Source organism: Streptomyces sp. NPDC047869 (assembly GCF_040704065.1).
Classification (GTDB): domain Bacteria; phylum Actinomycetota; class Actinomycetes; order Streptomycetales; family Streptomycetaceae; genus Streptomyces.
Genome location: NZ_JBEYRK010000044.1, coordinates 1 through 56804, shown reverse-complemented (window position 1 = coordinate 56804; position 56804 = coordinate 1). Strand labels below are relative to the sequence as shown.

General features: G+C 72.9%; 55 protein-coding genes and 1 riboswitch (1 of these 56 running past the window's edge). Of the genes, 22 read left to right on the top strand and 33 right to left on the bottom strand.

Features of this window, described 5'->3' with window-relative positions:
• From murD to rsmH, 7 genes are all read right to left on the bottom strand, one after another.
• Positions 1-309, bottom strand: the beginning of a protein-coding gene (gene murD / locus AB0924_RS35890; protein ID WP_366913697.1) for a UDP-N-acetylmuramoyl-L-alanine--D-glutamate ligase. The gene continues 1125 nt to the left of window position 1, outside the view; 309 of the gene's 1434 nt are visible here — the first part of the coding sequence; its start codon is at positions 307-309; the stop codon falls past the left edge of the window.
• Positions 291-1361 (bottom strand): phospho-N-acetylmuramoyl-pentapeptide-transferase, encoded by a 1071-nt coding sequence (mraY, locus tag AB0924_RS35885; RefSeq protein WP_250404933.1) that lies wholly within the window; start codon positions 1359-1361, stop codon positions 291-293. The genes murD and mraY overlap by 19 nt, the downstream gene beginning before the upstream one ends.
• Complete coding sequence (murF, locus tag AB0924_RS35880; RefSeq protein WP_358931048.1) at positions 1361-2767, bottom strand: UDP-N-acetylmuramoyl-tripeptide--D-alanyl-D-alanine ligase; 1407 nt, start codon at positions 2765-2767, stop codon at positions 1361-1363. Before murF ends, mraY begins: the two co-directional genes overlap by 1 nt.
• 4 nt (positions 2768-2771) lie before the next feature.
• Entirely contained in the window at positions 2772-4424 is a 1653-nt protein-coding gene (locus AB0924_RS35875; protein ID WP_358931046.1) for a UDP-N-acetylmuramoyl-L-alanyl-D-glutamate--2,6-diaminopimelate ligase, read from the bottom strand.
• Between the two features lie 30 nt (positions 4425-4454).
• Positions 4455-6458 (bottom strand): penicillin-binding protein 2, encoded by a 2004-nt coding sequence (locus AB0924_RS35870; protein ID WP_358931044.1) that lies wholly within the window; start codon positions 6456-6458, stop codon positions 4455-4457.
• 5 nt (positions 6459-6463) lie between these two features.
• Positions 6464-7042, bottom strand: coding sequence for a septum formation initiator family protein (locus tag AB0924_RS35865; protein ID WP_358931042.1), 579 nt, complete (start codon positions 7040-7042; stop codon positions 6464-6466).
• 63 nt (positions 7043-7105) lie between these two features.
• A complete protein-coding gene (gene rsmH, locus AB0924_RS35860) occupies positions 7106-8062 on the bottom strand; it encodes a 16S rRNA (cytosine(1402)-N(4))-methyltransferase RsmH (RefSeq protein ID WP_358931040.1) in 957 nt (318 codons plus the stop codon).
• 383 nt (positions 8063-8445) lie between these two features.
• Between rsmH and AB0924_RS35855 the strand changes: the two genes are divergently transcribed.
• The 4 genes from AB0924_RS35855 to AB0924_RS35840 all read left to right on the top strand — a co-directional run bounded on the left by AB0924_RS35855 (position 8446) and on the right by AB0924_RS35840 (position 14082).
• Entirely contained in the window at positions 8446-8994 is a 549-nt protein-coding gene (locus tag AB0924_RS35855; protein WP_358931038.1) for a carbonic anhydrase, read from the top strand.
• A gap of 323 nt (positions 8995-9317) precedes the next feature.
• Positions 9318-10334, top strand: coding sequence for a MoxR family ATPase (locus AB0924_RS35850; RefSeq protein ID WP_358931298.1), 1017 nt, complete (start codon positions 9318-9320; stop codon positions 10332-10334).
• Positions 10334-11692, top strand: coding sequence for a DUF58 domain-containing protein (locus tag AB0924_RS35845; protein ID WP_366913696.1), 1359 nt, complete (start codon positions 10334-10336; stop codon positions 11690-11692). Before AB0924_RS35850 ends, AB0924_RS35845 begins: the two co-directional genes overlap by 1 nt.
• Positions 11692-14082, top strand: a complete 2391-nt coding sequence (locus AB0924_RS35840) for a DUF3488 and transglutaminase-like domain-containing protein (protein ID WP_366913695.1) — start codon at positions 11692-11694, stop codon at positions 14080-14082. Before AB0924_RS35845 ends, AB0924_RS35840 begins: the two co-directional genes overlap by 1 nt.
• 232 nt (positions 14083-14314) lie before the next feature.
• On the opposite strand, the gene AB0924_RS35835 is transcribed toward AB0924_RS35840, so the two are convergent.
• The 3 genes from AB0924_RS35835 to AB0924_RS35825 all read right to left on the bottom strand — a co-directional run bounded on the left by AB0924_RS35835 (position 14315) and on the right by AB0924_RS35825 (position 16492).
• A complete protein-coding gene (locus AB0924_RS35835; RefSeq protein WP_358931032.1) occupies positions 14315-14701 on the bottom strand; it encodes a DUF3040 domain-containing protein in 387 nt (128 codons plus the stop codon).
• Positions 14702-14977: 276 nt separating this feature from the next.
• Positions 14978-15748: a methyltransferase gene (locus AB0924_RS35830; RefSeq protein ID WP_358931030.1), complete on the bottom strand. Its 771-nt coding sequence runs from the start codon at positions 15746-15748 to the stop codon at positions 14978-14980.
• 180 nt (positions 15749-15928) lie between these two features.
• Positions 15929-16492, bottom strand: coding sequence for an SAV_6107 family HEPN domain-containing protein (locus AB0924_RS35825; protein WP_366913694.1), 564 nt, complete (start codon positions 16490-16492; stop codon positions 15929-15931).
• A gap of 166 nt (positions 16493-16658) precedes the next feature.
• Here AB0924_RS35825 and AB0924_RS35820 point away from each other — a divergent pair, with 166 nt between their 5' ends.
• The 5 genes from AB0924_RS35820 (at position 16659) to AB0924_RS35800 (ending at position 22800) form a co-directional block, all read left to right on the top strand.
• Positions 16659-17507, top strand: coding sequence for an ATP-binding cassette domain-containing protein (locus AB0924_RS35820; RefSeq protein WP_366913693.1), 849 nt, complete (start codon positions 16659-16661; stop codon positions 17505-17507).
• On the top strand, positions 17479-19563 hold the full coding sequence (locus AB0924_RS35815; RefSeq protein WP_366913692.1) for a YhgE/Pip domain-containing protein: 2085 nt from the start codon (positions 17479-17481) through the stop codon (positions 19561-19563). The genes AB0924_RS35820 and AB0924_RS35815 overlap by 29 nt, the downstream gene beginning before the upstream one ends.
• A gap of 47 nt (positions 19564-19610) precedes the next feature.
• Positions 19611-20240 carry a TetR/AcrR family transcriptional regulator gene (locus AB0924_RS35810; protein ID WP_358931022.1) on the top strand — a complete coding sequence of 210 codons (630 nt, stop codon included), beginning with the start codon at positions 19611-19613 and terminating at the stop codon, positions 20238-20240.
• 373 nt (positions 20241-20613) lie between these two features.
• Positions 20614-21228 carry a DUF4126 domain-containing protein gene (locus AB0924_RS35805; protein ID WP_358931020.1) on the top strand — a complete coding sequence of 205 codons (615 nt, stop codon included), beginning with the start codon at positions 20614-20616 and terminating at the stop codon, positions 21226-21228.
• 57 nt (positions 21229-21285) lie between these two features.
• Positions 21286-22800 carry an NAD(P)/FAD-dependent oxidoreductase gene (locus tag AB0924_RS35800; RefSeq protein ID WP_366913691.1) on the top strand — a complete coding sequence of 505 codons (1515 nt, stop codon included), beginning with the start codon at positions 21286-21288 and terminating at the stop codon, positions 22798-22800.
• Positions 22801-22822: 22 nt separating this feature from the next.
• Here the strand turns inward: AB0924_RS35800 and AB0924_RS35795 are convergent, their stop codons facing one another.
• The 6 genes from AB0924_RS35795 to AB0924_RS35770 form a co-directional block, all read right to left on the bottom strand.
• Complete coding sequence (locus tag AB0924_RS35795) at positions 22823-23755, bottom strand: hypothetical protein (protein WP_366913690.1); 933 nt, start codon at positions 23753-23755, stop codon at positions 22823-22825.
• A 56-nt stretch (positions 23756-23811) separates the two neighbouring features.
• Positions 23812-24735 carry a methylenetetrahydrofolate reductase [NAD(P)H] gene (gene metF, locus AB0924_RS35790; RefSeq protein ID WP_358931014.1) on the bottom strand — a complete coding sequence of 308 codons (924 nt, stop codon included), beginning with the start codon at positions 24733-24735 and terminating at the stop codon, positions 23812-23814.
• A gap of 137 nt (positions 24736-24872) precedes the next feature.
• Positions 24873-25520, bottom strand: a complete 648-nt coding sequence (gene thiE, locus AB0924_RS35785) for a thiamine phosphate synthase (RefSeq protein ID WP_366913689.1) — start codon at positions 25518-25520, stop codon at positions 24873-24875.
• Positions 25521-25610: 90 nt separating this feature from the next.
• Positions 25611-25976: an Rv2175c family DNA-binding protein gene (locus AB0924_RS35780; protein WP_358931009.1), complete on the bottom strand. Its 366-nt coding sequence runs from the start codon at positions 25974-25976 to the stop codon at positions 25611-25613.
• Positions 25977-26042: 66 nt separating this feature from the next.
• A complete protein-coding gene (locus tag AB0924_RS35775; protein ID WP_366913688.1) occupies positions 26043-27275 on the bottom strand; it encodes an FAD-dependent oxidoreductase in 1233 nt (410 codons plus the stop codon).
• Between the two features lie 32 nt (positions 27276-27307).
• A complete protein-coding gene (locus AB0924_RS35770) occupies positions 27308-27658 on the bottom strand; it encodes a hypothetical protein (protein WP_358931005.1) in 351 nt (116 codons plus the stop codon).
• Between the two features lie 52 nt (positions 27659-27710).
• Positions 27711-27822, top strand: a riboswitch (TPP riboswitch).
• Between AB0924_RS35770 and thiO the strand changes: the two genes are divergently transcribed.
• The 6 genes from thiO (at position 27820) to AB0924_RS35740 (ending at position 33551) form a co-directional block, all read left to right on the top strand.
• Positions 27820-28980, top strand: coding sequence for a glycine oxidase ThiO (gene thiO, locus AB0924_RS35765; protein ID WP_358931003.1), 1161 nt, complete (start codon positions 27820-27822; stop codon positions 28978-28980). It overlaps the preceding riboswitch by 3 nt.
• 2 nt (positions 28981-28982) lie before the next feature.
• Positions 28983-29183 (top strand): sulfur carrier protein ThiS, encoded by a 201-nt coding sequence (gene thiS, locus AB0924_RS35760; protein ID WP_358931296.1) that lies wholly within the window; start codon positions 28983-28985, stop codon positions 29181-29183.
• A 2-nt stretch (positions 29184-29185) separates the two neighbouring features.
• The gene (locus tag AB0924_RS35755; protein WP_366913687.1) at positions 29186-29980 is read left to right on the top strand and encodes a thiazole synthase; all 795 of its coding nucleotides are present in this window, start codon (positions 29186-29188) and stop codon (positions 29978-29980) included.
• Positions 29981-30082: 102 nt separating this feature from the next.
• A complete protein-coding gene (pknB, locus tag AB0924_RS35750) occupies positions 30083-32008 on the top strand; it encodes a Stk1 family PASTA domain-containing Ser/Thr kinase (RefSeq protein ID WP_366913686.1) in 1926 nt (641 codons plus the stop codon).
• Between the two features lie 65 nt (positions 32009-32073).
• On the top strand, positions 32074-32976 hold the full coding sequence (locus AB0924_RS35745) for a deoxyribonuclease IV (protein ID WP_358930997.1): 903 nt from the start codon (positions 32074-32076) through the stop codon (positions 32974-32976).
• Positions 32977-33050: 74 nt separating this feature from the next.
• The gene (locus tag AB0924_RS35740) at positions 33051-33551 is read left to right on the top strand and encodes a DUF4396 domain-containing protein (protein WP_366913685.1); all 501 of its coding nucleotides are present in this window, start codon (positions 33051-33053) and stop codon (positions 33549-33551) included.
• A gap of 19 nt (positions 33552-33570) precedes the next feature.
• On the opposite strand, the gene AB0924_RS35735 is transcribed toward AB0924_RS35740, so the two are convergent.
• Positions 33571-34203 carry a sulfite oxidase-like oxidoreductase gene (locus tag AB0924_RS35735; protein WP_358930993.1) on the bottom strand — a complete coding sequence of 211 codons (633 nt, stop codon included), beginning with the start codon at positions 34201-34203 and terminating at the stop codon, positions 33571-33573.
• Positions 34204-34377: 174 nt separating this feature from the next.
• Between AB0924_RS35735 and bfr the strand changes: the two genes are divergently transcribed.
• A complete protein-coding gene (bfr, locus tag AB0924_RS35730) occupies positions 34378-34896 on the top strand; it encodes a bacterioferritin (RefSeq protein WP_358931294.1) in 519 nt (172 codons plus the stop codon).
• 31 nt (positions 34897-34927) lie between these two features.
• Here bfr and AB0924_RS35725 read toward each other — a convergent pair whose 3' ends face one another.
• Both AB0924_RS35725 and AB0924_RS35720 read right to left on the bottom strand, forming a co-directional pair.
• Positions 34928-35152, bottom strand: coding sequence for a (2Fe-2S)-binding protein (locus tag AB0924_RS35725; protein ID WP_358930991.1), 225 nt, complete (start codon positions 35150-35152; stop codon positions 34928-34930).
• Positions 35153-35289: 137 nt separating this feature from the next.
• On the bottom strand, positions 35290-36642 hold the full coding sequence (locus AB0924_RS35720) for a class II 3-deoxy-7-phosphoheptulonate synthase (protein ID WP_358930989.1): 1353 nt from the start codon (positions 36640-36642) through the stop codon (positions 35290-35292).
• A 105-nt stretch (positions 36643-36747) separates the two neighbouring features.
• Here AB0924_RS35720 and AB0924_RS35715 point away from each other — a divergent pair, with 105 nt between their 5' ends.
• Positions 36748-36804 (top strand): trp operon leader peptide, encoded by a 57-nt coding sequence (locus AB0924_RS35715; RefSeq protein ID WP_115913573.1) that lies wholly within the window; start codon positions 36748-36750, stop codon positions 36802-36804.
• Between the two features lie 104 nt (positions 36805-36908).
• Positions 36909-38771: an anthranilate synthase family protein gene (locus AB0924_RS35710; protein WP_366913684.1), complete on the top strand. Its 1863-nt coding sequence runs from the start codon at positions 36909-36911 to the stop codon at positions 38769-38771.
• Between the two features lie 52 nt (positions 38772-38823).
• Here AB0924_RS35710 and AB0924_RS35705 read toward each other — a convergent pair whose 3' ends face one another.
• The 4 genes from AB0924_RS35705 to AB0924_RS35690 all read right to left on the bottom strand — a co-directional run bounded on the left by AB0924_RS35705 (position 38824) and on the right by AB0924_RS35690 (position 42657).
• Positions 38824-39852, bottom strand: coding sequence for a 6-phosphofructokinase (locus AB0924_RS35705; RefSeq protein WP_358930985.1), 1029 nt, complete (start codon positions 39850-39852; stop codon positions 38824-38826).
• Positions 39853-39976: 124 nt separating this feature from the next.
• Positions 39977-40654, bottom strand: coding sequence for a response regulator transcription factor (locus tag AB0924_RS35700; RefSeq protein ID WP_358930983.1), 678 nt, complete (start codon positions 40652-40654; stop codon positions 39977-39979).
• Positions 40651-41883 (bottom strand): DUF5931 domain-containing protein, encoded by a 1233-nt coding sequence (locus AB0924_RS35695; RefSeq protein WP_366913683.1) that lies wholly within the window; start codon positions 41881-41883, stop codon positions 40651-40653. Before AB0924_RS35695 ends, AB0924_RS35700 begins: the two co-directional genes overlap by 4 nt.
• Before the next feature lie 30 nt (positions 41884-41913).
• Entirely contained in the window at positions 41914-42657 is a 744-nt protein-coding gene (locus AB0924_RS35690) for a lysophospholipid acyltransferase family protein (RefSeq protein ID WP_358931291.1), read from the bottom strand.
• A 150-nt stretch (positions 42658-42807) separates the two neighbouring features.
• Here AB0924_RS35690 and AB0924_RS35685 point away from each other — a divergent pair, with 150 nt between their 5' ends.
• Positions 42808-43587 carry an alpha/beta fold hydrolase gene (locus tag AB0924_RS35685; protein ID WP_366913682.1) on the top strand — a complete coding sequence of 260 codons (780 nt, stop codon included), beginning with the start codon at positions 42808-42810 and terminating at the stop codon, positions 43585-43587.
• Positions 43580-44140 (top strand): hypothetical protein, encoded by a 561-nt coding sequence (locus tag AB0924_RS35680; protein WP_358930977.1) that lies wholly within the window; start codon positions 43580-43582, stop codon positions 44138-44140. Before AB0924_RS35685 ends, AB0924_RS35680 begins: the two co-directional genes overlap by 8 nt.
• Positions 44141-44170: 30 nt before the next feature.
• Here the strand turns inward: AB0924_RS35680 and AB0924_RS35675 are convergent, their stop codons facing one another.
• The 6 genes from AB0924_RS35675 to AB0924_RS35650 all read right to left on the bottom strand — a co-directional run bounded on the left by AB0924_RS35675 (position 44171) and on the right by AB0924_RS35650 (position 49271).
• Positions 44171-44923 carry an endonuclease/exonuclease/phosphatase family protein gene (locus tag AB0924_RS35675; RefSeq protein ID WP_358930975.1) on the bottom strand — a complete coding sequence of 251 codons (753 nt, stop codon included), beginning with the start codon at positions 44921-44923 and terminating at the stop codon, positions 44171-44173.
• A gap of 68 nt (positions 44924-44991) precedes the next feature.
• Positions 44992-45945 carry an ROK family glucokinase gene (locus AB0924_RS35670; protein ID WP_358930973.1) on the bottom strand — a complete coding sequence of 318 codons (954 nt, stop codon included), beginning with the start codon at positions 45943-45945 and terminating at the stop codon, positions 44992-44994.
• A gap of 66 nt (positions 45946-46011) precedes the next feature.
• Positions 46012-46503, bottom strand: a complete 492-nt coding sequence (locus tag AB0924_RS35665; protein ID WP_358930970.1) for a DUF5304 domain-containing protein — start codon at positions 46501-46503, stop codon at positions 46012-46014.
• Positions 46504-46559: 56 nt separating this feature from the next.
• Positions 46560-47780 (bottom strand): ArsA-related P-loop ATPase, encoded by a 1221-nt coding sequence (locus AB0924_RS35660; protein ID WP_366913681.1) that lies wholly within the window; start codon positions 47778-47780, stop codon positions 46560-46562.
• A 125-nt stretch (positions 47781-47905) separates the two neighbouring features.
• Complete coding sequence (locus AB0924_RS35655) at positions 47906-48346, bottom strand: SRPBCC family protein (protein WP_358930966.1); 441 nt, start codon at positions 48344-48346, stop codon at positions 47906-47908.
• 127 nt (positions 48347-48473) lie between these two features.
• Entirely contained in the window at positions 48474-49271 is a 798-nt protein-coding gene (locus AB0924_RS35650; protein ID WP_358930963.1) for a metallophosphoesterase, read from the bottom strand.
• Between the two features lie 307 nt (positions 49272-49578).
• On the opposite strand from AB0924_RS35650, the gene AB0924_RS35645 reads away from it, so the two are divergent.
• Entirely contained in the window at positions 49579-51375 is a 1797-nt protein-coding gene (locus AB0924_RS35645; RefSeq protein WP_366913680.1) for an AMP-dependent synthetase/ligase, read from the top strand.
• A 152-nt stretch (positions 51376-51527) separates the two neighbouring features.
• Here AB0924_RS35645 and AB0924_RS35640 read toward each other — a convergent pair whose 3' ends face one another.
• On the bottom strand, positions 51528-52670 hold the full coding sequence (locus AB0924_RS35640) for a glycosyltransferase family 4 protein (protein WP_358930959.1): 1143 nt from the start codon (positions 52668-52670) through the stop codon (positions 51528-51530).
• An 83-nt stretch (positions 52671-52753) separates the two neighbouring features.
• Between AB0924_RS35640 and AB0924_RS35635 the strand changes: the two genes are divergently transcribed.
• Entirely contained in the window at positions 52754-53983 is a 1230-nt protein-coding gene (locus AB0924_RS35635; RefSeq protein WP_366913679.1) for a glycosyltransferase 87 family protein, read from the top strand.
• On the opposite strand, the gene AB0924_RS35630 is transcribed toward AB0924_RS35635, so the two are convergent.
• The 3 genes from AB0924_RS35630 to AB0924_RS35620 all read right to left on the bottom strand — a co-directional run.
• Positions 53940-55142: a hypothetical protein gene (locus AB0924_RS35630; protein ID WP_358930955.1), complete on the bottom strand. Its 1203-nt coding sequence runs from the start codon at positions 55140-55142 to the stop codon at positions 53940-53942. The two genes, AB0924_RS35635 and AB0924_RS35630, sit on opposite strands and share 44 nt — an antisense overlap.
• 29 nt (positions 55143-55171) lie before the next feature.
• Entirely contained in the window at positions 55172-56194 is a 1023-nt protein-coding gene (locus AB0924_RS35625; protein ID WP_358930953.1) for an NlpC/P60 family protein, read from the bottom strand.
• 235 nt (positions 56195-56429) lie between these two features.
• Positions 56430-56804, bottom strand: a 375-nt coding sequence (locus tag AB0924_RS35620) for a C40 family peptidase (protein ID WP_358930951.1), incomplete at its 5' end; no start/stop codon positions are given.

The window sequence follows — 56804 nt, the reverse complement described above, 5'->3', positions numbered from 1 at the left end:
CACTCCGGCCTTCCCGGCGGCGGCGAACAGCGGCTTGTCCGGCTTCCAGCCGGGCGCGGTGACGATCAGCTCGGTGCCTTCCGGCAGGGTGGCGCCGTCGCCGAGGCGCACGGTGACGCCGAGCGCCTCCAGCTCCGCGGCCTGCTCACGCGCGCGTGCGTCGTCGCCGTCGTTGACGACCGTGACGATCGCACCGCGCGCGTGCAGCACCTTGGCCGCCGGGACGCCGGAGACGCCGAGCCCGGCGACGGTGGCGCGCTTGCCCTGGAATTCAGAAGGCACCGAGGAGGTCACTTGTCCGCTGCCCATCCCGCGTAGAAGAGGCCCAGTCCGACGATCACACAGATGCCTTGGATGATCCAGAAGCGGACCACCACCAGGACCTCGGACCAGCCCTTGAGTTCGAAGTGGTGCTGAAGTGGCGCCATCCGGAAGACGCGCTTCCCGGTGAGCCGGAAGGAGCCGACCTGGATGACGACCGACATGGTGATGAGGACGAACAGGCCGCCCATGATGGCCACCAGCAGCTCGGTGCGGGAGAGGATGGCCAGGCCGGTGAGGACACCGCCGAGGGCGAGCGAACCGGTGTCGCCCATGAAGATCTTGGCCGGCGAGGTGTTCCACCACAGGAAGCCCAGGCAGGCGCCCATCAGCGCGGAGGCGACCACGGCGAGGTCCAGCGGGTCGCGCACCTCGTAGCAGGCGCCCGGGTTGGTCAGCGTCGTCGCGTTGGCGCAGGACTCCTGGAACTGCCAGACGCCGATGAACGTGTAGGCGCCGAAGACGAGCACGGAGGCGCCGGTGGCGAGGCCGTCCAGACCGTCCGTGAGGTTCACGCCGTTGGACATCGCCAGGATCATGAACAGCGCCCAGACGACGAACAGCACCGGGCCGATGCTCCAGCCGAAGTCGGTGATGAACGACAGCTTGGTGGACGCCGGGGTGTTGCCGCGCGCGTCCGCGAACATCAGCGACAGCACCGCGAAGCCGATGCCGACGATGAGCTGGCCGGCCATCTTGGCCTTGGCCCGCAGACCGAGCGACCGCCGCTTGACGATCTTGATGTAGTCGTCCAGGAAGCCGACCAGGCCCATGCCGAACATGAGGCCGAGGACCAGCAGTCCGGAGTAGGTGGGGGGGTAGCCGGTGATGAGCTTGCTCAGGAAGTACGCGGCGATGGTCGCCAGGATGAAGGCGATACCGCCCATGGTCGGCGTACCGCGCTTGCTGGCGTGCTCGCGCGGGCCGTCGTCACGGATGTACTGGCCGTAGCCCTTGCGGGCGAGGAGCTTGATCAGCAGCGGGGTGCCGACCAGCGTCAGGAAGAGGCCAATGACTCCTGAGAACAGGATCTGCTTCATCATCGGGCGGCAACCTCACCCTCGGCACCGGTCTCGAGCAGCGCCTGGGCGACGCCCTCGAGCCCCACCGAACGGGACGCCTTCACGAGCACGACGTCCCCCGGGCGCAACTCGCTGCGCAACAGGTCGACCGCCGCCTGTGCGTCGGACACGTGCACCGACTCCTCACCCCACGAACCCTCGTTATATGCGCCCAGTTGCAGCCAGGAGGCCTCAATCCCCCCGACCGCGACGAGCTTGCTGACGTTGAGCCGGACGGCGAGCCGTCCGACGGCGTCGTGCTCGGCGAGCGCCTCGTCCCCCAGCTCGGCCATCTTGCCGAGCACCGCCCACGTACGGCGCCCCTTGCCCATGGCCGCGAGCGCCCTGAGGGCGGCCCGCATGGACTCGGGGTTGGCGTTGTAGGCATCGTTGACGATGGTCACGCCGTCCGGGCGCTCCGTGACCTCCATGCGCCAGCGGGAGAGGGAGCCCGCCTCCGAGATCGCGGTGGCGATCTCTTCCGCGGACATGCCCAGCTCATGGGCGACGGCGGCCGCGGCGAGCGCGTTCGACACGTGATGCTCACCGTACAGGCGCATGGTCACATCGCTTGCACCGGAGGGTGTGCGAAGTCTGAAGGCGGGCTGTCCACTGTCCGTGAGTCGCACGTTCTCGGCGCGTACGTCCGCTTCGGCCGACTCTCCGAAAAGGACCACCTTCGCCTTGGTACGGGAGGCCATGGCCCGCACCAGCGGGTCGTCGGCGTTGAGGATCGCCGCGCCGTCCTCCGGAAGCGCCTCCACGAGTTCGCCCTTGGCCTGGGCGATCTGCTCGCGGCCGCCGAACTCGCCGATGTGGGCGGTGCCCACGTTGAGCACCAGGCCGATCCTCGGCGGGGTGAGGCCGGCGAGGTAGCGGATGTGCCCGATGCCGCGGGCGCCCATCTCCAGAACGAGGAAACGGGTTTCGGCGGTGGCGCTGAGCGCGGTCAGCGGGAGCCCGATCTCGTTGTTGAGCGAGCCGGGCGTGAACACGGTCGGCGCCTTGCGCCGCAGCACCTGCGCGATGAGGTCCTTGGTGCTGGTCTTGCCGGCGGAGCCGGTCAGTGCCACGAGGGTCGCGCCGAGGCTGCGTACGACGTGGCGGGCGAGGGCGCCGAGGGCGGCCTGGACGTCCTCGACGACGATCGCGGGCACACCGACGGGCCGGGAGGCCAGAACGGCCGCGGCACCGGCCTCAACGACCGCCCGCGCGTAGTCGTGGCCGTCGGCGCGCTCGCCGACGAAGGCGACGAAGAGGCTGCCCGGCACCACCTCTCGGGAGTCCCGGACGACCGGTCCGGTGACCTGGACGGACGGATCCGGTATGTCGTGCGTCTGCCCGCCGACGACTTCGGCGATCTCGGCGAGGGAGAGGGCGATCACAAGTTCATCCCTGGGTCTTCTGGATAGCTTCGCGAAGCACCTGGCGGTCGTCGAAGGGACGGACCACGCCGGCGATGTCCTGGCCCTGCTCGTGCCCCTTGCCCGCGACCAGCACGGTGTCCCCGGCGTGCGCCCGGGCGACGGTGGCGGCGATCGCGGCGGCCCGGTCCTCGAACAGGAGCACCTCGCCGCGCTCGTGGGACGGCACGGAGGCCGCGCCCTGGAGCATGGTCGCGAGGATCGCCAGCGGGTCCTCGGAGCGGGGGTTGTCGGAGGTCAGTACGGCCGTGTCGGCGAGCCGGGCCGCGGCGGCGCCCATCGGGGCGCGCTTGGTCTGGTCACGGTCGCCGCCGCAGCCGAGGACGACGTGCAGACGGCCCTTGGTCACCTTGCGCAGCGCCTTGAGGACCGACTCGACCGCGTCGGTCTTGTGGGCGTAGTCCACGACCGCGAGGTAGGGCTGCCCGGCGTCCACGCGCTCCAGGCGGCCGGGCACCCCCGGCACGGCGGCGATGCCGTCGGCGGCGGCCTGCGCGTCGAGGCCGGCCACCGCGAGGGCGACGATCGCGGCGAGGGTGTTCGCCACGTTGAACGGGCCGGGCAGCGGCGACCTGGCCTGGACCCGCTCGCCGTCGGGGCCGAGGACGGTGAACGTCGAGTCCATGGGGCCGACCTGGACGTCCTCCGCGCGCCAGTCGGCGTCGGGGTGGCCCTCGGCCGAGAAGGTGACGACCGGGACGGTCGCCTCCTGGGCGAGCCGGCGGCCGTACTCGTCGTCGGTGTTGACGACGGCGAGCTTGCTGCGTTCCGGCGTGAAGAGCTGTGCCTTGGCCCGGAAGTAGTCCTCCATGTCGGAGTGGAACTCCATGTGTTCCGGGCTGAGGTTGGTGAAGACGGCGATGTCGAAGATGCAGCCGTCGACCCGGCCGAGGACCAGGGCGTGGCTGGAGACCTCCATGGCGACGGCCTCGACGCCGCGTTCGCGCATGACGGCGAACAGGGCCTGCAGATCGGTGGCTTCGGGGGTGGTGCGCTCGGACTTGATGCGCTCCTCGCCGACCCGCATCTCGACGGTGCCGATGAGGCCCGTGGTGCGGGTGGTCTTCAGACCGCCCTCGACCAGGTAGGCGGTGGTGGTCTTGCCCGAGGTGCCGGTGATGCCGATCTGGAGCAGGTCGCGGCCCGGGTCTCCGTAGATCGTGGTCGCCAGTGCGCCCATCCGCGCGCGCGGGTCGTCGACGACCAGGACCGGCAGGCCGGTCGCGGCGGCGCGTTCGGCACCCGTCGGGTCGGTCAGCACGGCGGCGGCACCGAGGCCGGCGGCCTGGGTGACGAAGTCGGCGCCGTGCAGGCGGGCGCCCGGGAGGGCGGCGTACAGGTCGCCGGGGCGGACCGCGCGCGAGTCGTGGGTGATGCCCGTGACCTCGGCGGTGCCCTCGACGGCGGCACCCAGCTGATCGGCCAGCTCCGCGAGGGGTGTGGCGGAGACCTGGACCGGTCGCGGCGGTCCCGGATATGTCACGGAAGCGCCCTTCTGGGTGATGTGGGACTGATCAGCGTGTGGCACGGCGGTGAGCGTACCGGGCGCACTGGCTCCGGAGCGAAGCGAGGGCTCCTGGGTGCCCTGGTTCCCGGGGTCGGGAGTGATCGTTGTCACGAGTGGTTCCTGGTCTTTCCGAGGTGCTGATCAGGGCTTGTAGTCGACAGGCAGGTTCGCGGCCTTCGCGCCGGTCGGCGGGACCTGCAGCGTCTTCAGGGCGAACTCCATCACCTGCTTGTAGACGGGGCCGCAGATCTGGCCGCCGAAGTAGCTGCCGGACGTGGCGTTCTGGATGGCGCAGTACACGGTGATCCGCGGTTTGTCCGCGGGTGCGAATCCGGCGAACGACGAGGTGTATCCGCGATACCTGCCGGTGGCCGGATCCACTCGGTTCGCCGTGCCGGTCTTGCCCGCAACCCGGTACCCGGGGATGCGGGCCTTGATGCCGGTGCCCTGCTCGTCGTCCACCACGGACTCCAGCATCTGGGCGACGGACTTGGCCGTCTTCGCGCTGACCACGCGGGACTTCCCGGGCTGCGGAGCCGGCGTGAAGCGGCCGTCCGCGCCCCGGGTGCCGCGCACCAGGGTCGGCTCGACGCGGACACCGCCGTTGGCGATCGTCGAGTACACGGAGGCGGCCTGCATGGCGCTCAGCGAGAAACCCTGGCCGAAAGGAATCGTGTACTGCTGGGAGGTCGACCAGTTGCCGGGGGCGGCGAGGATGCCCTTGGTCTCGCCGGGGAAGCCGAGCCCGGTGGGCCGGCCGATGCCGAAGTCGCGCAGATAGGAGTGGAGGACCTTGTTGGCCTCGGACTGCGACTTGCCGAGCTGGCCGGTGGCGAGGATCGTGCCGATGTTGCTGGACTTGGCGAGCACTCCGTTGAGGGTGAGGTACCAGGTGGCGTGGTCGACGTCGTCCTGGAACAGCCGGTCGCCCCGGTGCAGCCGGTTGGGGACGACGACGTGGGTGAGCGGGGTGGCCGCGTTCTCCTCCAGTACGGCCGCCATGGACATCACCTTGGCGGTCGAGCCGGGCTCGAAGGCGTCCTGCACGGCCGCGTTGCCCATGGCCTCGGCGTCGGCCTTCGACAGGTCGTTCGGGTCGAAGCCGGGCGAGTTGGCCATGGCCAGGATCTGACCGCTGCGGGTGTCCTGGACGATGACGTAGCCGCGGTCCGCCCTGGACTTCTTCACCTGCTCGGAGATGGCGTTCTGGGCGGCCCACTGGATGTCGCGGTCGATGGTGAGTTCGACGTCGCTGCCGGGTACGGCGGGGGTCTCGGTCGAGCCCGCGGTGGGCACCTCGCGGCCGCCGGACTGGGCGTAGCGGATCTTGCCGTCCTTGCCGGACAGCTGCTTGTCGAGTTCCTGTTCGATGCCGCCGCCGCCCCGGCCGTCGGCGTTGACCCAGCCCAGTATCCCGGCGGCGAGGTCGCCGTTGGGGTACACGCGCTGGCTGCTGGGGTCGGCGAAGACGCCGGCGAGCACGTTGGGCGCCTTGCCGTCGGAGCCGGCCTTCTTGGTGAGGGCCGCCTTCAGGTCCTTGATCTGCTTCCAGACCTGCGGGGTCTGGCGCACGGCCAGCTTGGCGTAGCGGGACAGCTCGTTCCTGGGACGCAGTTTCCTGACGATCGTGTCCTGGTCCTGGCCGAGGATCGGCGCGAGCAGCGCGGCGGCCTGCTCGGGCCCGTCGCCGATCTTCAGCTGCTTGCGGCTGAACATCGTGGGGTCGGCCGTGATGTCGTACGCGTCCTCGCTGACGGCGAGGTCCACGCCGTTGCGGTCGGTGATACCGCCGCGGTCGGCGGCCAGGGTGTGCACGACGTAGCGGTTCTGCTCGGCCTTGGCGGCGTACGCGTGCGCGTCGACGGCCTGGACCTGGAGCAGCCGCACGACGAAGGCGCTCATCACCAGGGTGAGGGCGAGGCCCACCATGCGCAGCCGGGGCCTGGGCCGGCCGAGCCGGAGCGGCGGCGGGGGCATGGGCCGGGCACCGCCCGGCCTGCGGGCCGGCCGGGCACCGGGCCCGGGCTGCCGCCGGACGGCGCCCCGCGCCCGGCGGGGCTCGGCCCGGTCCGGACGGGGCCGGGGACTCGGGGAAGGCTTCGCGGGGCCGGGCACGCGGCGGCGCGGCGGTTCCCTGTCGGACACTTCCGTCACCTGCCGGAGGTCGGGGTGGGGGCGGACTGGAGGGTGGAGAGCGGCGCCACCGCCGCAGGGGTGGTGGTCACCGGGGCGGGGGCCGAGGGAGTGGGCGTCGGGGTGGCGGCGGGCGTCGGGGTGCCGGGGGTCTGCGCCGGTGAGGACGGCGGCCCGGCGGACGGGGTGACGGTCTCCGGGGCGGCCGGGCCGTGGAGGGCGGCAGGCTCGGGGCTCGCGGCGCCGGGTACGCCCTTGACGGTCCCGCCGGGGTCCAGGAAGGCCGGGTCGCCGCCGGGGACCATGCCGAGTTCGCGGGCGCGGCGCTGGAGGGCGTCGGGGGACGAGTAGCCGTCGATGTCCCGCTGGAGCGCCTGCTCCTCGTCGGTGAGGCTTTTCGTCTGCTTGCGCAGGGCGTCGAGCCGGAACGAGCCTTCGCTGAGCGCGGAGTTCAGCACCAGCAGCCCGATGAGGCCGCCGCCGAGCAGCAGAACGACGAGCAGGACGAACGGGGCGCGGGCCGCGCGGGCGCGGCCGGCCGGGAAGAGCCGGGCGAGCCGGGCGGCCCTCCCCCTCAGTTCGGGTTTCCTACTCACTGGGCCTCCGGTGGCTCCGGTACGCCGACGGGTGAGTCCGGGAACCCAGCCGACCCGTTTCGCTCACTCGGCGTCCTCCCTGATGCGCTCGGCGCCGCGCAGCCGGGCCGGGGCGGCCCGGCGGTTCTCTGCGATCTCTTCCTCGGTGGGAAGTTCGGCACCGCGCGTGAGCAGCTTGAGCCGCGGCTGGTAGCGCTCGGGCACGACGGGCAGTCCGGGCGGCGCGGTGGTGGCGGCGCCGGCCGCGAACACCTGTTTCACCAGCCGGTCCTCCAGCGAGTGGTACGACAGCACGGCGACGCGCCCGCCGACGCCGACGGCCTTGACCGCCGCGGGGATCGCCCGCTCCAGGACCGACAGCTCTCCGTTGACCTCGATACGCAGGGCCTGGAAGGTGCGCTTGGCCGGGTTGCCGCCGGTGCGCTTGGCGGCCTGCGGCAGCGCGTCCCGGATCAGCTCGACGAGCCGCGCGCTGTTGCTGAACGGCTCCTTCTCGCGTTCCCGAACGATCGCCGAGACGATCCGCTTGGCCTGCTTCTCCTCGCCGTAGGCGCGCAGGATCCGCACCAGTTCGCCCGCCGGGTAGGTGTTGAGCACCTCGGCGGCGCTGATGCCGGTCGTCTGGTCCATGCGCATGTCGAGCGGGGCGTCCTGGGCGTAGGCGAAGCCGCGGTCGGCCTCGTCGAGCTGCATGGAGGACACGCCGAGGTCGAACAGGACGCCCTGCACGCGCGCGATGCCGAGCCGGTCCAGGACCTCGGGCAGCTCGTCGTACACCGCGTGCACGAGGGTGGCCCGGTCCCCGTACGGCGCCAGCCGCTCACCCGACAGGCGCAGCGCCTCCTTGTCCCGGTCGAGGCCGATCAGGCGCACCTGGGGGAACCGGCTCAGCAGGGCCTCGCTGTGGCCGCCGAGGCCGAGGGTGCAGTCGACGACCACCGCTCCCGGCCGCTCCAGGGCGGGTGCCAGCAGGTCCAGGCACCGCTGGAGCATCACCGGGACGTGTCGACTCTCGCTCAAGGGGGCCTCTCGTTTCCGGCGGGCCGTACGCACCGCCGGGTCCCCGCCCGCTCCGTGAAGGGGAGGCCCGCCGGCGCCGGAAGCGTCGGCCGGCCGGGAGCGGGAGGAGGCCGAGCCGTACGTACGCGCCGCGCACGTGGGGAGACCGTCCGGGTGAGGGCCGGGTCTCCGGGGGATTCACCAGCAGGGAGAGCCGCGCCTCCCGCTTCGCGTCACTTTAGTCCACCGTGTCGCGCGGTCAATCAACCGGCCTGCGCGTCGCCCGACCGGGCGCGATTACGGTTCGCGCTGTGTGTGGAGTCGCTCACAACAAGCCACAATGGCGTTCTTTGTCCGCTCTGCACAGCAGGACCGGAGCGGGGATGACCAGTACGGTCTTGGGTATGACGACTTCTGCAGCAGCTCAGCCCGGAGCCGATGGAACCATAGCGGGTGACGGCACCGTCACGGACCGCCTCTTCGAGGCCAACGAGCGGTACGCCGCCGAGTTCAGCGACCCCGGTATGGACGCCCGGCCCGTCCTGCGCGTCGCCGTCGTGGCCTGCATGGACGCCCGCCTCGACCTGCACAAGGCCCTCGGCCTGCAGCTCGGTGACTGCCACACCATCCGCAACGCGGGCGGGGTCGTCACCGACGACGTGATCCGGTCCCTGACCATCAGCCAGCGGGCGCTCGGCACCCGCAGCGTCGTGCTGATCCACCACACCGGATGCGGCATGGAGTCCATCACCGAGGACTTCCGGCACGAGCTGGAGCTGGAGGTCGGCCAGCGTCCCGCGTGGCCGGTGGAGGCCTTCCGGGACGTCGACCAGGACGTGCGGCAGTCCATGCAGCGCGTGCGCACCTCGCCCTTCCTGCTGCACACCGACGACGTGCGCGGTTTCGTGTTCGACGTCAAGACCGGCCGCCTGCGCGAGATCGACCCCGCCTGACGAAGCACACCGGCCCATCACGAACACCCCCGCATCACGCGGGCGTTCCGTCGCCGCACGGCGAGAACGGCAGTCCAAAAGGCCCCAAGACCGACATAGTGCGGGCAGTTGTCCACAGGCGAGTGACACGAATCGGTAACGGCGGCAAGAATGCGGGGTGTGGCGTCGCCCGGAACCGTTCCGGCGCGGTGCCCGTGTTCGGGGTGGGCCGGTTTCGCAGCGCAGAGCGTCGGCCCGAGTAAGAAAGGGCCGAGGAGGGCCGGGTGACGACCTATGACGATCGTGCGAGCCATGGGGGTGCCCCCGCGCGAGCGCAGTCGAGCGTGGGGGATGATCTGACCGCGACTGTGGAGCGTGTCCGCAGTTCGGTGGAAAGTGTGATCGAGGGCAAGCCCGAGGTCGTACGGCTTTCGCTGACCGTACTGCTCGCCGAGGGACACCTGCTGATCGAGGATGTCCCCGGTGTGGGCAAGACGATGCTGGCCAAGGCACTGGCGCGGTCCATCGACTGCTCGGTGCGGCGCATCCAGTTCACGCCCGACCTGCTGCCCTCGGACATCACGGGTGTGTCCATCTGGGACCAGCAGCGCCGGGACTTCGAGTTCAAGCCGGGCGCCATCTTCGCGCAGATCGTGATCGGCGACGAGATCAACCGCGCCTCGCCGAAGACCCAGTCGGCCCTGCTGGAGTCCATGGAGGAACGGCAGGTCACCATCGACGGGCAGAGCTATGAACTGCCCAGCCCGTTCATGGTGGTGGCCACGCAGAACCCGGTCGAGATGGAGGGCACCTACCCGCTGCCCGAGGCCCAGCGCGACCGCTTCATGGCCCGGGTCTCCGTCGGCTACCCGAGCGTCGAGGCCGAGCTGCAGATGCTCGACGTGCACGGCGGGGTGAGCCCGCTGGAGGACCTGCAGCCGGTGGCGCACGCGCACGAGATCGTGAAGCTGATCGAGGCCGTGCGCGGGGTGCACGTCTCCGAGGCCGTGCGCCGGTACGCGGTGGAACTGGTCTCGGCCACGCGCACCCATCCCGACCTCAGGCTCGGCGCGTCCCCGCGCGCGACCCTGCATCTGCTGCGCGCCGCCAAGGCGTCCGCCGCCCTCGCCGGCCGGGACTACGCGCTGCCGGACGACGTGCAGGAACTCGCCGTCGCCGTCCTCGCCCACCGCCTGCTGCCCACCGCACAGGCCCAGCTCAACCGGCGTACGGCCGAACAGGTGGTGCTGGAGATCCTGCAGCACACCGCCGTACCCGCGTCGCCGCAGCAGCACGGCGGCTTCGGCTCGCTGGGCCGGACCATGCCCGCCTACCCCCAGCAGCCCCCTCGGGGTCTTTGATGAGTACCGGGGGGACGGGGCGGGCGGAGCCCGACCGCGGGGACGCGGGCGGCGTCCGTACCGCCCTGGCGGGCCTCACCACGCGCGGGCGCTCCTTTCTCGCGGCCGGGATCGCGGCCGCGGTCTGCGCGTACGTGCTGGGCCAGAGCGATCTGCTGCGGGTCGGCCTGCTGCTGGCGGTACTGCCCCTGCTCTGCGCGGCCGTGCTGTACCGCACGCGCTACCGGGTGGCCGGCAGCCGCCGGCTCTCCCCCGCGCGCGTGCCCGCCGCCGGCGAGGCGCGCGTGCACCTGCGGATGGACAACGTCTCCCGGCTGCCCACCGGCCTGCTGATGCTCCAGGACCGGGTGCCCTACGTCCTCGGTCCCCGGCCCCGCTTCGTGCTGGACCGGGTGGAGCCGGGCGGGCGCCGCGAGGTGTCGTACCGGGTCCGCTCCGACCTGCGCGGCCGCTATCCGCTGGGCCCGCTGCAACTGCGCCTGACCGACCCGTTCGGGATGTGCGAGCTGACGCGGTCCTTCTCGACGTACGACACGCTGACCGTCATACCGCGCACCGAGCCGCTGACACCGGTCCGGTTCAGCGGCGAGGCCAAGGGGTACGGCGACGGGCGCCGACGGTCCCTGGCCCTGGCCGGCGAGGACGACGTGATCCCTCGCGGCTACCGGTACGGCGACGACCTGCGCCGGGTGCACTGGCGCTCCACCGCGCGCTACGGCGAGCTGATGGTGCGCCGCGAGGAGCAGCCGCGGCGCTCGCGCTGCACGGTGCTGCTGGACACCCGGGCGATCGGCTACGAGGGCGCGGGCCCCGACTCGGCGTTCGAGTGGGCCGTCTCCGGTACCGCGTCGGTTCTGACGCACCTGCTCGAACAGGGTTTCTCGGTGCGGCTGCTGACGGACGGTGGCACCTCGGTGCCCGGGGAGGGCGCCGACGGGTTCGCCGGCAGCGGCCCGGACAGCGCGGACGCGGCCGGACTGATGATGGACACCCTCGCGGTGATCGACCACTCCGACGGCACGGGCCTGTCCCGGGCGTACGACTCGCTGCGCGGCGGGAACGAGGGGCTGCTGGTGGCGTTCCTGGGCGACCTGGACGAGGAGCAGGCGGCGGTGGTCGCCAAGATGCGCCAGCGCAGCGGCGGAGCGCTGGCGTTCGTGCTGGACCCGGACGCGTGGGTGTGGGAGACGACCGGTGCATCGGCTCCCGGCAGCCGGCAGGAGGAGCGGCTGCGCATGCTGCGCGAGGCGGGCTGGACGGCGCTGGGCGTGCCGCGCGGGGCGTCGCTGAACGAGCTGTGGCGGCAGGCGGACCGGGAGCGCTCAGGCCTGACCGGCGTCGGCGGGGAGGCACTGTGATGAGTGGGCGGGCCCGGCTGGCCCTGTGCGCGGCCGCGGCCACGCTGATGACCGCGTGCGCGCTGCTGCCCCTGGTCGACCAGCCGACGTGGCTGTTCACGACGGTCCTGCTGGTCGCCGTGCAGACCGGGGTGGGCGCGGCGGCCCGGCGGGTGCCGCTGGCGCGGCCGCTGACCGTGGCGGCGCAGGCCCTGGTCACGCTGATGCTGCTGACCCTGGTCTTCGCCCGGCGGCAGGCGGTCGGCGGGCTGGTTCCCGGCCCGGACGCGTTCCGGTACTTCGGCGATCTGCTCCAGCAGGGCTCCGACGACGTCAGCCGCTACGCGATACCGGCACCGCTCACCGACGGCATCGAACTGATGCTCATCGGCGGGGTCCTGGTGATCGGTCTGCTGGTCGACACCCTGGCGGTGACCTTCCGCAGCGCGGCCCCGGCGGGACTGCCGCTGCTCGCGCTGTACTCGGTGGCGGCCGGGCTGTCCGACAGCGGCACCGACTGGCTGTCCTTCCTGATCGCGGCGGCCGGTTATCTGATGCTGCTCCTCGCCGAGAGCCGGGACCGGCTGGCCCAGTGGGGCCGCGTCTTCGGCGGCGCCGCCCGCGACCCGGGCACGCCGGAGAGCGGGGCGGTGGCGCCGGTGCGCGCCGGACGCCGGCTCGGCGCGGTGGCTCTCGGTGTCGCCGTACTGGTGCCGGCCATTCCCCTGTTCTCGATCCAGGGCGGGCTGCTGGACGCCACGGGGACGGGCGTCGGCGCGGGCAACGGCAGGGGCGGCACGATCTCCGCGGTCAACCCGCTGGTGTCGCTGCGCGACAGCCTGAACGTGGAGAACGACCGCCAGGTGCTGTCGCTGCGGACCACGGCGGGCGACCTGTCGGACATGTATCTGCGGATCGTGTCCCTGGACGACTTCGACGGCACGACCTGGAAGCCGTCCCAACGGCACATCGTCGCGCTGCCGGACGTCCTCCCGGCCCCCGCCGGCCTGGACGCGGACGTCGAGCGCGGCACGGTGCGCACCAGGATCACCGCGGCCGACTGGTACGCCCAGGACTGGCTGCCGATGCCATACCCGCCGAGCCGGGTGAGCATCAGCGGCAACTGGCGGTACGAGCCCGTCGGCATGACGCTCGTCGGCGACCACGGCCAGAACACCCGCGGCGAGGTCTACGAGGTGCGCAGCCTCGACGTGCGGCCGACCGCCGCCGAGCTGGCAGCCGCGCCGCAGGCGCCCGCGGCCCTGCGGCACGAGTACACCAAGGTGCCGTCCAGGCTGCCGAAGGCGGTGGCCAGGACCGCCGAGGAGATCACCGCGGGCTCGTCAAGCCACTACGACGAGGCGGTCAAGCTCCAGGACTGGTTCGCGGTGAACGGCGGCTTCCAGTACGACACCGAGGTGGAGGTCGGCCAGGGCCCGGACGCGATCGCGAACTTCCTGCGGAAGAAGCAGGGCTTCTGCGTCCACTTCTCCTTCGCGATGGCCGCGATGGCCCGCACGTTGGGGATCCCGGCTCGGGTCGCGGTGGGCTTCGCGCCCGGCACCCCGCAGGCGGACGGCTCGGTCTCGGTGTCGCTGAAGGACGCGCATGCCTGGCCCGAGCTGTACTTCGAGGGCGTGGGCTGGACCCGCTTCGAGCCGACCCCGACCCGGGGCACGGTGCCTTCGTACACCCAGTCGAACACGCCGGGCACGTCGGAGCCGGACGAGGCGCTGCCGTCGCGCGGGGCGTCCCAGGCTCCCTCGGCCGCGGCCTCGCCGAGCGAGAGCTGCTCGGCGCAGTTGCGCAGGCTCGAGGCCTGCGACAGTCCGGCCGCCGCGGTCGCGCGTCCCGGCGGTGGCGGCAGCGGCTGGGATCTGCTGTGGCTCGGGCTGATCGGGCTGGGCGTCCTGGCCGTGCTCGCGGTGCCGTTCCTGCCGCTGCTGTGGCGGGCCCGGCTGCGGGCCGTCCGGCTGGGCGGGCACGCGCGGACGGCGGAGGGGGCCGGCGCCCACGCGCTGCTGGCCTGGCAGGAGCTGACCGACAGCGCCTGGGACCTCGGCATCCTCCCGGACGAGTCGCTGACCCCGCGCAACGCGGCGGCCAGGATCGTGCGGCTGGGCCGTCTCGACGCGGCCTCCGGGGCCGCGGTGAACCGGGTGGCGGACGCGGTGGAGCAGGTGCTGTACGCGCCCCGGCCGCGACCGGTGGCGGGCCTCGCCGAGGACGTGCGCCAGGTGGTCGCCGCCCTGTACGGAGGCGTGCGCCGGCGGACGAGGCTGCGGGCGCTGTTCGCGCCGCGTTCGGCCGTGCGGGTGCTGTGGGCGGCGTCGGACCGGTGGACGGCGCTCAGGGAGCGCGCGGTGGCGGCCCGGCCGTCGTGGCGCCGGCCGTCGGGCCAGCGGGGCTGAGGCCGCGGGGCCGCGGACCGGCGGCCCCAAGGCACACGTGAGGGGTGACCACCGGCTGGTGGTCACCCCTCACGGATGTCCTTCGGGCCGTCGGGCCAGCGGGGCTGAGGCCGCGGGGCCGCGGACCGGCGGCCCCAAGGCACACGTGAGGGGTGACCACCAGCTGGTGGTCACCCCTCACGGATGTCCTTCGTCGCTCGCCGCGGTGCGGGCCCGGTCCGAACGGCGGGCGCTAGTGGCCCTGCTGCTCGTCGCGACGGCGCTGCCAGCGCTGTTCGATCCGGTCCATCATGGAGCGCTTCTGCCGTACCTGGCGGCGCGGGGCGCCCGCGGGCTGCTCACCCGGCTTGGGGGCCTTCCGCCAGCCGGTGACGGCAAGCACGGCACAGCCCAGCATCACCAGGAAGCCCACCACGCTGACCCAGATCTGCTGTGCGACCATTCCGGCCATGAGGAGCGCGATACCCACGAGGAAGCCCACGACCGCCTGGTAGACCCGCCGCCGGGTGTACGTCCGCAGCCCACTTCCCTCAAGCGCCGACGCGAACTTGGGATCTTCGGCGTACAGCGCTCGCTCCATCTGCTCGAGCATGCGCTGCTCGTGCTCCGAGAGCGGCACGGAGTCCTCCTCATCGTGCAGTCGCCGGGGCGACCCGGGGGGTCCCTTCAGGATAGGCAGGGAATCGCCCCCGTGAAACCCGCCCCTCTGCGCCAATTGGCCAACCGGAATCCATCCAGGCCGTCCCGGCTCGCTGAGGCTTCCATTCCCCGGCGGCCGACCCGTCATGCCGGACGGCGTACCTCGATCATACGGCGCAAACCGCTCGATCGGGTGGCTTGTGGCGTACTCCATCCGCCGCCGAGCCCCTGATCAGCGGCGGGTCACCAGGAGCGCTCAGGCCTCGGTGGCCGCCCGCGTCTCACCGAGCACATGGAGCTGGGTGGCGACCGAGTGGAAGGCGGGCAGCTCTGCCGCCGCCGCCTCCAGCTTGAGCAGGGCGTCCATGGCACCGGGCTCGGTGTCCACCAGGACGCCGGGCACGAGGTCGGCGAAGACCCGTACGCCGTGCACGGCGCCGACCCGCAGGCCCGCGCCCTCCACCAGCGCGGTGAGCTGCTCGGCGGTGAAGCGGCGCGGCACCGGGTCCCCGGTGCCCCAGCGGCCCTCGGGGTCCTGCAGGGCCTGCTTGGCCTCCTTGAAGTGGCCGGCCAGGGCACGGGCGAGCACGGCACCGCCGAGGCCGGCGGCGAGCAGGCTGAGGACCCCCTCGGAGCGCAGGGCGGCCACCGCGTTGCGCACGCCCTCGGCCGGGTCGTCCACGTACTCCAGGACCCCGTGGCACAACACCACGTCGTGGCCGCCGCGCTCGACCACGTCGAACAGGCCGTGGGCGTCGCCCTGGACGCCCCGGACCCGGTCGGCGACATCGGCCTCGGCGGCGCGGCGTTCGAGGGCGAACAGCGCGTTGGGGCTGGGGTCGACGACGGTGACCCGGTGACCGAGGCCGGCGAGGGGCACGGCGAAGTTGCCGCTGCCGCCCCCGGTGTCGAGGACGTCCAGCGATTCCCGCCCCGTGGCCTTGATCCGGCGGTCCAGGGCGTCCTGGAGGACCTCCCAGACCACTGCGGTACGGAGGGAGGAACGGGGGCGCATCGGGTCCGACACGGCAGTTGACTCCTCGGCGCGGCACCGCCTGTTGCCCGGCGGCGCGAACGGGGTGCCCTCCCCGGCCCGGATGCGGGAGGAAGGAAGGCTTCAGGCGCCTCCACCCTATTGCCTCCGCCGCCGTGCCCGGTCATCGCGGTGGGGTGGGCCCTGTCCGTCTCGCAGGGCGGACGGCCGAGGTCAGCCCGCGTCCGGGAGGTCGTCGCGGGCGGGTGGGCCCGGTGGCTCCCCGGTGTCGTGGCGCGGCTGGGGCAGGACGGGCTGGAGCACCAGCATCCGCTCGACGATGCGGATGAACATCGCCACGTCCCGTGTCAGGTCGTCGGCGTCCCGTCGGCCGGCCGCGCCCTGGATGCCCGCCTCGGCCCGAGCGCGGCGGGCCGCGCCGGAGGCGAACAGCGCGCTCCACTCGGTCAGTTCGGGAGCTATCTCGGGCAGCACCTCCCAGGCGCTGCGGATGCGCGCACGGCGGCGCGGGGAGGTCTCGGGACGGCCCCGGGCCGCGAGCACCGCGGCAGCGGTGCGCAGGGCGGCGAGGTGGGCGGTCGCGTAGCGCTCGTTGGGTGTCTCCAGGCGGCCGGCCTCCTCGAGTCCGGCGCGGGCCTGGGCGAGCAGGTCGAGGACGGCGGGCGGGGCCGTGGCCCGGCGGAGCACGGGGTGCACGTCGCTCGCCGGGCCGGTCAGTGAGGGGGCAGGGCCGGTGGCGCGGCGCCGGTGGGCGGCGGCTGCGGACGGGTTGGCCATGACGAACCTCCTGTCGTCTGGTGACGGCACGGATGCCGTATGTGCCCATCGTGACGTATGGCACTGACAATCCGTTGTGACCTGCGGCTTTGCTTCGATCAGGGGTTCGGGAGTAGTTTTGTACTGACCAGTCAGTGCAAAAAGACAGCAGGCAAGGGGGAGGCTTGTGGACGGCGCGCACCTGACCGCCGAGGGCCTCGGGCTCAAGGGACCACGAGGGTGGGTCTTCCGGGACGTCACGCTCGACGCGGAGCCCGGCTCGCTGATCGCGATCGCGGGACCGTCCGGCTCCGGCCGTACGTGTCTGCTGCTCGCGCTCACCGGACGGATGAAGTCCACCGAGGGAGTGGCCACGGTGGCCGGCTTCAAACTCCCCCGCCACATGGCCGCCGTGCGCCGGGTCGGCGCCGTCGCCAACGTGGCCGGTGTCACCGACCTGGAGCCGGCCCTGACCGTCGGGGAGCACCTGCGCGAACGGGCCCTGCTGCAGCACCGGTTCGGCGACTCCCTGCGGGAGGTACTGCGGCCCCGACGGGACCGCGTGCACGAGGCCCGGCTGCGCGTCGACGCGGCCCTGGCCGCCGCCGGACTCGATCCGGAGACGCTCCCCAAGGGGTCCCGCACGGCGGTGCGGGACCTGGAGCGCCCGGCGGAACTGCGGCTGTCCATCGCGCTGGCCCTGCTCGGCCGGCCGCGGCTGCTCGGCGTGGACGACATCGACATGAAGCTCTCGGACGCCGAGCGCGAGGGGATCTGGGACCTGCTGCGCTCCCTCGCGCGCGCGGGCACGACGGTGGTGACCGTGTGCCGCACCGCCCCCGCGGACTGCCTCACCGTCTCCACCGAGCCGGCCGGGAGGACCGGCGGCGACAGCGGGCCCGAACCGGCCGGCGACAGCACCCGGACGGCCGGGAACGGCAGCCCGGAACCGGGCGACGACCCCGCCCCGGACACCGACGACGACAACGGCCGGAAGGAGGAGGCGGATGCGCACGCCCAGGCTGGCCGCTCTTGAGCTGAGGCGCTTCGGACGGGGGAAGCTGCCGCGTGCCGCGCTGGTCGCGCTGCTCGTGCTGCCCCTGCTGTACGGCGCCCTGTACCTGTGGTCCTTCTGGGACCCCTACGGCCGTCTGGACCGTATCCCGGTGGCCCTGGTGAACGACGACAAGGGCGCCACGGCGGGCGGGAAGAAGGTCACCGCCGGCGACGACATCGTGGCCGGGCTGCGCGACAGCCGGACCTTCGAGTGGCACGAGGTGAGCGACGCCGAGGCCCGCCGGGGCGTCGAGGACGGCACCTACTACCTGTCGCTGACCATGCCCGCCGACTTCAGCGGCCGGATCGCGTCCAGCTCCGGCGACTCCCCCGAGACGAGCGCGCTCAGGGTGCGCACCAACGACGCGAACAACTACATCGTCGGCCAGATCTCCAGGACCGTCTTCAACGAGGTCCGCTCGGCCGCGTCCAGCAAGGCGTCCCGGACCTTCCTGGACCGGATCTTCATCTCCTTCTCCGACATCCACGGCAAGACCGTGACCGCCGCCAAGGGCGCCGACCGCCTCAAGGGCGGCATCGGCAAGGCCGAGAAGGGCTCCAGGGACCTCGCGGCCGGCCTGAAGGACGCGAAGAGCGGCAGCGGCAAGCTGGCCAAGGGGCTGAAGAAGCTCGACTCGGGCGCCGGCAGGCTGGAGGACGGTTCCCGGCGGGTCGCGGACGGCACCCAGACCCTCGCGAACGACGTCAACGGCGTCTACAAGCAGGCCGGTCCGTTCCTGAAGGACAACGAGAAGACCATCGGGGACACCGCCCGGCTGGTCGCCGACTCGGCCAAGACCGTCCGGCACAACCTCGCGACCATGGTGAAGCTGGCGCCGGGCGCCGCCAGGGCCGCCTACGCCTCCTCGGCCGTGCTGGACGATGTCTACGAGGCGCGCTGCGAGAAGGCGGTGATCGACGACCCGGCCTGTCCCGACCTGAAGAAGGCCAGGCAGGCGGCGGCCGACGTGGCCACGGTCGCCGACGACCTCAACACCCTGATCGCCGACCAGGACGGCGACCTGAAGACCATGCGGGCCAACCTGACCACGCTGCAGAAGCAGGCCCAGGCCCTCGCCGCGCGCGCCCCGCACCTGTACGAGGACGTCGACGACGCCGTCAAGAAGATCAACGAGCTGAACGACGGCGCGGCCGAGGTCGCCGCCGGCGCCAAGAAGCTGCACGCCGGAATCGGCACCGCCGGCACCGGGGCGGCGAAGCTCGACAAGGGAATCGGCACCGCCGAGTCGGGCGCCCAGACCCTCAGCGGCGGCATGTACAAGCTGGTCGGCGGCTCCGGCAAGCTGGCCGGCGGCCTGCACGACGGCGCGAAGAAGATCCCCGACTACGACAAGCAGGACCGCGACCGGCGCACCGGCGTGATGGCCGACCCGGTCCAGCTCGCCTCCCACGACCTGCACAAGGCGCCCAACTACGGCACCGGCTTCGCCCCGTACTTCATCCCGCTGTCCCTGTGGGTCGGCGCGATGGTGGCGTACATGCTGATCCCGCCGCTCAACCGGCGTGCCCTGGCGGCCGGTTCGCCGGCCTGGCGGATCGCGCTGGCCGGCTGGCTGCCGGTGGTCGCGGTGGGCGTGCTGCAGACGGCCGCGCTGATGGCCGTGCTGCACTGGGCGGTCGGGCTGCGGATGGCGCGGGCGGCCGGCACGGTCGGGTTCCTGTTCCTGGTGGCGGCGTGCTTCGCGGCGATCGTGCAGTGGCTGAACGCCCGCTTCGGCGCGGCGGGCCGGATCCTGGTGCTGGCGCTGCTGATGCTCCAGCTCACCTCGGCGGGCGGCACCTACCCCGTGCAGACCAGCCCGGGCTTCTTCAACGCCATCCACCCCTTCCTGCCGATGAGCTACATCGTGGAGGCCCTGCGCCGGCTGATCACGGGCGGCGGGCTCGGCCCGGTCTGGCAGGCGTGCGGCGTGCTGGCCGCCTTCACCGCGGGCGCCGTCGCGCTGACCGCCCTCGCGGCCCGGCGCCGCCAGGTGTGGACGCTGGACCGGCTGCACCCGGAACTGAGCCTGTGATCCCGGGGACGTCCCCGCACGCGCCCGTACCTGTGACAATCGGGGCCATGGAAAGCAGCAACGCCACCTCCGGCGGCAGCACGCGTCGCGAGGCCACCCGGCAGAAGCTCTACGAGGCCGCCGTCACGCTCATCGCAGAGCAGGGCTTCTCCGCCACCACCGTGGACGAGATCGCCGAGCGGGCCGGGGTCGCGAAGGGCACGGTGTACTACAACTTCGCGAGCAAGTCGGTCCTCTTCGAGGAGCTGCTGCGGCACGGCGTGGGCCTGCTCACCGCCTCCCTCAGGGAGGCGGCCGAGCGGACCGCGGCGGAGGGCGGCGGCAAGGTGGACGCGCTGGACGCGATGGTCCGCGCGGGCCTGGTCTTCATCGACCGCTACCCGGCCTTCACCCAGCTCTACGTGGCCGAGCTGTGGCGCACCAACCGTGCCTGGCAGTCCACGCTGATGGTGGTCCGGCAGGAGGCCGTCGCCGTCGTGGAGGGGGTGCTGCGCGAGGGCGTGGCGGCCGGTGAGTTCAGCGACGAGATCGACGTCCAGCTGACGGCGGCCGCGCTGGTCGGCATGGTGCTGGTGGCCGCCCTGGACTGGAAGTCGTTCCAGCCGGAGCGCTCCCTGGACGACGTCCACGCCGCCCTGTCCCGGCTGCTCCAGGGACGGGTCAGCGGGAAGGGCTGAGACGCGCCGGGAACACGGAGAAGGCGCCGGTCCCTTGCCGGACCGGCGCCTTCCCACTCCCCCGTACTTCCCGTACTCCCCCGTGCGCCCCCGTACGGTTCTCCCCCGATGGTCCCCCGTGGTGGTCCGCCGCGGGTCCCCCGTGCCTCGCTTCCGCCGACGGATCGGCGGAAGGAGCGGCCAGGGCGCGGGCGCCGTTCCGCCGCCCCGTGCCGGCGGTGCCGGGCCCGCGCCCCCTGCCGTGCCCCCACTCTCCCGTGTCCGGCGGTCGCGCCCCATCCGCGCGCGTACTCATCTGGCCGTCTGAGTACGGATACTCAGTGCCGCGCGCGTGCCCGGGACGGCGGCCCGCCGGATGGCTACGATCCCTTGCGTGTCCGTACTCCCTCTGGTCTTCACCAGCGGCTGGGCCAGCGGCATCAACGCCTACGCGGTGGTGCTGCTGCTCGGCCTGTTCGGCATGACCGGGGTGAGCGACGACGTCCCGCAGACGTTGCAGCGGCCCGAGGTGCTGATCGTGGCGGGCGTGCTGTTCCTGTGCGAGGCGGTCGCCGACAAGATCCCGTACGTCGACTCGGTGTGGGACACCGCGCACACCGTCGTACGGCCGCTCGCGGGCGCCTGGGTCGGAGCGCTGCTCGCCGGGCAGAGCGGTTCGATGACGGACGTGGCGGCCGGGCTGCTCGGCGGTTCGACGGCGCTGGCCAGCCACGGTGTGAAGGCCGGTACCCGGATGGCGGTCAACACCTCACCGGAACCGTTCAGCAACTTCGTGCTGAGCACCGCGGAGGACCTGGGGGTCGCCGGCATCGTGTCCTTCGCGATGTTCCATCCCGAGGCGGCCGCGGTCATCGCGGCGGTGCTGCTGGCCGCCGGGCTGGTGGTGCTGGTGTTCCTCGTCTCCCGCATCCGGCGCTTCCTGCGGCGCCGGGCGCAGCGGCGGGAGGAACGGCGGCTGGCCTCCCGGGCGTCCGGACCGCCGGGCTGACCCGGTCCGCACCGCCCGTCGGCCGGGCTGTCGGTGCCGGTGGATAAAGTCACGGTCATGGCACGGATTGCGGTGATCGGCGCCGGGATGGGCGCGATGGCGGCCGCTGCCCGGCTGGCCGTCGCGGGCCACCGGGTGGCGGTGTACGAGCGTACGGGGACGTACGGCGGAGCGGTGCGCCGCTTCGAGCGGGAGGGGTTCGCCTTCGACACCGGGCCGGGGCTGCTGCCGCTGCCCGCCGTGTACCGCGACCTGTTCGTCAAGACCGGCAAGGAGGCGCTGGAGGACGTCGTCGAGCTGGTCCAGGTCGACCCGTCCGCGCGGCACGTCTTCGCGGACGGCACCGAGGTGGCCCTGCCGAACGCCTCCCGCGCGGGTGTGGTCGAGGCCCTGGACGAGGCGCTGGGTGCCGGCGCCGGGCAGCGCTGGGGGGACTTCCTGGTGCGGGCCCGGGAGGCCTGGGACCGCACCCGCCGGCCGCTGCTGGAGGAGCCGCTGTGGCCGAACTGGCAGGTGCTGGCCGAGCGCGAACCCTATCCGTCGGTGCCGCACAAGCGGCTGCTGCGCACCCGCCGGGCGGGCACCCTGGCCGAGATCGGCGCCTGGGAGCTGCGCGACGAGCGTCTGGCGGCCCTCCTGGAGAGCCATGCGCTGGGATACGGCCTCGACCCCCGGACCGTTCCGGCGAGCGCGGCCGTGCTGCCGTACATGGACCACGCCTTCGGCACCTGGTACGTGCGCGGCGGCATGCGGGAGCTGGCGCGCGCGGTGTACGAGCGGTGCCTGAAGCGGCGGGTCGAGTTCGGTTTCGGCGCCGAGGTGACCGGGATCCTGGAGAAGGACGGCCGGGCGGCGGGGGTGGAACTCGCCGACGGTTCGACGGCCGAGGCGGACTTCGTGGTGGCGGACGTGGACCCGACGCGGCTGCGGGCCCTGACGCAGCGTCCGCTGGACGCGGACGGGGACGTACGTGCCGACGATCCGGTCCTGCCCCGGCCCGGACGGTTCACTGCCCTGCTGGCCCTGCGGGGCGGGCGCGAGCCCGGAGCCGTCCACCGCACGGTCGTCCACGCTCCGGACAACCAGGCCGAGCTGGACTTCCTGGCCTCGCCCGGCGGCGACCGGCCGGTGTTTCCCACGGTGACCGTGCTGCGCCCGGACGACCCCGCGCTGGCACCCGACGGCGAGCACGAGTCCGTGGTGGTGTCCGCCGTGGTCCCGGCCCAGACCGCCCGGGACGACGAGGGCACGGTCCGGTGCTACACGGACTTCCTGCTCGAAGCCGCCGAGCGTGCGGTGCCGGGGCTGCGGGAGCGTCTGCTGTGGCACGAGGTGCGCACGCCCGCGCACACGGAAGCGGAGACGGGCGCCCCGACCGGGGCCGTGCCCGCTCCCGCACTCGCCGCGGGCCGGGGGCGATTCCTGTACCCGGCGAACACGACGCGTCTGCCCGGGCTGTACCGAGTGGGCGGCTGGTCCCACCCCGGCGGCGGGCTGCCGCACGCCGGCATGTCGGGGGCGCTGGTGGCCGGGCTGATCGTGGAGGGACCCGGGTTCCGCGGCTCCCAGTGAGCCGGGAACCGGGTACCGGGCGTCAGAAGCGGTACTGCTCGTCGTACCCGGCTCCGGGCTGCTGCTGCCCGTTGCCCTGGTACGGGTACGGCTGCTCCTGCGGGAGTTCGCCGCCGTAGTTGTCGTCGCTGCGCTGCTGCGGGACCCAGACCCCGCCGACCGGGGTCTCGCCGTAGCCGCCGGTGGCGTACGGGTCCTGGCCGTAGCCCTGCTGGCCGTACTGCTGCTGGCCGTAGCCGGCGTCGTAGGCGGTACCGCCGTAGCCCTGACTGCCGACGTAGGGGTCGGAGTAGTTGGCGTAGCCCTGCTGGCCGCCGGTGTCGTAGCCGTAGTTCTGCTGACCGTAGCCCGAGTAGTCGTAGGCGTAGTTCTGGTCGGCGCCCTGGGGCTGGGCCGCGGCCGCGTAGGCGGTGTCGCCGTAGACGCCGTAGGAGCCGGTGTCGTCCGGAAGCGGCTGCGGCTCGTAGACGTCGGTGGTCCCGGCGGCGGACGGCTCGGCGGAGCGGGCGGGGGTGAAGACGTCGTCCCGGTCGTAGTCGTCGCGGTGGGGGAGCCGCTCGCGGCCGTAGCCGTCATCGTCGTGGCCGTAGCCGGCGTCGTCGTGGCCCTCGCCCGCCTCCAGGTCGGAGACCTCCAGCGTCGGGTCCTGACGCTCCGGCCTGCCGCGACGGCGCTTGCTGCCGCCCTCCGCCTCGTCCTCGGGACGCTTGACCGCCCAGCCGGCGGCGAAGCCGCGGCGGAAGGACAGCGTGACGTAGGTCTGGCCGAGCGCGAAGGCTATCGCGCCCGCGCCGATGACGACGACCGATGGCATCAGCACACCGACGACGACGCCGAGGAAGCCGGCGAAGGCGAGCAGCCGCCAGCGCAACCGCGCCTTGTACTGCAGCAGCACCTCGCCGAGCAGCCACAGTGCGACGACGCCGAACGCGATGTAGAGGACCGTCCAGCCCATGTACGCCCCTCTCCCAGTGGCCGCTACGCAGTGTGTCGTATCGCGGTGCGGCCGGTCTAGGCCTGCGGGGGGTGGTGCAGGCCCAGGTTCTCGTAGATTTCCAGGGTCGCCGTGGAGTTGTTGAGCGTGATGAAGTGCAGTCCGGGCACTCCCTCGGCCAGCAGCCGTGCGCAGAACTCCGTGGCGAACTCGATACCGATGGAGCGTACCGCCGCCGGATCGTCCTTCGCTGTGAGGATGCGCTCTTTCAGGGCGTCCGGGAACAGCGCGGTGCTGAGCTTGGGCACCCGTTCCAGCATCCGCACGCTGGTGACCGGCAGGATCTCGGGGATCACGGGTGTCTCGCAGCCCGCGGCCTCGACCCGGTCGCGCAGTCGCAGATACGACTCCGGCTGGAAGAACATCTGTGTGATGGCGTAGTCGGCGCCCGCGCGGCACTTGTCCACGAAGTGCCGGACGTCGGTGTCCCAGTCGGCGGAGCGCGGATGCATCTCCGGGAACGCGGCGACGCCCACACAGAAATCGCCCGATTCCTTGATGAGCCGGACGAGTTCGGCCGCGTACTCCAGGCCCCGGGGGTGCGGGATCCAGTCGCCCATCGGGTCGCCGGGCGGGTCGCCGCGCACGGCGAGCATGTTGCGGATGCCGGCGTCCGCGTACTGGCCGATGATGTTGCGCAGTTCGGCGATGGAGTGGTCGACCGCGGTGAGGTGGGCGACGGGTGTGAGCGTCGTGTCGACGACGATCTGCTCGGTCTCCCGGACCGTGGTCGTGCGGGTGGTGCCGCCGGCGCCGTAGGTGACGGACACGAAGTCCGGCGCCACCGCCTCGACCCTGCGCAGCGCGTTCCACAGGTTCCGCTCGCCCTGGGGCGTCTTCGGCGCGTAGAACTCGAACGAGTACGTCGTCTTGCCGGTGGCGAGGATGTCGCGCACGGTGCGTGCGCGATCAGTCCTGGTGGATGCGGTTCCGAGGGCCATACCCGCAGGTTAGCCAGGGGTGGGCGGTACCCCAACCGGACGCCGGTCATTTGCCCGATTTGCCGCTTCCCTGTCCACCCCTTGGACAGAAACCCGGACAGGCCCCGGACCGCACCCCGTCCGCGGCGCCGCCACCGCTACCGCTGCCGCAGCCGCTTGGCGAACCGGGCCGCGGCGTCACCCGGGTCGTCGGCCTCGGTGATCGCGCGGACCACGACGACCCGTCGGGCGCCCGCGTCCAGCACCTGCTCCAGGTTGCCGTGGCCGATGCCGCCGATGGCGAACCAGGGGCGGTCGGTTCCCAGGCCCGCGGTGTACCGCACCAGGCCGAGGCCGGGGGCCGGCCGGCCGGGCTTGGTCGGGGTGGGCCAGCACGGGCCGGTGCAGAAGTAGTCCACGCCCCGCTGGACGGCGGCCGCGGCGGCCTCGGACTCGGTGTGCGTGGAGCGGCCGATCAGCACGCCGGCACCGAGGACGGCGCGGGCGGCGGGCACGGGGAGATCGCCCTGGCCCAGGTGGAGCACGTCGGCGCGGGCGGCGTGGGCCACATCGGCCCGGTCGTTGACCGCGAGCAGCCTGCCGTGCCGGGCGCAGGCGTCGGCGAACACCTGGAGGTGCTCCAGTTCCTCCGCGGCCTCCATGCCCTTGTCACGCAGCTGAACGATGTCGACACCGCCCGCCAGGACCGCGTCCAGGAACTCGGCGAGGTCGCCCTGCCGTCTGCGGGCGTCCGTGCAGAGGTACAGGCGGGCGTCGGCGAGTCGGTCGCGGGCGGTGTCGGGCATGCGTGGGTCCCCCCGGGTCGGCGTCCATGGGCGTGCGGGCGGGTGGCGTACGGACCGGGGCCGGTACGCCACCGCGCGGTGCGGGTCGGTTCAGAAGGCGAGCGCCTGGGCGCGCCGCTTCACCTCCGTGCCGCGATTCTCGCTCAGGGCCTGCGCGGGGGTGCCGGGCAGGGTCGGGTCGGGGGTGAAGAGCCACTCGATCATTTCTTCGACCGTGAAGCCGTCGTCACGCAGGAGCGTCAGGGTGCCGGACAGGCCCTTGACGACCTTGTCCCCGTCGATGAAGGCGGCGGGGACGTGCAGCGCCCGGTTCTCACCTCGGCGTACGGCGATGAGCTGGCCCTCCTTGACCAGCTGCCGCACGCGCGTCACCTCGACATCGAGCCGTTCGGCGATGTCGGGGAGGGTGAGCCAGCCGGGGACGAGTGCATCGATCTTTGCGTCAATCTCGGTCACGGGATCTAGCCTGCCATCCGTCACTGACAGTCGGAAGCCAGGCCGGTCCGCGTGGGTGCCACCGCCCTAGTCGAGGGTGGCGCTCTTCAGGGGCCGCGCCGGGTCGGCCAGGACCTCGGGGTCCATGCGGCGGCCCGCCTCGATCAGCCGCCGGCCCTGGGCCAGGTCGCGGGGCCTGCCCACCGCCAGCAGGGCCACCAGCCGGTCCTCGCGCAGCCAGCAGACGGACCAGGCGGGACCCTCCGGCTCGCCGCGCCACACCATGCGGTCGGCGGCGGCGTGGTGGCCCGCGTACTGGACGAACCGGCCGAACTGCTCCGACCAGAAGTACGGCACCGGGTCGTAGACGGCGGGGATCTCACCGAGGATGTTCGCGGCGACCGTGCGCGGCCCCTGCAGGGCGTTGTCCCAGTGGTGGACCAGCAGCCGGGCGCCGTAGCGGGCGGACGGGAAGGAGGCGCAGTCGCCGACGGCGTACACGTCCTCGGCGGAGGCGCGCAGCCGGTCGTCGGCGAGGATCTCGCCCTGCGGGCCCAGCTCGATGCCGGAGCCGGCCAGCCAGGCGGTGGCGGGGCGGGCGCCGATGCCGACCACGACGGCGTCCGCGGCCAGCCGGGTGCCGTCGTCGAGCAGCACCGCGCCGGGCTCCACGCGCTCCACGCGCGCGTCCGTGCGCAGTTCGGCGCCGCTGTCGGCGTACCAGGCGGTCATGGGCGCGGCGACCTCGGCGGGCAGCGCGCCGGCGAGCGGCCGGTCGGCGGCCTCCACGACGGTCACGGCGCAGCCCGCCTCGCGGGCGGCGGTGGCGAACTCGGCGCCGATCCAGCCGGCGCCGACGACCACGATGTCGTGCTGCCGGGCCAGCACCGGCCGCAGCCGCTCGGCGTCGTCCAGGGTGCGCAGCAGGTGCACGCCGGGCACGCCCTCGGTGCCGGGCAGTGTGACCGGCTCGGCGCCGGTGGCGAGGACCAGGACGTCGTACGGCACGGGACCGGCCTCGGTGTCCAGTTCGTGGTCGGCGGGGCGCACCCCCAGCGCCTCGCAGCCGAGCCTGAGTTCGATGCCGAGGGACTCGAAGTCCACGTCGAAGGCGGAGCCCTCGGCCGTGCCGAGGAGCACGGCCTTGGACAGCGGCGGCCGGTCGTAGGGCTGATGGGGCTCGGCGCCGATCAGGGTGACGGTGCCGGTGAAGCCCTGTTCCCGCAGGGCCACCGCGGTCTGTACCCCGGCCATGCCCGCGCCGGCGACCACCACGCGCCGCCGCGGCGACGTGTCCTGCTGTGCTGTCTGCTCGCTCACCCGATCACCTTAGACAACTGACGGAGAGTCAGTCAGCGGGCGTGCTCGGTGACCTGCTCCACCACGCTGGTTCCGGCGCCCTCCTGCGACTCCCACTCCCAGGTCTCCTCCAGCCGCACCCGCCCGTCGGGCAGCTCCGCGACCGTCGACACGCAGTGCCCCGAGGAGGTGGTCCCGTCCTGCTTGAGCTGTACGTACCGGAAGTCCAGCCGGTCGCCCGCCCGGGTGCCGACCAGGTGGCCGCGCACCACGTCGCCGCCCGCGTACTCGGCCCAGATCTCGCCGCCCCGCTCGTGGTAGGCGAAGCGGGTTTGCGTACCCACCTGACCCGGGGCCTGGTCCGCCACCGGGGCGAGGAAGAGTCCGTCGAGCGAGCGGGCCATGGGGCGGGGCTCCTTACGAGGTCGGGGGGCCGAGGGCTAGGGTGGCCACCGTACAAGCACTCGCGGGAGCCCGGACGCACCGGGCTGAGAGGGAGGCTGGCGGCCTCCGACCGTACGAACCTGATCCGGGTCATGCCGGCGAAGGGAGGGGCTGGACGCCCATGCCGTCACGTACGTCCGACGTCCTCGTCATCGGGGGCGGGATCATCGGCCTGGTCACGGCCTGGCGCGCCGCGCAGCGCGGGCTCACCACTGCCGTGGTGGACCCCGAGCCCGGCGGCGGGGCCGCGCGGGTCGCGGCGGGGATGCTGGCCGCGGTCACCGAACTGCACTACGGCGAGGAGAAGTTGCTCGCCCTCAACCTGGAATCGGCCCGCCGCTACCCGGACTTCGCGGCCGAGCTGACCGAACTGACCGGTCACGACCTGGGCTACCGGCGCTGCGGCACGCTCGCCGTGGCGCTCGACTCGGACGACCGCGCCCATCTGAGGGAGCTGCACGCCCTGCAGCGGCGCTCGGGGCTCGACTCCGTGTGGCTGTCCGGGCGGGAGTGCCGGCGCCTCGAACCGATGCTCGCGCCCGGGGTGCGGGGCGGGCTGCGGGTCGACGGCGACCACCAGATCGACCCCAGACGGCTGGCGTCCGCCCTGGTGGACGCGTGCGAGCGGGCCGGGGTGGTGTTCCACCGGTGCTGGGCCGAGCGGCTCGACGTCGCCGGGGGCCGGGCCGCCGGGGTCACCGCGGCGGACGGCACCCGGCTGGGCGCGGGCCGGGTGGTGCTCGCCGGCGGCAGCCTCAGCGGGCGTCTCGCGGGCGTCCCGGACGATCTGCTGCCCCCGGTGCGGCCGGTGAAGGGGCAGGTGCTGCGGCTGACCGTGCCCCGGCGGTACGCGCCGTTCCTGAGCCGTACCGTGCGGGCCGTGGTGCGCGGCAGCCAGGTCTACCTGGTGCCCCGGGAGAACGGCGAGCTGGTCGTCGGCGCGACCAGCGAGGAGTTGGGCTGGGACACCACGGTGACCGCGGGGGGCGTGTACGAGCTGCTGCGCGACGCCCATGAACTGGTGCCGGGGATCACCGAGCTGCCCCTGACCGAGACCCGGGCCGGTCTGCGCCCCGGTTCCCCCGACAACGCCCCGCTGCTCGGCCCGTCCGGGCTCGACGGACTGCTGCTGGCCACCGGGCACTACCGCAACGGCGTGCTGCTCACTCCCGTCACCGGGGACGTCATGGCCGAGCTGCTGACCGGCGGCGAGCTGCCGGAGGCGGCCCGTCCGTTCACCCCGGAGCGCTTCGGCGCCGCACTCGTGGAGCAGCCCGCATGAGCATCTGTGTCTCGGTCAACGGCGAGCGCCGGGAGATCGCCCCGGGCACCGCGCTGGACGCGCTGGTGAAGACCCTGACCGTGGCACCCTCCGGGGTGGCCGCGGCCGTCAACGAGACCGTCGTACCGCGCGCGCGGTGGGCGGCCACCGCGCTCCTCGACGGTGACCGTGTCGAGGTCCTCACCGCCGTCCAGGGAGGCTGACCATGTCCGACGATCCCTTCCTGGTGGGCGGGGTGCCCTTCGGGTCCCGGCTGATCATGGGCACCGGCGGCGCGCCCAGCCTGGACGTGCTGGAGCGCGCGCTGGTCGCCTCCGGCACGGAGCTGACCACCGTGGCCATGCGCCGGGTCGATCCCGCGGTGCACGGCTCGGTGCTGTCGGTGCTGGAGAGGCTGGGCATCCGGGTGCTGCCGAACACCGCGGGCTGCTTCACCGCCGGGGAGGCCGTGCTGACGGCCCGGCTGGCGCGCGAGGCGCTGGGCACCGACCTGGTGAAGCTGGAGGTCATCGCCGACGAGCGCACCCTGCTGCCGGATCCGGTGGAGCTGTTGGAGGCGGCGGAGACGCTGGTCGACGACGGGTTCACGGTGCTGCCGTACACCAACGACGATCCGGTGCTCGCGCGGAAGCTGGAGGACGTGGGCTGTGCGGCGGTGATGCCGCTGGGCTCCCCGATCGGCTCCGGGCTCGGGATCCGCAACCCGCACAACTTCCAGCTCATCGTGGAGCACGCACGCGTGCCGGTGATCCTGGACGCGGGCGCCGGCACGGCCTCGGACGTCGCGCTGGCGATGGAGCTGGGCTGCGCCGGTGTGATGCTCGCCTCCGCCGTGACGCGGGCCCAGCGGCCCGAGACGATGGCGGCGGCGATGCGGCACGCGGTGGAGGCGGGGCGGCTGGCCCGGCTGGCGGGCCGGATCCCGCGCAGGCACTTCGCCGAGGCCTCCTCCCCCACCGGGGGCCGCGCCGACCTGGACCCCGAGCGGCCCGCGTTCTAGTTCGCCCTCCCGCCTCGCGGGACAGTCACAGGTCTGCTGCAGTACGTCACCGGAACGGCGCAGCGCACGGCGGTGTCCGTCGGTCCTCGTACACTCGCCTGCGTGGATACGACCCTTCAGGACCCGCTCGTCGGGCAGGTGCTCGACGGACGCTATCGCGTCGAAGCGCGGATCGCCGTCGGCGGGATGGCCACGGTCTACCGGGCCCTGGACACCCGCCTGGACCGCGTGCTCGCGCTCAAGGTGATGCACCCGGCCCTGGCGGTCGACGGGTCGTTCGTGGACCGGTTCATCCGCGAGGCCAAGTCGGTCGCCCGGCTCGCCCACCCCAACGTGGTGCAGGTCTTCGACCAGGGCACCGACGCGTCCTACGTGTATCTGGCGATGGAGTACGTCGCGGGGTGCACGCTTCGGGACGTGCTGCGCGAGCGGGGGGCGCTGCAGCCGCGGGCGGCGCTGGACATCCTGGAGCCGGTGCTCGCCGCGCTCGGCGCCGCGCACCGGGCCGGTTTCGTGCACCGGGACATGAAGCCCGAGAACGTGCTGATAGGCGATGACGGGCGGGTCAAGGTCGCCGACTTCGGGCTGGTGCGGTCGGTCGACACGGTGACCAGCACCACGGGCGCCGTCCTCGGGACCGTGTCGTATCTCGCTCCCGAGCAGATGGAGCAGGGCACCGCCGACCCGCGTGTCGACGTCTACGCCTGCGGTGTCGTCCTCTACGAGATGCTGACGGGCGGCAAGCCGCACTCCGGGGACTCCCCGGCGCAGATCCTGTACAAGCACATCCACGAAGACGTGCCGCCGCCCTCCGCGCTCGTGCCGGGGCTGCCGCCGGAGCTGGACGAGCTGGTCGCCTCGGCGACCGCGCGCACCCCGGACCTCCGGCCGGACGACGCCGCCGCGCTGCTCGGCCAGGTGCTGCGGGCCCGGGCCGGGCTCAGCGCCGGTCAGCTGGACGCCGTGCCGCCGCAGGCGCTGTCCGCGGAGCACGACAACGCCGGGGACCGTACGAGCGTGATCCCGCGCTCGCTGACCGTGCCCCGGCCGCTGCCCGTCAACGAGGACGACGGCCCGGCGGACGTCCGGCACACCAGCCGGCTGCAGAGCCCGCCGGTGCCCGAACGGCGGGGGCCGCTGCGGCCGGGACGCCGGCTCGCCGCGCTCGTCGCCGCCGTGCTCGTCGTCCTCGGCGTGGGCGCGGGCGTCTGGTACATCAACTCCGGGCAGTTCACCAAGGTCCCGCCGCTGCTGGCCAAGACCGAGGAGCAGGCGACGGCGCGGCTGAAGTCGTCCGGGCTCCACGTCAAGGAGATCAAGCGCGAGTACAACGACACGGTCGGCAGCGGCAAGGTCATCAACACCGATCCGACGGCCGGGGCCCGCATCCGGGGCAACGGCTCCGTGACCCTCGTCATCTCCCGGGGCCCGGAGATCGTGAAGGTGCCCGACCTGCGCGGGGTGCCGCTGGCCGAGGCACGCTCGCGGCTGAAGTCGGCCGGGCTGGAGCCGGGCATGGTCAACCGTGCCTTCAGCGACAGCGTGGACCGGGGCTCGGTGATCAGCACCGACCCGCAGACGGGTGTCGAGCGGCACGCGGGCTCGGCGATCGCGCTCCTGGTCAGCAAGGGCAGCCCGGTCGACGTGCCGGACGTCACCGGTGAGGACCCGGACAGCGCCCGGCAGGACCTGGAGGACGCGGGTCTGAAGGTGCGGATCTCCGCGCAGCAGGTCAACTCCGAGTACGACAAGGGCCAGGTGGCCCGGCAGACCCCGGGGGCCGACAGCCGGGCCGCCGAGGGCGACACGGTGACGCTGACCCTGTCCAAGGGCCCGGTGATGGTGACGGTGCCGGACGTGGTCGGGTCGAGCGTGGACGACGCCACACAGCGGCTGGAGGCCGCCGGCTTCGAGGTGAACGAGGACCGGGGCCTGCTCGGGCTGTTCGGTGACACCGTGAAGGAGCAGTCGGTGGACGCGGGCGAGAAGGCGCCCAAGGGGTCGACGATTACGATCACCATCCGCTGACCCGGTGAGCGGGGTCACCGGGGACCGCGGTCCGGCGGCGGGGGACGGCATGACACCCTGAACGGGTGACATCCCAGCCGTCCCGCCCCGCCGCCCCGAGCCTCTCCGGCCCCGCCCGCAACCCGATCGGCGGTCACGTCCCGGTGGCCGGCGGTCTGCACTCGGTGGGGCTGTCCTACGCCCGCGAACTGAAGGCCGAGACCGTGCAGGTCTTCGTCGCCAACCCGCGCGGGTGGGCCACCCCGGCCGGGAACCCGCGGCAGGACGAGGCGTTCCGTGAGGCGTGCGCCGCGGAGTCGGTCCCGGCGTATGTCCATGCTCCTTACCTGATCAACTTCGGCTCACACACCGAGGCGACCGTGGAGCGCTCGGTGGAGTCGCTGCGGCACTCGCTGCGGCGTGGACGGGAGATCGGGGCGCTCGGCGTGGTGGTGCACACGGGCAGCGCGACCGGCGGGCGGGCACGCGAGGTGGCGCTGAAGCAGGTGCGCGCACATCTGCTGCCGCTGCTGGACGAGCTGACCCACGACGACGACCCGTTCCTGCTGCTGGAGTCGACCGCCGGGCAGGGCGCCTCGCTGTGCTCGCGCACCTGGGACTTCGGGCCGTACTTCGAGGCGCTGGACGCCCATCCGAAGCTCGGCGTCTGCCTGGACACCTGCCACATCTTCGCCGCCGGGCACGACCTGACCGGCCCCAGCGGCATGCACCAGACCCTCGATCTGCTGGTCGGCACCGTCGGCGAGGGCAGGCTGAAGCTGATCCACGCCAACGACTCCAAGGACGTGGCCGGCGCGCACAAGGACCGGCACGAGAACATCGGCGCCGGTCACATCGGCGAGGACCCGTTCCGGGCGCTGATGACCCACCCGGCGACGGCGGGCGTGCCGCTCGTCATCGAGACCCCCGGCGGCAGGGAGGGGCACGCGGCGGACGTCGAGCGGCTGAAGAAACTCCGGGATTCGTGACCTTCGGGAATACCCCCAGGGGGTATGCGGTTCCGGTGGGTACACGAACCGCCCGTCCGGCATTGGGGGACCTCATGGAGCACACGGCACACACTGAGCACCAGCACCAGGGGCACGGCCACGACCACGGCTCCGGCACGACAAGCTGGGCGACGGCCGCGCAGGCCACCCTGCACTGCCTCACCGGCTGCGCCATCGGCGAGGTGCTCGGCATGGTCATCGGCACCGCGGCCGGCTGGGGGAACCTGCCGACCACCCTGCTGGCGATCGTCCTGGCCTTCTTCTTCGGCTACTCGCTCACCATGCGCGGGGTCCTGCGGGCCGGTGTCGACCTGCGGACCGCGATCCGGGTGGCCCTGGCCGCCGACACCCTGTCCATCGCCGTGATGGAGCTGATCGACAACGGGGTGATCCTGGTCTGGCCGTCCGCGATGGACGCCACTCTCGCCGACGCGCTGTTCTGGATCTCGCTGGCCGTCTCGCTGGTGATCGCCTTCGTCGTGACCACCCCGGTCAACAAGTGGACGATCGGGCGGGGCAAGGGGCACGCCGTGGTGCACCAGTACCACCACTGACCCGGCACGGACGCCAGGATCAGAGCTCGGGGCCCTCCCCGGGCTCTTCCTGGTAGGAGTAGCGCTGCTCCTTCCAGGGGTCGCCGATGTTGTGGTAGCCGCGCTCCTCCCAGAAGCCGCGGCGGTCGGCGGTCATGTACTCCACGCCCCGGACCCACTTGGGGCCCTTCCAGGCGTACAGGTGCGGAACGATCAGGCGGACCGGGAAGCCGTGCTCGGCGGTGAGGAGTTCGCCGTCCTTGTGGGTGGCGAAGACCGTGCGGTCGGAGGCGAAGTCCGCGAGCCGCAGGTTGGAGCTGAACCCGTACTCCGCCCACACCATCACATGGGTGACGTCCGCGGCCGGCGGGGCGAGGTCCAGCACCGCGCGGGCCGGGACGCCGCCCCACTCCGCGCCGGTCATGCTGTACTTCGTCACGCAGTGCAGATCGGCCACCACGGTGGTGTAGGGCAGCGCGGTGAACTCCTCGTGGCCCCAGGTGTGCTTGTCGCCGTCGGCGGTGGCGCCGAAGACGCGGAACTCCCAGCGCTCGGGCCGGAACTTCGGCACCGGACCGTAGTGCGTGACCGGCCAGCCACGCTGCAGCCGCTGCCCCGGCGGAAGCTCGGGCCCTGCCGCTTCTCCAGACGCTCGCTCCACCGGATGACCCATGTATCCATCCTGACAGACCTCCGGCAGTGCCCTTGACCACCCACCCCCGAGCCGGACAAATACCATCAGAGCGCCACTTACGTAATTAGTACGCACTTACTGGACGATCTTCTCGGCCGGTGAAATCATGCGGCGCTAGCGACCTGGTTCGACCACGTGAAGGAGTCCATCGCGATGCAGGGCGACCCCGAGGTCATCGAACTGCTCAACGAGCAGCTGACCGCCGAGCTGACCGCGATCAACCAGTACTTCCTGCACGCCAAGCTGCAGGACCACAAGGGATGGACGAAGCTCGCCCAGTACACCCGGGCCGAGTCGTTCGACGAGATGCGGCACGCGGAGGTCCTCACCGACCGCATCCTGCTGCTGGACGGTTTGCCGAACTACCAGCGGCTCTTCCATGTGCAGGTCGGGCAGACGGTGGCCGAGATGTTCCGGGCCGACCGGCAGATCGAGGTCGAGGCCATCGACCGGCTGCGCCGCGGCGCCCAGCTCATGCGCGAGAAGGACGACATCACGTCGGCGAACATCTTCGAGGCGATCCTGGCCGACGAGGAGCACCACATCGACTACCTCGACACCCAGCTCGAACTCGTGGACAAGCTCGGTGAGGCGCTCTACCTGTCGACCGTGATCGAGCAGAGCCAGCCCGACCCGTCGGGACCGGGCACCGGGGGCTTCTCCACGCACTGAGCGGCCGCGCGGGGCGGCGCCGGGCGGCGTGTCAGGCGGCGTCGTCCAGCCGGCCGAGGGCCGGTGCGCGCCGGTCGATCAGTTCCCGGCGCGGGCAGGCGCCCCGGCCGAGCAGCGCCTGGATGCGCCGTACGCAGCCGCCGCAGTCCGTGCCGGCCTTGCAGGCGGAGGCTATCTGGCGGGGGGTGTGGGCGCCGTCCTCCGCGTGCTGCTTGACCTGGGCCTCGGTGATGCCGAAGCAGCTGCAGACGTACACGCGGACTCACCTCCCGACAGGGTCGCTGTTGTCATGCCGTCCCGTTGTCCGGTGAGGCAAACCTAACCTTACCCATCGCGTCGAGAGCGCAAAAGTGCGTGGGGCGCGGATCCGGTGTGATCCGCGCCCCAGACCACTCACTGGTCGCGGTACATCTCCGCGACGAGGAACGCCAGGTCGAGGGACTGGCTGCGGTTCAGCCGCGGGTCGCAGGCCGTCTCGTAGCGCTGGTGCAGATCGTCGACGAAGATCTCGTCGCCGCCGCCCACGCACTCGGTGACGTCGTCGCCGGTCAGCTCCACGTGGATGCCGCCCGGGTGGGTGCCGAGCCCCTTGTGGACCTCGAAGAAGCCCTTGACCTCGTCGAGCACGTCGTCGAAGCGGCGGGTCTTGTGGCCGGAGGCCGCCTCGAAGGTGTTGCCGTGCATCGGGTCGGTCACCCAGGCCACCGTGGCGCCGGACGCCGTGACCTTCTCGACCAGCTCGGGGAGCCGGTCGCGGATCTTGTCGGCACCCATGCGGACGATGAAGGTCAGCCGGCCCGGCTCCCGCTCGGGGTCGAGGCGGTCGATGTAACGCAGCGCCTCCTCGGCCGTGGTGGTCGGGCCGAGCTTGATGCCGATCGGGTTGCGGATGCGCGAGGCGAACTCGATGTGCGCGCCGTCGAGCTGCCGGGTGCGCTCACCGATCCACACCATGTGCGCGGAGACGTCGTACAGCTTGCCGGTGCGGGAGTCGACCCGGGTGAGGGCGGACTCGTAGTCCAGCAGCAGCGCCTCGTGCGAGGAGAAGAACTCGACGGTCTTGAACTCCTCCGGGTCGGTCCCGCAGGCCCGCATGAAGTTCAGCGCGCTGTCGATCTCCCGCGCCAGCTGCTCGTAGCGCTGCCCGGACGGGGAGGACTTCACGAAGTCCTGGTTCCAGGCGTGCACCTGACGCAGGTCGGCGTAGCCGCCGGTGGTGAAGGCGCGCACCAGGTTCAGCGTGGAGGCCGAGGCGTTGTACATGCGCTTCAGCCGCTCGGGGTCCGGGACGCGGGCTTCCTCGGTGAAGTCGAACCCGTTGACGGAGTCGCCGCGGTAGGTCGGCAGCGTCACGCCGTCCCGGGTCTCGGTCGGCTTGGAGCGCGGCTTGGAGTACTGGCCGGCGATCCGGCCCACCTTGACCACCGGCACGGAGGCCGCGTAGGTCAGGACGGCACCCATCTGGAGCAGCGTCTTGAGCTTGTTGCGGATGTGGTCGGCGGACACCGCGTCGAAGGCCTCGGCGCAGTCGCCGCCCTGGAGGAGGAACGCCTCTCCCTTGGCGACGGCCGCCATCCGGGCGCGCAGCTGGTCGCACTCGCCCGCGAAGACGAGCGGCGGATACGACTCGAGGTCCGCGATCACTGCGCGCAGAGCCTCGGTGTCGGGGTACTCGGGCTGCTGCGCCGCGGGCAGGTCTCGCCAGGTGTTGCCAGCGCTCGCGCTGGTCTTAGCGTTCACGGTCACCCCTCAAACATTACGGGGTCGTGTCGCATGCTCTGTGTTCGGCTCGAAGGGTGAGACGGACAGTTTGCCCCGTGGACGCCGGGCCGGTGCGGTAGGGTTTCCGGCATGTTCGCGCTTTCGATCCAGAACTGGTGGTGGACCGCTCATCCGGCGGCCCACTGACTGCGCGTACGCAAGACTTCGCGAAGGCCGCCCGAGGGGCGGCCTTCGGTGTTTTCCGGGCCGTTCCTCTCCGTCAGGCAGACGACCGAGAAGGAGCCCCACCCGTGAACCTCAAGGACCTGTTGTCCGACCCCCGTCCCTTCGCGCTGCTCCGCCGGCGCACCCCGGGCCGGGCCGAGCACCCGGTGGAGCTGCTGCTCGGCCCCGTCACCACCCGGGACAAGCTGGCCGACCTGCCCGACGAGGGCCTGGCGCTCGTCCCGTTCCGGCAGATCCGCGAGCGCGGCTTCGACGTCCGGGACGACGGCACCCCGCTGCTGGTGCTGACCCCCGAGGAGTCCTACGAGTTCCCGCTCGCCGAGGCCCTGCGGTCGCTGCCCGGCCATGAGGTGCGGGTCGAGGGCGGGGGCTTCGACGTCGGCGACGAGGAGTACGCCGAGATCGTCGGGCGGGTGCTGCGCGAGGAGATCGGCCGGGGCGAGGGCGCCAACTTCGTGATCCGGCGGACGTACGAGGGCGGGATCCCCGGCTTCGGGCGGGCGGACGCGCTGGCGCTGTTCCGGCGGCTGCTGGAGGGCGAGCGGGGCGCCTACTGGACGTTCCTGGTCCACACCCCGGAGCGGACGCTGGTCGGCGCCAGCCCGGAGGTGCACGTGCGGATGTCGGGCGGGACGGTCGTGATGAACCCGATCAGCGGGACGTACCGCTATCCGGCCGGGGGGCCGACGCCGGAGCATCTGCTGGGCTTCCTCGCCGACGGCAAGGAGATCGAGGAGCTGTCCATGGTCGTCGACGAGGAACTGAAGATGATGTGCACCGTCGGCGACATGGGCGGGGTGGTCGTCGGGCCGCGTCTGAAGGAGATGGCGCACCTGGCGCACACCGAGTACGAACTGCGCGGGAAGTCCTCCCTGGACGCGCGGGAGGTGCTGCGGGAGACCATGTTCGCGGCCACCGTCACCGGGTCGCCGGTGCAGAACGCCTGCCGGGTGATCGAACGGCACGAGGCCGGCGGACGGGGCTACTACGCGGGCGCGCTGGCCCTGCTCGGGCGGGACGCCGGCGGTGCCCAGACGCTGGACTCCCCCATCCTGATCCGCACCGCCGACATCGCCGCCGGCGGCCGGCTGCGCGTCCCGGTGGGCGCGACGCTGGTGCGCGGCTCGGATCCGGCGGGCGAGGTGGCGGAGACGCACGCGAAGGCGGCGGGAGTGCTCGCGGCCCTCGGGGTACGGCCGTCCGCGCCGCGCACGGAGCGCGGGCGCCCCCGGCTGGCCGACGACCCCCGGGTGCGGGCCGCGCTGGACGGGCGCCGGGCCTCCCTCGCCCCGTTCTGGCTGCGGATGCAGGAGCGCTCCGACGCCCTCGCGGGGCACGCGCTCGTCGTCGACGGCGAGGACACCTTCACGGCGATGCTGGCGCACGTGCTGCGCTCCGCCGGGCTGGAGGTGACGGTCCGGCGCTACGACGAGCCGGGACTGCGCCGGACCGTGCTCGCGCACCCGGGGCCGGTGGTGCTGGGGCCGGGCCCGGGCGACCCGTCCGACCCGGCCGACCCGAAGATGCGTGTCCTGCGGGACCTGGCCGCCGCGGTGATCGGGGAGCACCGGCACGGTGTGCTCGGGGTCTGCCTGGGGCACGAGCTGATCGCGGCGGAGCTGGGTCTCGAGATCGTCCGCAAGGAGGTCCCGTACCAGGGGGCGCAGACCACGATCGACCTGTTCGGGCGGCCGGAGACGGTCGGCTTCTACAACAGCTTCACGGCCCGCTGCGACGACGAGGCCGCAAGGGAGCTGGCCGCGCACCACGTGGAGGTGAGCCGGGCGGAGAACGGGGAGGTGCACGCCGTGCGCGGCCCGGGGTTCGCCGGGGTGCAGTTCCACCCGGAGTCGGTGCTGACCCTGAACGGGGCGGCGGTCGTGCGGGAGCTGGTCGGCGAGCTGCGCGGGGTGAGCGGGGCGGTCTGACGGCGGGGGCCCGGGCACCGCGGTCCCCGGGCCCCCCGTCCATGACGCGCCGTCAGCCGAAGAACACCCCGACCTCGTCGTACAGCTTCGGGTCCACCGTCTTGAGCTTGGCGGTGGCCTCGGCGATCGGGACGCGCACGATGTCGGTGCCGCGCAGGGCGACCATCTTGCCGAAGTCGCCGTCGCGCACGCAGTCGATGGCGTGCAGGCCGAAGCGGGTGGCGAGCCAGCGGTCGAAGGCGCTGGGGGTGCCGCCGCGCTGGATGTGCCCGAGCACGGTCGTGCGGGCCTCCTTGCCGGTGCGCTTCTCGATCTCCTTGGCCAGCCACTCGCCGACCCCGGACAGCCGGACGTGCCCGAAGGAGTCCAGCGACTCGTCCTTGAGGACCACCTCGCCGTCCTTGGGCATGGCGCCCTCGGCGACGACGACGATCGGTGCGTACGAGGCCTTGAAGCGGGAGGTGATCCAGGCGCACACCTGGTCGAGGTCGAAGCGCTGCTCGGGGATGAGGATGACGTTGGCGCCGCCGGCCAGCCCGGAGTGCAGGGCGATCCAGCCGGCGTGACGGCCCATCACCTCGCAGACCAGGACCCGCATGTGGGACTCGGCGGTGGTGTGCAGGCGGTCGATGGCCTCGGTGGCGATGCCGACCGCGGTGTCGAAGCCGAAGGTGTAGTCGGTGGCGGACAGGTCGTTGTCGATGGTCTTCGGCACGCCGACGCAGGGCACGCCGTACTCGTCGCAGAGGCGGGCGGCGACGCCGAGCGTGTCCTCGCCACCGATCGCGATGAGCGCCTCGACCTCCTGCTTGCCCAGGTTCTCCTTGATGCGGCGGATGCCGCCCTCCACCTTGAGGGGGTTGGTCCGCGAGGAGCCCAGAACGGTTCCCCCGCGGGGCAGGATGCCGCGCACCGCGGGGATGTCGAGGCGCACCGTGTAGTTCTCGAGCGGCCCCCGCCAGCCGTCCCGGAAGCCGACGAACTCGTATCCGTACTCCTGCACACCCTTGCGGACGACGCCCCGGATGACGGCGTTGAGTCCGGGGCAGTCACCGCCCCCGGTCAGTACTCCCACCCGCATGCCACACGTCCCTTCACCGCGGTTACCTGACGCTCACTCACGGTAATGGTGATACGGGTCACACGACGAGAGGCGGGGAGGGCGATTCCGGTGAATTGTCAGGAGACCGCTTGACCGGCCGGTCTCACTCCTCGTCGAGGCCGCGCTCGATCGCGTACCGCACCAGCTCGACCCTGTTGTGCAGTTGGAGCTTGCCGAGGGTGTTCTGGACGTGGTTCTGGACGGTGCGGTGGGAGATGACGAGGCGTTCGGCGATCTGCTTGTAGCTCAGGCCCTTGGCGACCAGCCGCAGCACCTCGGTCTCCCGCTCGGTCAGCCGGGGCGCCCCGGGGGAGTCCGTGTCCGGGGCGGGCGCGGGCTCGGCGGCCAGGCGCCGGTACTCGCCGAGGACCAGCCCGGCGAGGCCCGGGGTGAACACCGGGTCGCCGACGGCGGTACGGCGCACCGCGTCCAGCAGTTCCGCGGTGGAGGCCGACTTCAGCAGGTAGCCCGTCGCGCCGGACTTCACCGCCTCCAGCACATCGGCGTGCTCACCGCTGGCGGAGAGCACCAGGACGCGCAGCGCGGGGTTGTGGGCCACCAGCTCCTTGCACACCGTCACACCGGGCTTGGCGGGCAGGTTGAGGTCCAGCACGAGGACGTCCGGGGCCGCGGCCTTGGCACGGCGGACCGCCTGTTCGCCGTCGCCGGCGGTGGCGACCACCTCGAAGCCGGACTCGGCGAGGTCCCGGGCGACCGCGTCGCGCCACATGGGGTGGTCGTCGACCACCATGACCCTGATCGGCTCCTGCGCCTGCGTCATCGCCGCTCCGCCTTCCCCCGCGCCCGCACGGCGCCCTTCGGTACCTTCAACTCGACTTCCGTGCCCTGTCCGGGCACCGAGATCAGCTCGGCGCTGCCGCCGAGGTCGCGCAGCCGGCCGCGGATCGACTGGGCCACGCCCAGCCGGCCCTCGCCCTCGGCCTGGGCCAGCCGGCCCTCCGGGATGCCGGGCCCGTCGTCCCGCACGGTCACGACGATCTCGTCCGGTTCGTCCTCGACCAGGATCCAGGCCCGGGCCTCGGCTCCGGCGTGCTCGCGCACGTTGTCCAGGGCCGCTCCGACCGCCGCCGCCAGCTCCCGCGCGGCCGGCCGCGGCAGTTCGACCGGGGCGCCGGGCTCGGCGAGGCTGGTCCGGGCGCCCGCGTGGCGGGCGAGCAGGGCGCGCAGGTCGACCGGGCCGTCCGGCTCGTCGTCGTACGGCTCGTCGACAGCGCGTACGACGGCTCCGGCGGCGGCGTCCTCCGATACCCGGGACACCGGCATTAGGCCGCCGGAGACCAGCGTGCGCAGCGCCACCTCCTGCTCGCCCGCCAGCCGCCCCAGCTCGGCGGCCTCGCCGCCGATGACCGCGCCGCGCCGCTGCACCATGGCCAGCACCTGGAGCACGCCGTCGTGGATGTCCCGGGCCAGCCGCTCGCGCTCGCGGGTCGCCGCCTCGATCTCCAGGGCGCGGGCGAGGGTGCGTTCGGAGGCCCGGGCGACCTCCACGACGTAGCCGATGGCGATGGAGGCGACCCAGACCAGGATCACGTTGTGCACGGTGTCCCGGGCCGGGCTGCCGCGCTCCACCAGGTTGACGGCGGCGACGGCCGTGGAGGCCACGGCGGCCCAGCGCCAGCCGCCCTTGATGGCGAAGGCCAGCACGGCGCCGGCGGTCCATATCGACGGCAGGGTCGGGCCGCCGCTCGCGATCCGTTCGTGGTTGTCGGCGAGCGGGGTGAGCAGGATGCCGGTGAGCGCGACGGTCAGGTCGGCGGCCAGGAAGCCCCTGGTGCAGCTCGCCGCGTTCGCCACCCGGGGCAGGGTGGCGAGGGTCCACACGACCAGCACCGCGTAGTAGCCGATGGCGACCCAGGGGCGCACGAAGTGGTCGTACGCGGTGGCGCACAGGCCGATGGCGTACAGCATCGTCAGCACGCGGTAGCCGGCGAGCGCGCGCCACAGCGGCAGTTCGACCGACATCCTCATGACCCGCTCGCGCCTGGCCATGGCCCCGCCCCCCGATCCCCCGGTTCCCCACTAGCTCCCGGGCTGCTTCTTCTCCGCCTTCTCGGCCTTCTCGGCTTCCTTGGCCGCCTTCGCCGCGTCCGCGATCTGCCGCTTGGCGGCGGTCGCGTACATGTCGACGTACTCCTGGCCGGAGAGCTTCATGATCTCGTACATGACCTCGTCGGTCACCGCGCGGAGCACGAACCGGTCGTGCTGCATGCCGTGGTAGCGGCTGAAGTCCAGGGGCTTGCCGATGCGGATGCCCGGACGCATCAGCTTGGGCATCACCTGGCCGGGCGGCTGGATCTTCTCCGTGTCGATCATGGCGACCGGGATGACCGGCGCGCCGGTGGCGAGCGCCACGCGCGCGAGGCCGCCGGGCTTGCCCCGGTACAGCCGGCCGTCGGGCGAGCGGGTGCCCTCGGGGTAGATGCCGAACAGCTCTCCGCGTTCCAGCACCTCTATGCCGCTCTTGATCGCCGCCTCGCCGGCGCCGCGCGCCCCGGAGCGGTCCACCGGGAGCTGTCCGACGCCCTTGAAGAAGGCCGCGGTGAGGCGGCCCTTGACGCCGGGAGTGGTGAAGTACTCGGCCTTCGCGATGAAGGTGACCTTGCGGTCGAGGACCGCGGGCAGGAAGAACGAGTCCGAGAACGAGAGGTGATTGCTCGCCAGGATGGCGGCGCCCTCGGGCGGAATGTTCTCCAGGCCCTCCACCCAGGGTCTGAAGGCGACCTTCAGCGGCCCTCCGATGGCGACCTTCATCGTGCCGTACAACACCCGCGTGCCTCCTGTTTCCGACGGTCAGACCATAACCCGGAGTGCCGCCAATGGGCCCGACGACCCTGGTCGGTGTCGGTGCGGTCGCGTACGGTGAACCACATCCGCCAGTTCTTCACGCCTTTCTCAGGAACAGGAGCCCGAAAGGTGCCGGTTCTTCCCGGAGCCGAGCCGTACCGCCACGAGGGCGGGGAGGTGGGTGTCCTCCTCTGTCACGGCTTCACCGGCTCGCCCCAGTCGCTGCGCCCCTGGGCGGAGCACCACGCGGCACACGGTCTGACCGTGTCGCTGCCGCTGCTGCCCGGGCACGGCACCCGCTGGGAGGACCTGCAGGTCACGGGCTGGCAGGACTGGTACGCGGAGGTGGACCGCGAGCTGCGGCTGCTGGCCGGGCGCTGCTCCCGGGTGTTCGTCGGCGGCCTGTCGATGGGCGGGGCGCTGGCGCTGCGGCTCGCCGCGAGGCACGGTGACGACGTCGCGGGCGTGGTGGTCGTCAATCCGGTGAACCGGTTGCACGGGCTGTCGGCGTACGCCCTTCCGGTGGCCCGGCACCTGGTGCGCACGACGAAGGGCGTCGCCGGTGACATCGCCAAGGAAGGCGCCGCGGAGCTGGGTTACGACCGGGTGCCGCTGCACGCGGCGCACTCCCTGCGGGAGTTCCTGCGCCGGCTGGACGGCGAGCTGCCCCAGGTGACCCAGCCGTTGCTGCTGCTGCGCAGCGCCCACGACCATGTGGTCCCCGCGGCCGACTCGGCGCGTGTGCTGAGCCGGGTGTCCTCCAGGGACGTCACTCAGACCGTGCTGGAACAGAGCCGCCATGTGGCGACGTTGGACTACGACGCGGACCGGATCTTCGAGGGGAGCCTCGCCTTCGTCGGCCGGCTCGCACCCATGACCGGCAAGGAAGGGACGGCCGCAGTTGGCTGAGCACGAGTCCGACCGCGGGGACCGCGAGCCGGACGAGAAGGGGGTCCCCTTCGACGAGGAGGCCGCGTGGCAGGCGATCGTCGCGGGCTACGGCGCCGAGCCGCCGGACCCGCCGGGCAGCCGGCCCTACAAGCCGGTCGAGGATCTCGCGCTGCTCGAGAAGGAGCCCCCCGGCGAGGACGCCGAAGGACCCGGTGAGCCGCGGTCCGACCGGCCGCTGGGCAGCTCGGTCTCGTTCGCGCCCGGGGTGGGGCCGCGCGACTACCGCGTGGCCGAGCCCTCCGAGGACGACCTCGGCGAGGACGACGAGGGCCACTTCGTGCCGCCCGAGCCGCCGCCGCTGCCGACCGCCGACACGACCGCCAGGTTCGCCTGGCTGGGGGTGGTCGGCGGACCGGTCCTGCTGCTGCTGGCCGTGCTGCTCGGCTGGGAGATGACCTGGTATCTGGCGACTCTGGGCATCGGCGGGTTCCTCGGCGGCTTCGTGACGCTGGTGACGCGGATGCGGACGGACGAGGACGGGGACGACCCGGGGCGCGGGGCCGTGGTCTGACCCGCTGACCCACTGACCCGCCGGCCCGCGCTACGACGCCGGGATCCTGAGGGCGGCCAGGACCGGAAGGTGGTCCGTGGCCCTCCTCAGGTCCGCCTCGCTCACTCCGGGCAGGCCGAGCGGCACCCCGCAGCCGAGGACCTCGATGCCCTCGGTGGCGAACAGGGCGTCGATGCGCTGGTGGGGGTCGGTGGCGGTGGAGGTGAACTCGCCGCCCCAGGGGCTGACGGCCCGGCAGTCCCGGAGGGCGGCGGCGAGGCGGCGGAAGGTGCGCCCGTCGGGGCGTTCGTTGAGATCACCGCCCGCCACGGCGTGCTCCACGCCCAGCGCGGCGAGGCGGTCCAGGAGCATCCCGCCCTGCTCGTACCGCTCGTCCTGCCGCAGGCTGAGATGGCAGCTCAGCACGCCTAGGCGGGCGCCGCCGAACCGTACGACGGCGGTGGCGAATCCGCGCCGGTGCAGTCCCGGGGTGAGCGGCAGGAGCACGTCCCGCGTGCGCTCGACCGTGGCCCGCAGCGAGCACAGGATCGCGGGCCCCGCCGCCGTCGCGCCCCCGGTGAGGACGGTCTGGCCGGAGGCCGCGGCGAGCCGGGCCAGCTTCTTGCGCCAGCGGAAGAAGCGCGGGGCCTCCTGGACGAGGACCAGGTCGGGGGCGCAGGCGGTGATCACCCGGGCGAGCGCGTCGGTGTCGTCGCGCATCGAGCGGACGTTGTAGGCGAGGACCCGGATGACGGCGGAACCGTCCGGTTCGGTACGGGAGTTGGGAAGCGTCGGGGTTGCCATGACGATCAACATACGACGATGCCCGCCGTCCCGGGACCGGACTCGGCGGGCACTGCCGTACGGGCTCGTTACATGATCGGGTCGGGCTCGCGGGCCAGGTCGGCCGCGCCCACCAGGCCCGCCTCGTTGCCGAGCTGGGCGGCGATCACATCGGCGACCGGACGCCAGTTGCCGCCCACCAGCCAGCGCTTGTAGGACTTGCGGATCGGGTCCAGGACCAGGTCGCCCTCGTCGGAGAGGCCGCCGCCGACGATGAACGCGGAGGGGTCGAAGAGGGAGGCGAGGTCGGCGAGGCCGGCGCCGGCCCAGCGGGCCAGCTCGCGGTAGGAGTCGACGGCGACCGGGTCGCCCTGGCGGGCGGCCATGGAGATGTGCTTGCCCTCGATGCCGTCGGGGGTGCCGTCGCCGAGGGAGAGCAGCACCTCGGCGCGCTCGGGGGTGGCGTTGGCGCGCTGCGTGGCGTAGCGCACCAGAGCGCGGCCGGACGCGTACTGCTCCCAGCAGCCCTGCGAGCCGCAGCCGCACAGCAGGCCGTCCGGCACCATCCGGATGTGGCCGAACTCGGCTGCCACGCCGAAGTGACCGCGGCGCAGCTTGTTGCCGATGATGATGCCGCCGCCGAGGCCGGTGCCGAGCGTGATGCAGATGACGTTGCGGTGGCCCTTGCCGGCGCCGAACTTGTACTCGCCCCAGGCGGCGGCGTTGGCGTCGTTCTCGACCACGACGGGGAGGCCGACGCGGGCCTCGACCTTCTCCTTGAGCGGCTCGCTGCGCCAGTCGATGTTGGGCGCGAAGTAGACCGTCGAGCGCTGCCGGTTCACGTAACCGGCCGCACCGATGCCCACGCCGACGATCTCGTGCCCGGCACGCGCGCCCTCCACCGCCGAGGCGATGGCGTCCACGATGGCCTCGGGCGTGGTGGGGGTCGGAACCTTGAAGGTCGAGAGGATGTTGCCTTCCTCGTCGACCACGCCGGCCGCGATCTTGGTGCCGCCGATGTCGACGCCGATGGTGAGTCCCATGAATCCCTCAGTTCGGTCGAGCCCCGCTACGGCCAACCGTACCCGAGGCCCTGCCGTGGGAGGGCTTCAGTCCAGGTCGATGCGCTCCCCCGGACCGCCGTCCTCGCCCCGGCCGGGGCCGTCGGGCCACTGGTCCCCGGAGCCGGCGGAGCCGGTGGTCCAGCGGCGTTCCTGGTTCTGGACGGCCGACCGGTAGGCGGCCAGCAGTTCGTTGCCGGCGGCGGCGAGGTGGTCGAACACGTCCGGGTTGCGCTCGATGACGGGCTCCACGGCGGCCTTGGCCTGTTGGACGACCTGCCGCACCGCCTGCTGGGCGGCGGGTCCGGCGAGGCCCCCGAGGAGCGGGGACTGCAGGCCGGACAGTTTGTCGGCCACGGTGTCCACGAGTCTGCGCAGTTCCTCGGCGGCGGAGCCCGGGGGCGGGCCCTGCTCGGTGCGGCGGCGGGCCTTCTCGGCGGCGAGATCCTCGGCGCAGGCCGTGGACCAGGCGTCGGCGTCGGTCGCCCCCTCCTCACGGACCTCCGCGGCGGGGTCGGGTGCGGGGCGCTCTTCGCTCATGGCGGACTCCTGACTACGGTTCGCCCCTCCGACGTTACCCGAACGGCCCACCCGGTTCACCGGCCCGCCGCGGGCCACAGCGCGGGGTCGGGGGCGAACCGGACGCGCAGCTCGCTCTCGCGCAGCCCGGCGCCGGCCACGGTGCAGCGGCGCAGGGCGGAGGGCAGCGGAACGATCCGCCGGAAGGGACCCGCGGTCACCACGAGTTCGTCGCCGCGCCGGATCAGGTCCAGGTCGTCCCGTACGGCGCCGGGCAGCGGGATGTGCCAGACCAGCACCCCGTCGGTGGCGAGGGCGTCGGTGACGGGCCACTCGACCGGGGCGGGCGCCGGGTTGACGCCGGGCACGGCGAGGGCGTCGAGGTCGTCGGTGCCGTGCGGGTCGCGGCCGAGGTGCGGGACGCAGTGGACGTCGTACTCCGTCTGCCATTCGGCGAGTGCCTTGCGCTGCTGGGCGAGGAGAGTCAGCAGGGGCGCGAAGCTCGTTGAGGGGCGGTGGTCGGGCGACGGGTGGGGCAGCCAGCTGTCCGGCACGGTGTCGGGCAGCACGCGGTTGGCGACCAGGGACTCGGTGCGCAGGCCGCGCAGGGCGAGGCCGAGGCCTGCGGCGCGTACGGCGTCGGCGCCGGCCGGGCCGGGTTCGGCGACCAGGCGTACGGAGGTGTGCCGGTCGGTGAGCACCGCCTCCACGGCCGCCAGTTCCATGTCCCAGCGGGCCGCCGTCTCGTACAGCCACTCGGCGGGCATGGGGATGCCGGCCAGCCGGCCGAGGACCGGGCGCAGGGCGCGGGCCGCCTGCCGCTCGGGCGGGAGCAGCCGGCGCAGATAGCGGCGCAGTTCCTCGGGGAGGGCGAGCAGGGGCAGGGCCTGCGGGAGGGGCGGGAGGTCGACGACGAGGAGGTCGTAGCGCTCGGAGAGGGCGGCGTCCCGCAGGGCCCGCAGGAAGGAGAGTTCCTGAGCGCCGGGCAGCGGCGTGACCTCCTCGGCGTCCAGCCGGGCGGCGCCGAGGAGGTCCAGGACGTTCGCGGCGCGGGACTGGAAGGCGGTCAGGTCCTGCCGGAAGCGGTCGGCGGCGTCGGGACGCCAGACGGTGAGGTTCTCGGCGGCCTCGGCGGGGGCCGGTCCTGTTCCGGTGCCCAGCGCCGCTCCGAGGGTGTCGGTGTGATCGGCGCCGAGCAGAAGGGTGCGGGTGCCGGCCGCCGCGGCGCGCTGTGCGGTGGCGGCGGCGATGGTCGTACGGCCGCTGCCGCCCGGGCCCGTGATCAGGAGGGTGCGCATGAGGGTGAACGGTAACGGAGTGGGAGGGCGCCCCGTGCCGCCGCCGAGGCCTGAGCCGCCCTCGGGCGGTGTGCCCGGGGCACCCGGCGCCGCGGGCCGCGGCCGCCGGAGCCGTCCCGGTGGTCCTAGTGGTCCGACTCCACGCGCTTCTTCAGACCTGCCAGGGCCCGGTCGATGATGACCTTCTCGGCCTTGCGCTTGATCATGCCGAGCATGGGGATCTTGACGTCGACGGTGAGCAGGTAGGTCACCTCGGTGGCGCCCTGCCCGGCCGACTTCAGCAGATAGGAGCCGTCCAGGGAACGCAGCATCTGGGACTTCACCAGCGTCCAGGAGACCTCGTACTCCCCGGCCCAGGTGTACGCCAGCGTCTGGTCGTCCTTGATGGCGCCGGCGTCCATGACGAGGCGGACCTGCTCGGCGCGGCCCTGCTCGTCGGTCGCGAGCACCTCGGCCTCCTTGACCTCGCCGGTCCAGTCCGGATAGCGGGCGAAGTCGGCGATCACCGCCATGACGTCGGCCGGAGCCGCCTCGATCGTGATGCTCGAACTGGTGTGTTCCGCCATCGCCGTGGCTCCTCCAGATACGGACCGAAGAGACTCTTGCCGTGCGCGGGCCGCGCACGTGTGTGCAGCGTGAAGGCTACCGCGCCCCCGACCTGCCGCCTTCACCCCGTCCGCATCGGCGTTCCGATCACCATTCCAGCGCCCACGGCCGGCCCGTGCCCGCGAAGTGCCCCACGTTCACGCACTCGGTCGCGCCGATCCGCATCCGGCGCACCAGCGGCTGGTGGACGTGCCCGAACAGGGCGAAGCGCGGTCTGGTGCGGCGGATGGCGTCCAGCAGCGCCCGGCTCCCCCGCTCGAAACGGCGGGCGACCGTGTCGTAGACCAGCTCCGGCACCTCCGGCGGGATGTGGGTGCACAGCACGTCCACCTCGCCGACCGCCTCGATCTTCGCCGCGTACTCCTCGTCGTCGATCTCGTACGGCGTGCGCATCGGCGTCCTCAGCCCGCCGCCGACGAAGCCGAAGGTCCGGCCGCCGATCTCCACCCGCTCGCCGTCCAGCACCCTGGTGCCGGGCCGGGCGTACTCCCGCCACAATGGCGGCATGTCGACATTGCCGTAGGTGGCGTACGTCGGTGTCGGGAACGCGGCGAACAGCTCGGCGTACTGCTTGCGCACCGCGCGCTCGATCGCGGCGGCCCGGTCGGTGCCGATCCCGGCCCACAGCCGGGCGCCGAAGGCACGCGCCTCCTCGAACCGGCGGGCGGTGCGCAGCTCGACGATCCGGTCCGCGTTCTCCTCGCCGAACAGGTCGGGGAAGATCCCGCGCGAGTGGTCGGCGTAGTCGAGGAAGAGGACGAGGTCGCCGAGGCAGATCAGGGCGTCCGCACCCTCGCCGGCCCGGGCGAGATCACGGGCGTTGCCGTGCACATCGCTGACCACGTGGACACGTGTCCTTCGGCTGCCGGTGGGTGTGGGTGCCATGGCGATCAAGCGTAGGTGGCGCGCGGCCCTTGTGAACAGTGGCGGCCCGGCCTGCGGTTACTCGCCGGTCGGTTGTGCCGTGGACTACTGTGCGCGAAGGAACGCCAACCTGTGTGACGCAGCGAACATCTCACCGGGACCCCCTGTCGTAGAAGCCATACCGGCGGGTAACGTCCGGGCCGTCCAGTTGTGCTCTGGATTTCAACATGTGAATCCGCATGTGATTCCCGGAGCACTCCCGAGCCTTGGACCGCACCGTCGCATCACACAGAGTCGTGGCGCCGGCGCCCTATGAGGAGCAGCAGTCTTGCGCGAGTTCAGCCTTCCGGCTTTGTACGAGGTCCCTGCCGACGGCAACCTGACCGACATCGTCCGCAGAAACGCCGCGCAGCATCCCGACGTCGCCGTCATCGCCCGCAAGGTGGGCGGTGTCTGGCAGGACGTCACGGCGACGCAGTTCCTCGCCGAGGTGCACACCGCCGCCAAGGGCCTCATCGCCGCCGGTGTGCAGCCGGGCGACCGGGTGGGGCTGATGTCCCGCACCCGGTACGAGTGGACGCTGATGGACTTCGCGATCTGGAGCGCCGGCGCGGTGACCGTGCCGGTGTACGAGACCAGTTCGCCGGAGCAGGTGCAGTGGATCCTGTCCGACTCGGGCGCGACCGCCTGTGTCGTGGAACTGGACGGTCACACGGCCGCCGTGGAGTCGGTGCGGGCCTCGCTGCCCGCGCTGAAGCACGTCTGGCAGATCGAGGCCGGCGGCCTGGAGGAGCTGGCCCGGCTCGGCCAGGGCGTCACGGACGCGACCGTTCAGGAGCGCGGCTCCCTCGCCCGGGCCGACGACCCGGCGACGATCGTCTACACCTCCGGAACGACGGGCCGCCCTAAGGGCTGTGTGCTCACCCACCGCAGCTTCTTCGCCGAGTGCGGCAACATCGTCGAGCGGCTGCGCCCGCTGTTCCGCACCGGCGAGTGCTCGGTGCTGCTCTTCCTGCCGCTCGCGCACGTCTTCGGCCGGCTGGTGCAGATCGCCCCGATGATGGCGCCGATCAAGCTGGGCTGCGTCCCGGACATCAAGAACCTCACCGACGAGCTGGCCGCGTTCCGGCCGACCCTGGTCCTCGGTGTGCCGCGGGTCTTCGAGAAGGTCTACAACACGGCCCGCGCCAAGGCGCAGGCGGACGGCAAGGGCGCGATCTTCGACAAGGCGGCCGACACCGCGATCGCCTACAGCAAGGCGCTGGACGCCCCGTCGGGCCCGTCCATCGGCCTGAAGATCAAGCACAAGGTCTTCGACCGGCTGGTCTACAGCAAGCTGCGCGCGGTCCTCGGCGGCCGGGGCGAGTACGCGATCTCCGGCGGTGCCCCGCTGGGCGAGCGGCTCGGCCACTTCTTCCGGGGCATCGGCTTCACGGTGCTGGAGGGCTACGGCCTGACCGAGTCCTGCGCGGCCACCGCGTTCAACCCGTGGGACCGGCAGAAGATCGGCACGGTCGGCCAGCCGCTGCCCGGCTCGGTGGTCCGGATAGCCGACGACGGCGAGGTGCTGCTGCACGGCGAGCACCTGTTCAAGGAGTACTGGAACAACCCGGGCGCGACCGCCGAGGCACTGGCGGACGGCTGGTTCCACACCGGTGACATAGGCACCCTCGACGAGGACGGCTATCTGCGGATCACCGGCCGCAAGAAGGAGATCATCGTCACGGCGGGCGGCAAGAACGTGGCCCCGGCCGTGATCGAGGACCGGATCCGGGCGCACGCGCTGGTCGCCGAGTGCATGGTGGTGGGCGACGGGCGGCCGTTCGTCGGCGCGCTGGTCACCATCGACGAGGAGTTCCTGGGCCGCTGGGCCGAGGAGCACGGCAAGCCGGCCGGCTGCACCGCGGCGTCGCTGCGCGAGGACCCGGAGCTGCGGGCGGCGATCCAGGCGGCGATCGACGACGGCAACGCCGCGGTGTCGAAGGCCGAGTCGGTGCGCAAGTTCCGCATCCTGCCCTCCCAGTTCACGGAGGAGTCGGGCCATCTCACCCCGTCGCTGAAGCTCAAGCGGAACGTGGTGGCGAAGGACTACGCGAACGAGATCGAGGCGATCTACGCGAAGTAGACCGCCCGCTGAAAACGCGTCACGGCGCGGGTCCTCGGTGAGGACCCGCGCCGTCGTGCGTCGGTCGTGCGTTCTGTGTTCTGTGTTCTGCGTTCCGTGTGCCGCGTGCCGCGCGCGTCGGCCGTGCGTGTCGTGCGTCGCCGTGCGTTCGCCTAGAGCAGGGCTTTGAGCTTCTCCGCCAGCAGGTCCCAGCGCCACTTCTCCTCGACCCACTGGCGGCCGCGCTCGCCCATCCGGCGGCGCAGCCCGGCGTCGCCGAGCAGGGCGGTGATCCGCTCGGCCGCCTCGGCCGGCTCGCCGCCCCGGACGACCCAGCCGGTCTCGCCGTCCAGCACCGCGTCCGGGGCGCCGCCCGAGTCACCGGCGACGACCGGCAGCCCGGTGGCGGAAGCCTCCAGGTAGACGATGCCGAGGCCCTCGACGTCCAGGCCGCCGCGCCGGGTGCGGCACGGCATGGCGAAGACGTCACCGGCGCCGTAGTGCGCGGGCAGCTCGGACCAGGGCACGGCGCCGGTGAAGCGGACCGAGGCCCCGACGCCGGTCTCCCGGGCCAGCCGGCGCAGGTCCCGCTCGTAGGGCCCGCCGCCGACGATCAGCAGCACGGCGTCCGGCTCGGCGGCCAGGATCCGCGGCATGGCCCGGATGAGGGTGTCCTGGCCCTTGCGCGGCACCAGCCGGGAGACGCACACCACCACGGGCCGCTCGGTGAGCCCGAGCCGTGCCCGCACCTCGTCGCCGCCCGAGTCCGGGTGGAAGGTCTTCTCGTCGACCCCGGGCGGTAGCTGCGTCATGCGCCGGGCCGCGTCCCCGGTGAGGGCGGTGGCGATCCGGGAGCGGGTGTACTCGCCGAGGTAGGTGAGGGTGTCCGTGGAATCGCCGATCCGGCGCAGCAGCTGCCGGGCGGCGGGCAGCTGGGCCCAGCCGGCCTCGTGCCCGTGGGTGGTCGCCACCAGCCGCTCGGCGCCCGCCTTCCTGAGGGCCGGCGCCATCAGACCGAGCGGCGCCGCCGCCCCGAACCACACCGAGGCGCAGCCGTGCTCCCGCAGCAGCCCGGTCGCCCGCCGGGTCGCCGCGGGCGTCGGCAGCAGCATGGTCGTACGGTCGCGTACGACGGTGAAGGGCTGCTCCTCGTCGAAGGCGGCCGTGGCCCGGGCGCCCTCCTGGCCGCGCTTCCAGGTGGAGGCGTAGACGACGAGCCGCTCGGGGTCCAGCCGGAGGGCCATGTTGTGCAGGAAGGCCTGGATGCCGCCCGGCCGGGGCGGGAAGTCGTTGGTCACGATGAGGGTCTTGTGCATCGCCGCCGACCCTACCGCGCGCCTGCGGCGGGCCGGGGAATCATGGTTCCCTGGCCCATGGACGGCGGACGGCGGGAGCACGCGTGAAGAGGACGGGCGGATGGCCGGCGGCGCTGCCGTGGACCTGGTGCGCCACCCGGCTGGCGCTGCTGCTCCTGGTCTTCCGGGTGGTCTCCCTCCCCGGCGCGGACGTCACCACCGATGTGTCGGTGATCTACCAGGGCTGGTCCGAGGTGCTGCGCCAGGGCACGTTCCCGGTGAACGACGTGACCTGGCAGTATCCGCCCGCGGCCGCGCTGGCCGTCCTCTCCCCCGCCCTGCTGCCGTTCCTCGGCTACGCGCCCGCCTTCTTCGTCCTGAGCTGTCTCGCCGACCTGGTCGTGTCCGGGCTGCTGACGTACGCGGGCCGGCGGCCGGAGCGGTCGTCGCGCGGTGCGTGGACATGGGTGGCGGGTCTGCCGCTGCTCGGCCCGACGGCGTACGCCCGGTACGACCTGATGGTGACCGCGGTGGCCGTGGCGGCCCTGCTCGCTGGGGCCCGGCATCCCCGGCTGATGGGCGCGCTGGCGGCCTTCGGGGCGCTGCTGAAGGTGTGGCCCGCCCTGCTGCTGGTGGGCGCCGCACGGTTGCGGGCGTGGCTCTCGGCGGCGGTGACCGCGGGCGGGGTCGCGGCGCTGTTCGCGGTGGCCATGCCGGGCGCCTTCGCCTTCCTGGCCTTCCAGCGGGACCGGGGCACCGAGGTGGAGTCGCTGGGTGGCCTGGTCCTCCATGTGGCCCGGCGCTTCGGCTGGCCGGGCGAGGTGGTGCTGAACTACGGCTCGGTGGAGTTCCTCGGCCCGTACGCCGGGTTGGCCGGCAAGGCGGCAGTGGCGCTGAGCGCCGGCGCCCTCAGCTGGCTGCTGCTGTGGCGGCTGCGGGCGGCCCGGTCCGAGCCGCACACCCTCGCGGACGCGGCCTTCACCGCGGTGCTGCTCCTCACCGTCACCAGCCGGGTGATCAGCCCGCAGTACCTGGTGTGGCTGATCGGCCTGGCCGCCGTCTGCGGGTGCTTCCCGGCGAGCCGGACGGGCAGGCCCGCCGCCCTGGTCCTGGCGGCCGCCTTCGTCACGCTGCTGGAGTTCCCCATCGGCTTCGCGCACGTCCTCGCGAGCGACACCTACGGCGTCGCCCTGCTCCTGCTGCGCAACGCCCTCCTCCTCGCCGCGGCCCTCACCGCGGCCCGCACCCTGTGGCGCGCCACCGTCCCGGCGGCCGCCGCGCCGGTACCGGTCAGCCCAGCTGATCCCGCACGTACTCGCGCCACCGGGCGGTGAACGCCTCCGGGGTGGTGCCGAGGGTCTTGCGCAGGGCCTCGTCGAGGGCGCCCGCGCGCTTGTCGTGGGCGCCGACGGCGCGGTAGAAGGCGCCGAGACGGCTCTCGTTCCAGTGGGCGGCGATCATCCGGCAGGCCAGCCAGCCGCCCTCGTAGGCCTGGGCGAGGCGGTCGGGGTCGCCGCTGAAGGCGAAGTCCTTGTCGGTGGGCAGGGCCGCCGGCGCCTTGCCGTCCCGGACCGCGCGGCTCAGTTCCGGCGCGGCCTCGGCCGGGGTGCGGCCGGTGCCGAGGTAGCCGATCCAGTCGGCGTAGCCCTCGGACAGCCAGAGCGGGGTGGCGGCGGTGGTGTGCGCACGGGTGGCCACATGGGTGGTCTCGTGGGTGAGCACCACCTGCTTGCCGCTGTCGCCGAGCACCGCGTACGCCTCCGGGTTGACCACGACCCGGTCCGCCGGCGTGCTTCCCGGGCTCCCCGCCTCGCCGGTGGTGACCGCGGCGATGCCCCGGTAGCCGGAGGCGGGCGAGCCGAGCAGTCCGGCCATGCCCGTGAGGCTCCGCGGGACCAGGACGACGAGCCGACGGGTCCAGGCCGTCCCCCACGCCGCGGAGACGGCCGGTACGGCGTGGTCGGCGAGCCGGGCGTAGCGGCGCAGCTCGGCGGCGCCCTGGCCGGTCCCGAGGACCAGGCTGTGCGCGCCCCGGACGGCGGTGACCGGGCCCTGGTCCCACAGCTGCTGCCCGGACTTGGCGGCGGGCCGGTCACCGGTGACGTACCACCGGCCGCCGCCGGTACGGCGCAGGGTGAGGGTGCGGCGGACGCTGACGGGTGCCCGGTCGTAGCCGGCGACCCGGTAGCGCAGCTCGGCGTCGGCGGTGGCACCGGAGCCGCCGCGGTGCAGGGCCGTCACGCGGTACGCCCATGAGGCCAGGGGCAGGGCCCGCAGCCGGACGTAGGCGGTGCCGGTGCCGGTCGCGCCGAAGGCCGTCTCGTCGTGTCCGAGCAGGGCCGCCGACCGCCGGTCGAGGACCCGCTGCACCTCGGCGGTGACCGGGTCGGCTGCGGTCCGCCCGCCGCAGCCGGCCAGGGGCGGCAGGAGCAGCAGGCAGAGCCCCGCCGCCGCGGCGCGCCACGTCCGCCGCGCCCGTCCACGAACAGTCACCCGCCGATCGTACGGCGCGTGGGCCGAGGTCAGGGACGGGTGACGGAGGAGATCGGCATCATCCCGACCGGGTCGTAGCGCACCGGGGCGCCCGGGTGGGGTGCGTGGATCACCTGGCCGTTGCCGACGTACATCCCCACGTGGCTGGCGTCGGAACGGTAGACGACCAGGTCGCCGGGGCGCGCCTGGGACAGCGGGATCCGCCGGCCGGCGTGCCGCTGGTCCTGGGAGGTGCGCGGCAGATGGACGCCGGCCTGGGCGTACGCCCACTGCATCAGCCCCGAGCAGTCGAAGCCGGACGGTCCGCTGGCGCCCCACACGTAGGGGCGGCCGAGCGCGGACCGGGCGGCGGCGACGGCGGCCGCGGCGCGGGCGTCGTGGGCGACGGCGCCGGCCAGGTCCGGCAGTCCGGGCAGATCGGCGCGGCCGCCGCGGGAGGCGCGGTCGTAGGCGGCGCGTTCACCGGCGGGCAGGGAGTTGAGCAGCTGCCGGGCCCGGGCGAGCTTGCGCTCCACGATCCGCTTGTGGGTGTCGACGGCCTTGCGGCCGCGCTCCAGCTCGGCGAGCTTCCCGGCGGCCTCGGCCCGTTCCTGGGCGAGTTGCCGCATCTGCACGCGCAACTCCCGGAGCCGTCCGGCCTGCTGGACTCCGATGCGGTCGAGGGTGGCGGCCCTGGCGAGGTAGTCGTCCGGGTCGTCGGACAGGAGCAGCGCGACGGCCGGGTCGAGGCCGCCGGAGCGGTACTGGGCGCCGGCCAGCGAACCCAGGCGTTCGCGCATGGTGTTGACGCGCTGCTGGCGGCGCGCGATGTGCTCCTGCGCGTCCCGGACCTCGCGGCGCAGCGCGTCGGCCCGCTCGTCGGCCTTGTCGTAGGCCTGGGTCGCCTTCTCGGCCTCCTCGTAGAGGCGGTCCACCTCGGCACGGGTGTTGTGGTGCGGCGCCGCGTCGGCCGGTACGGCCCCCAGGGCGGCGGCGGCCGCCGACAACGCGCACAGGGCGGTCGAGGTGCCCCGGTCGAACCCGGACGGTGCGAGACGGCGATGGGAACCCACGGCGGTCCTTCTGCTGGCGGACAGGAACGGTCTCCCCGGCGCGGGGGACGGGGAGACCCCCGCGCCGGGGAAACGCGGCAGACAGTAACCGTGCGGAAGGACGGCGGCCAAAGGCCGTCAACGGCCCCACGACCAGCGCGCCCCGCCACTGACGCAGGTCAGGGCGGGGCGGGGAGTCAGTCGTGGTACTCGGGATTCGCTCGTTCGGGCGCCCGGGAGCCGGCGTCGGACGGGGTCAGACGCGGACGCCGAACTGGAACGGCATGTTGCCGATCGCCTCGTAGCGGACCACGGCGCCGGTGTGCGGGGCGTGCAGCACCTGGCCGTTGCCGGCGTAGAGACCGACGTGATGCAGGTCGCCGTAGAAGAACACCAGGTCACCGACCTGGAGCTGGCTCTGCGACAGGTGGGCGCCGTAGCTCGCCTGGGCCTCGGAGGTGCGGGGTATGGAGACGCCGGCCTGGGCGTAGGCCCAGGAGGTCAGGCCCGAGCAGTCGAAGGAGGACGGACCGGAGGCGCCGTAGACGTACGGGGTGCCGATCTTGCTCTGCGCGGCGGAGAACGCCGCGGCGGCCCGGCCGGAGGCGGAGGAGTCGTTGCCGAGGTCCAC

Excerpts from the sequence above, each read along its gene's own strand:
- mraY (WP_250404933.1), bottom strand. The coding sequence starts at position 1,361 with ATGAAGCAGATCCTGTTCTCAGGAGTCATTGGCCTCTTCCTGACGCTG.
- AB0924_RS35855 (WP_358931038.1), top strand. The coding sequence starts at position 8,446 with ATGACGACTTCTGCAGCAGCTCAGCCCGGAGCCGATGGAACCATAGCG.
- AB0924_RS35845 (WP_366913696.1), top strand. The coding sequence starts at position 10,334 with ATGAGTACCGGGGGGACGGGGCGGGCGGAGCCCGACCGCGGGGACGCG.
- AB0924_RS35840 (WP_366913695.1), top strand. The coding sequence starts at position 11,692 with ATGAGTGGGCGGGCCCGGCTGGCCCTGTGCGCGGCCGCGGCCACGCTG.
- AB0924_RS35825 (WP_366913694.1), bottom strand. The coding sequence starts at position 16,492 with ATGGCCAACCCGTCCGCAGCCGCCGCCCACCGGCGCCGCGCCACCGGC.
- AB0924_RS35815 (WP_366913692.1), top strand. The coding sequence starts at position 17,479 with ATGCGCACGCCCAGGCTGGCCGCTCTTGAGCTGAGGCGCTTCGGACGG.
- AB0924_RS35810 (WP_358931022.1), top strand. The coding sequence starts at position 19,611 with ATGGAAAGCAGCAACGCCACCTCCGGCGGCAGCACGCGTCGCGAGGCC.
- AB0924_RS35800 (WP_366913691.1), top strand. The coding sequence starts at position 21,286 with ATGGCACGGATTGCGGTGATCGGCGCCGGGATGGGCGCGATGGCGGCC.
- AB0924_RS35795 (WP_366913690.1), bottom strand. The coding sequence starts at position 23,755 with ATGGGCTGGACGGTCCTCTACATCGCGTTCGGCGTCGTCGCACTGTGG.
- metF (WP_358931014.1), bottom strand. The coding sequence starts at position 24,735 with ATGGCCCTCGGAACCGCATCCACCAGGACTGATCGCGCACGCACCGTG.
- thiE (WP_366913689.1), bottom strand. The coding sequence starts at position 25,520 with ATGCCCGACACCGCCCGCGACCGACTCGCCGACGCCCGCCTGTACCTC.
- AB0924_RS35770 (WP_358931005.1), bottom strand. The coding sequence starts at position 27,658 with ATGGCCCGCTCGCTCGACGGACTCTTCCTCGCCCCGGTGGCGGACCAG.
- thiO (WP_358931003.1), top strand. The coding sequence starts at position 27,820 with ATGCCGTCACGTACGTCCGACGTCCTCGTCATCGGGGGCGGGATCATC.
- AB0924_RS35755 (WP_366913687.1), top strand. The coding sequence starts at position 29,186 with ATGTCCGACGATCCCTTCCTGGTGGGCGGGGTGCCCTTCGGGTCCCGG.
- AB0924_RS35740 (WP_366913685.1), top strand. The coding sequence starts at position 33,051 with ATGGAGCACACGGCACACACTGAGCACCAGCACCAGGGGCACGGCCAC.
- AB0924_RS35735 (WP_358930993.1), bottom strand. The coding sequence starts at position 34,203 with ATGGGTCATCCGGTGGAGCGAGCGTCTGGAGAAGCGGCAGGGCCCGAG.
- bfr (WP_358931294.1), top strand. The coding sequence starts at position 34,378 with ATGCAGGGCGACCCCGAGGTCATCGAACTGCTCAACGAGCAGCTGACC.
- AB0924_RS35705 (WP_358930985.1), bottom strand. The coding sequence starts at position 39,852 with ATGCGGGTGGGAGTACTGACCGGGGGCGGTGACTGCCCCGGACTCAAC.
- AB0924_RS35700 (WP_358930983.1), bottom strand. The coding sequence starts at position 40,654 with ATGACGCAGGCGCAGGAGCCGATCAGGGTCATGGTGGTCGACGACCAC.
- AB0924_RS35695 (WP_366913683.1), bottom strand. The coding sequence starts at position 41,883 with ATGGCCAGGCGCGAGCGGGTCATGAGGATGTCGGTCGAACTGCCGCTG.
- AB0924_RS35675 (WP_358930975.1), bottom strand. The coding sequence starts at position 44,923 with ATGGCAACCCCGACGCTTCCCAACTCCCGTACCGAACCGGACGGTTCC.
- AB0924_RS35670 (WP_358930973.1), bottom strand. The coding sequence starts at position 45,945 with ATGGGACTCACCATCGGCGTCGACATCGGCGGCACCAAGATCGCGGCC.
- AB0924_RS35665 (WP_358930970.1), bottom strand. The coding sequence starts at position 46,503 with ATGAGCGAAGAGCGCCCCGCACCCGACCCCGCCGCGGAGGTCCGTGAG.
- AB0924_RS35660 (WP_366913681.1), bottom strand. The coding sequence starts at position 47,780 with ATGCGCACCCTCCTGATCACGGGCCCGGGCGGCAGCGGCCGTACGACC.
- AB0924_RS35655 (WP_358930966.1), bottom strand. The coding sequence starts at position 48,346 with ATGGCGGAACACACCAGTTCGAGCATCACGATCGAGGCGGCTCCGGCC.
- AB0924_RS35650 (WP_358930963.1), bottom strand. The coding sequence starts at position 49,271 with ATGGCACCCACACCCACCGGCAGCCGAAGGACACGTGTCCACGTGGTC.
- AB0924_RS35640 (WP_358930959.1), bottom strand. The coding sequence starts at position 52,670 with ATGCACAAGACCCTCATCGTGACCAACGACTTCCCGCCCCGGCCGGGC.